The sequence below is a fragment of the Enterobacter asburiae genome (genome assembly GCF_001521715.1).
Lineage (GTDB): Bacteria > Pseudomonadota > Gammaproteobacteria > Enterobacterales > Enterobacteriaceae > Enterobacter > Enterobacter asburiae.
Genome location: NZ_CP011863.1, coordinates 1646697 through 1704367 on the forward strand (window position 1 = coordinate 1646697; position 57671 = coordinate 1704367).

Below are 57671 nucleotides of genomic sequence, written 5' to 3' on the forward strand. Positions count from 1 at the left end.
ACGTTCCAGCACCTGATAGCGTGCTTTTTCCAGCAGCGCTACGGCGGCCATGGTCTGGTCGCGGTTTTCCGGACGGAAAGGCTTATCGTTGTGATGGCTCACCTGCAGCGGCAGAGCGTCACCGCCCGGCGTGGTCACATTGGCATCGACTTCCCAGAACTCTTCCGGCACGAAGGCTTTAATTTCGCGCTCACGCTCAACGACCAGACGCACGGCGACGGATTGCACACGCCCTGCAGACAGGCCACGGGCAATCTTCTTCCACAGCAGTGGAGAGACCATGTAGCCCACCACGCGGTCCATAAAGCGACGTGCCTGCTGTGCGTTTACGCGGTCAATATTCAGTTCGCCCGGCTTCTCAAACGCCTGACGAATCGCATTCTTCGTAATTTCGTTAAACACTACACGGCTGTAGCGTTTGTCATCACCACCGATCACTTCCCGCAGGTGCCACGCAATGGCTTCCCCTTCGCGGTCAAGGTCGGTTGCGAGATAGATGTGGTCTGCTTTTTCAGCAAGCTGCTTCAGCTCGTTAACGACTTTTTCTTTCCCGGGCAGCACTTCATATTGTGCATCCCAGTTATGCCATGGGTTAACACCCATGCGGTTGACAAGCGCGCTACGTTCATCCTTTTTAGGCTTTTTAGCCCCTTTGGTGGAGGTAGAGTCTGCGCTCTTTTTGCTGGCTGAGCCACTGGTCGGCAAATCGCGGATATGACCCACGCTGGACTTAACCACGTAGTCATTACCCAGATACTTATTGATCGTTTTGGCTTTTGCCGGGGACTCAACGATGACGAGAGCTTTACCCATATTCACCTTTACCTAATTTAATTCTTCCAGGAATACGCCGCACGTTGATTTCCCTTCCGCTGACGACGAGCCAATGATATTGCGACTGCGTCAGGAGATATCAACCCCTTTGACTTACCGGACGTTAATGAGAAGACGCCCAGGTGATTGAGTTTTCGGGTATTTTTCTCACATCTCGTGTAATTCGTGACGAATTCCCGGTTGAATGTCAAGCAATTCTGTTGCCAGAATGACGAAAGCGCACACTCTACCTGATAAAATTCGTTACGCAACTTTATTAGCATGCAAAAGCAGATCCCGCCAGCCAGGCCCCTGCACCTTATCCCCTCACATTACAGGGAAAATTTGCCCCCAAAGCGCCCTCGGCGTAGACTATTGTCACTGTTTAAGGAGTGGATTATGCAGAATACGACCCAACCTATTGACCGAGCCTCTCTGCTTATCGAAGCAAACAAGCTTATCCGTGACCATGAAGATACGCTGGCGGGCATTGAAGCCACTGGCGTAGAGCAGCGTAATGGCGTGCTGATTTTCAGCGGCGAATACTTCCTTGACGAACAGGGTTTACCGACCCCGAAAAGCACCGCCGTGTTTAACATGTTCAAATACCTGGCGCATACGCTTTCAGAGAAATATCACCTGGTCGATTAACGCAAAACGCGAGGCATATGCCTCGCGTTTTTGTTTACAGCAGCGGTTTTTGTCCGCGCTGTAGCCAGCGCAACAGCAGGCGATCCGCGCTTTCCGCTGCACTGTTGGTAAAGCGGTCAAGGAGTCGCTTACGCTGGGTAAAGCGCACGCCCACCAGCTCCCGGCCTTCCATTAGATTGAGCAGCAGATCGTCGCTGGTTCCGACCTCATCCACCAGCCCTTTCTCCTGCGCCTGGACGCCGTACCAGTGCTCGCCCGTCGCGACCTGTTCAATATCGAGCGTTGGGCGCATACGGTGTACAAAATCTTTAAAGAGATGATGCGTTTCGTTGAGATCTTCGCGGAATTTTTGACGCCCTTCTTCCGTGTTTTCCCCCAGCAGCGTCAGGGTACGTTTGTACTGACCCGCCGTGTGAAGTTCGATATCAATCTCTTTATTTTTCAGGAAGCGGTTAAAGTTCGGAATTTGCGCGACCACGCCGATCGAGCCAATAATGGAGAACGGCGCGGCAACAATTTTGTCCGCCACGCAGGCCATCATGTAGCCACCGCTCGCCGCCACTTTATCCACGGCCACGGTCAGCGGGATCTGTTTTTCACGCAGGCGCTGCAGCTGTGAGGCGGCCAGTCCGTAACCGTGAACCACCCCGCCCGGGCTTTCAAGACGCACGACAACCTGATCCTGCGGTGTCGCCACGGCCAGAACGGCAGTCACTTCTTCCCGCAGAGAAGAAACTTCATGCGCATCCATACTGCCTTTAAAATCGAGCACATAGACGCGCGGCGTGGCCTTATCCTGCGGCGCATTGAGCTTTGCTTTTGCCTTTGCCGCTTTGGCTTCCTGTTTATGTTTTTTCTTCTGCGCTTTCAGCCAGAGTTTCTGTTGATGACTATCAAGCAGCGCCAGAGACATCTCTTCCTGCATCTCTTTATACTGCTCGCTCAGGCGGGTGATGCGTAACTCCCCACGCTGACGCTTGCGCTGCGTCAGGTTGACAATCAGAACGGCTACCACCGCAATGGCAACCACCACCGTCGCGATTTTGGCCAAAAACAACCCATATTGAGAAAGTAATTCCACGCGTTCCACCTTGATTTAACCACGAATCTTTCACGGCAGTGTACAACAGCCCTGCCCATGCGTCTCGCTCGTGACATTACCTCTGCGAGCCGCCTTCAGGAATCCCCGGGCTGGAGTTTAAATATTTGCAAATTGTTAATTTTACAGTAATGCCTCCTGTAGACTGATTGAATTATTAGGCTAATTCGGGCATAAAGCCGAAAAGTCATTATAAAGGCGCCATTGCATCACCGGTCGCCTGAGGAGTCACCGTGCATTATCAACCGCAAAAAAATCTGCTGCACAACCGGATTATTCTTGTCACCGGTGCCAGCGACGGGATTGGCCGCGAGGCAGCCCTGACATACGCCGAATATGGCGCGCACGTCATTTTGATCGGGCGCAACGAAGAAAAACTGAAAAGCGTCGCTCAGGAGATTGAGGCTGCATGCGGCACGCCGGCCCCGTGGTATACGCTCGATTTACTGACCTGCACGCCTGCGGTGTGCCAGGAATTAGCCCAGCGCATCAGCGCTCACTATCCGAGACTCGACGGCGTGCTGCATAACGCCGGTTTGTTAGGCGAGGTTCGTCCGATGGATAAACAGGATCCTGATATCTGGCAGCAGGTGATGCAGGTCAACGTCAACGGCACGTTTTTCCTCACACAGGCATTGCTTCCTTTATTACTCAAATCCGAGTCAGGGTCCCTGGTCTTTACCTCGTCCAGCGTTGGCCGTGAAGGACGCGCAAACTGGGGAGCCTATGCCGTATCAAAATTCGCGACCGAAGGCATGATGCAGGTGCTGGCGGAGGAGTATCAGAGCCGCCATCTGCGCGTAAACTGCATTAACCCGGGCGGTACGCGCACCAAAATGCGCGCCAGCGCGTTCCCGAGCGAAGATCCGCAGAAGCTGAAAACCCCGGCAGACATTATGCCGCTCTATCTCTGGCTGATGGGCGACGACAGCCGCCGCAAAACCGGGATGACCTTTGACGCCCAGCCGGGACGTAAACCTGGAATTTCTCAATGAGTGAAGAACGTCATCAGCAGCGCCAGCAGCGTCTGAAAGAACAGGTCGATGCGCGCGTCGCGGCAGCCCAGGACGAACGTGGGATCGTCATCGTTTTTACCGGCAACGGCAAGGGCAAAACCACTGCCGCATTCGGCACGGCGACACGCGCCGTCGGACACGGTCAAAAAGTGGGCGTGATCCAGTTTATCAAAGGCGAATGGCCCAACGGTGAGCGGAATTTGCTTGAGCCTCACGGCGTTGAGTTTCAGGTAATGGCGACCGGGTTTACGTGGGATACTCAGAACCGGGAAACGGATACTGCAGCCTGTCTCGCCGTCTGGGAGCATGCAAAGAGAATGCTGGCCGATCCCTCGCTGAATATGGTTCTGCTGGATGAGATCACCTATATGGTCGCCTACGACTACCTGCCGCTGGAAGCCGTGCTGGATGCTCTGAAGAATCGTCCTGTACACCAGACGGTTATCGTCACGGGGCGCGGGTGTCATCGGGATATTCTGGAGATGGCCGATACCGTCAGCGAGCTGCGTCCGGTCAAACATGCGTTTGATGCGGGCATCAAAGCGCAAATTGGAATTGATTACTAAAGAAAAAAGCCCGGCGTGTTCACCGGGCTTTTGTATTAACCGTTGTTGTTACGGCTGCCGGAGCGGCGGCTGCTGCTCACCTGGCTGTGTCGCTTCACCGCGCGACGGATCTGATTCGCCTTCATGCGACGACGATCTTTCTCCACCGCCACTTTTGAGGTGGTTTCCGGTGTCAGGCCGACAAGCTCGCGCAGGTAGTTGGTTTGGGTCAGATCCAGTTCGGTATAACCACCGCGCGGCAGACCTTTCGGCAGCAGAATGTCGCCGTAACGGACGCGGATCAGACGGCTCACCTGGACGCCTACCGCTTCCCAGAGACGACGCACCTCGCGGTTACGGCCTTCGGTCAGGGTCACGTTGTACCACTGGTTAATGCCTTCCCCACCGGTAAATTTGATGGTTTTGAACGCCGCAGGACCGTCTTCCAGCTGAACGCCACGCGACAGATCGCGCAGTTTATTCTCATCAACCTGGCCAAATACGCGCACCGCATATTCACGTTCCACTTCACGGCTTGGGTGCATCAGACGGTTTGCCAGTTCACCATCGGTGGTGAACAGCAGCAGACCGCAGGTGTTTACGTCCAGACGACCGACGGCAATCCAGCGAGCGCCGCGCAGTTTAGGCAGACGGTCAAACACCGTCGGGCGACCTTCCGGGTCGTTGCGGGTGCACAGCTCGCCTTCCGGCTTGTAGTAAGCCAGCACGCGGCAGATCTGTTCAGCGGACTCTTTCACGGAGATGAGGTGACCGTCGATGCGGATCTTCAGCCCCGGTACGATTTCAACGCGGTCACCCAGCGTGGCGATTTTACCGTCCACACTCACGCGGCCCGCTTCAATAATGGCTTCGATTTCACGGCGTGAGCCGTGGCCGGCACGCGCCAGCACTTTCTGTAACTTCTCGCTCATTGAGCTTCCTCAGGTGTCGCCTTCACAGGCGTCGAATCAGGTCAAAAGAGGGCTGAGCCCTGCTTTGATGGCCGCGTAGTATATCTGCTTATACCTTTACAAGAAAGGCTTTACGTCACCCACGCCTTCACGAATCACTTCCGGTGCATCTTCGGTTAAGTCGACAACGGTGGTCGGCTGCTGGCCGAGATAGCCGCCGTGGATAATCAGCTCGACCACCTTCTCCAGACGATCTTTGATCTCTTCCGGATCGGACTCGGTAAACTCACTTCCGGGCAGCATCAGCGAGGTAGATAGCATCGGTTCGCCGAGGGTTTCCAGCAGCGCCTGCGCAATCGGGTTCGACGGCACGCGCATGCCGATGGTTTTACGTTTTTCCTGCAGCAGACGACGCGGTACTTCCTTCGTGCCCTTCAGGATGAAGGTGTAGTTACCCGGCGTGTTGTTCTTAATCAGGCGAAACGCCACGTTATCAACATACGCATAGGTCGACAGCTCAGAGAGATCGCGGCACATCAGGGTAAAGTTATGGCCGTCCGGCAGCTGACGAATACGGCAAATGCGCTCCATTGCCCCTTTATCTTCAATTTTACAGCCCAGCGCGTAACCTGAATCGGTCGGGTAGACAATCACGCCGCCTTTGCGGACGATCTCCACGGCCTGGTTGATCAGACGTGGCTGCGGGTTATCCGGATGGATATAGAAAAACTGACTCATACTTCCCTCTCTTCAATTTGCTGCGGCTGTTCCCAGAGCTGCCAGACCGGCTCAACGCCAGCGGGCAACCAGAGCTTGCGCCCCAGTTCGATCCACGCGCAGGGCTGATGGAAATCAGAGCCCTGTGAACCAAGCAGGCCGAACTGACGGGCATAGGTCGCGAGCTGCGCGCGCTCGTTGGGCGCCTGCTGACACTGGGCGACTTCCATCGCCTCGCCACCGCATTCGGCAAAGTGTGCCAGCAGCCTTTTCAGCCATTTAGCAGAAAGATTATACCGCCCCGGATGGGCCAGCACGGCCTTACCGCCAGAATGATGAATCACATCAATAGCTTGTTTTATTGTACACCACTGTGGCGGAACGTATCCGGTTTTACCGCGTGCCAGATACTTTTTAAAGACGTCGGCCATGTTCGTCGCTTTGCCCGCGTCGACCAGAAAACGGGCGAAATGACCGCGGGTAACCGCCCCGCCGTTCGCCATCTTTTGCGCGCCTTCCAGCGCGCCCGGAATATGCGCCTTTTCCAGACGCTCGCCGATCATCTCTGCGCGCTGATTGCGGCGCGTTTTTTGTTCTTGCAAAAATGCCGTAAGTGCCGGATGGTCTATATCGATGTTCAGGCCAACAATATGAATCTCATGGTTTTCCCAGACGGTCGAGATCTCGACGCCGGACACCAGATTCAGCGCCAGCCCGCTGCGGGCAATCTCGGCGCGCGCCGCCGGAATGGCATCAGTGGTATCGTGATCGGTTATCGCCAGCGTGCCGACGCGCATTTCAACGGCGCGATGAACCAGGGCTTCGGGTGTCAGCAGGCCATCAGAGGCCTGAGTATGGCTGTGTAAATCATAAATAATGGCGTAGGTGGTATCGCTCAAAGCACTTCCCATAACAGGTTAGAGACATCCGAAAACACCATGATACCGACTTAACGCGAAATTCTGAAATCAAGGGTTGACAACTCGCCATCGAACTAGTTAACTAGTACGCAAGTTCACACGAGAAAGGTATCTGAAAATGACAGCACATTTCACTCTGCACGGCTGGTGGCGCACTTCCTGATCTTCGGGCAGTGTCACGCGTCTGCGAAATGCAAACAGATACCTGCCCGCTACCCAGCGGGCTTTTTTTTGAACAAAATATGAGAACAACAACATGCAAACAGCCAAACCTCATCTCGAACTGCTGACCTGCGAGGCGGCCTATCGCCACAACCCGACTGCGCTGTTTCATCAGGTGTGCGGGGCTCGCCCGGCAACGCTGCTGCTGGAGTCTGCGGATATCGACAGCAAGGACGATCTCAAGAGCCTGCTGCTGGTCGACAGCGCGCTGCGCATTACCGCTTTAGGTGACACCGTCACCATCAAGGCATTGTCTGACAATGGCGCATCGCTGCTGCCGCTGCTGGATGCCGCCCTGCCGTCAGGCATTGAAAATGAACGTCATCCAGAAATGCGTATTCTGCATTTCCCGCCGGTGAGCCAGCTGCTGGACGAAGACGCGCGCCTCTGCTCCCTGTCCGTTTTCGATGCCTTCCGCCTGCTGCAGAACCTGGTCACCGTGCCGGAAGACGAGCGTGAGGCGATGTTCTTTGGGGGGCTGTTTGCTTATGACCTGGTCGCCGGATTTGAAGAGTTGCCGGAAACCGAGCAGGGTAATCGCTGCCCGGACTATTGCTTCTATCTGGCTGAAACGCTGCTGGTGATCGACCACCAGAAGCAATACACCCGCATCCAGGCAAGTCTGTTCACGCCCTCTCCCGCTGAGAAAAACCGTCTTGAGCATCGCATCGCTCAGCTGCAGCAGCAGATGACGGAAGCACCGCCCGCGCTGCCGGTGCAGCGCGTGGAGAAAATGACCTGCGAAGTTAACCAGACTGACGATCAGTACGGCGCCGTGGTTCGCCAGATGCAAAAGGCGATTCGCGCCGGGGAAATTTTCCAGGTCGTGCCGTCCCGTCGCTTCTCACTGCCCTGCCCGTCGCCGCTCGCAGCCTACGACGTGCTGAAAAAGAGTAACCCAAGCCCGTACATGTTTTTCATGCAGGACAACGAATTCACGCTGTTCGGCGCCTCGCCGGAAAGCTCGCTGAAATACGACGCCACCAGCCGTCAGATTGAGATCTACCCGATTGCCGGTACCCGTCCGCGCGGGCGTCGCGCCGACGGTTCCCTGGACCGCGATCTGGACAGCCGCATCGAACTGGAGATGCGTACCGACCACAAAGAACTCTCCGAGCACCTGATGCTGGTTGACCTGGCGCGTAACGATCTGGCACGCATTTGCACCCCAGGCAGCCGCTACGTGGCGGACCTGACCAAAGTCGACCGCTATTCGTTCGTGATGCACCTCGTCTCCCGCGTGGTCGGCGAGCTGCGCCATGACCTCGACGTGCTGCACGCCTACCGCGCCTGCATGAACATGGGCACCCTGAGCGGCGCGCCGAAAGTGCGCGCCATGCAGCTGATTGCCGCCGCCGAAGGACGCCGTCGCGGCAGCTACGGCGGCGCGGTGGGTTACTTCACCGCCCACGGCGATCTCGATACCTGCATCGTAATCCGCTCCGCCTATGTCGAAGACGGTATCGCCACCGTCCAGGCGGGTGCCGGGATTGTTCTTGATTCTGTTCCGCAGTCTGAAGCTGACGAAACGCGCAGTAAAGCCCGTGCGGTCCTTCGCGCCATTGCTACCGCACACCATGCACAGGAGATTTTCTGATGGCTGACATTCTGCTGCTCGATAATATCGACTCCTTTACCTATAACCTGGCAGATCAGCTGCGTGCGAATGGCCACAACGTTGTTATCTACCGCAACCACGTTCCGGCGCAGACCCTGATTGACCGTCTGGCAACCATGCAAAACCCGGTGCTGATGCTCTCCCCGGGGCCAGGCGCGCCGAGCGAAGCGGGCTGTATGCCGGAGCTGCTGACCCGCATGCGCGGCAAGCTGCCGATCGTCGGCATCTGCCTCGGCCATCAGGCGATCGTTGAAGCCTATGGCGGCTACGTTGGCCAGGCGGGTGAGATCCTGCACGGTAAAGCGTCCAGCATTGAACATGACGGCCAGGCGATGTTTGCCGGGCTGCCGAACCCGCTCCCGGTCGCGCGCTATCACTCGCTGGTTGGCAGCAATATTCCCGCCGGGCTGACGATCAACGCCTCGTTTGAAGGCATGGTGATGGCGGTGCGCCACGATGCGGACCGCGTCTGCGGCCTGCAGTTCCACCCGGAATCGATCCTGACCTCCCACGGCGCCCGCCTGCTGGAGCAGACTCTCGACTGGGCGTTACAGAAGCTGGAGCAGACCAACACCCTGCAGGCGATTCTGGAAAAACTGTACCAGGCGCAGACCCTGAGCCAGCAGGAGAGCCATCAGCTCTTCTCCGCCGTGGTTCGCGGCGAGCTGAAGCCTGAGCAGCTTGCAGCCGCGCTGGTGAGCATGAAGGTGCGCGGCGAAAGCCCGCAGGAGATTGCCGGTGCCGCCACGGCCCTGCTGGAAAATGCCGCCCCGTTCCCGCGCCCGGACTATCAGTTTGCCGATATTGTCGGTACCGGCGGTGACGGCAGTAACAGCATCAATATCTCCACCGCCAGCGCCTTCGTGGCGGCGGCGTGCGGTATGAAGGTCGCGAAGCACGGTAACCGCAGCGTTTCCAGCCGGTCAGGTTCTTCCGATCTGCTCGCCGCATTCGGTATTAACCTCGATATGAACGCCGAGCGTTCCCGCGAAGCGCTGGATGACCTGGGCGTCTGCTTCCTGTTTGCGCCGAAGTACCACACCGGTTTCCGCCACGCGATGCCGGTTCGTCAGCAGCTCAAAACCCGCACGCTGTTTAACGTGCTCGGCCCGCTGATCAACCCGGCTCATCCGCCGCTGGCGCTGATTGGCGTTTACAGCCCTGAGCTGGTTCTGCCGATTGCCGAGACGCTGCGCGTGCTGGGTTATCAACGTGCCGCCGTGGTGCACAGCGGCGGTATGGATGAGGTTTCTCTTCATGCCCCGACGCTGGTTGCCGAACTGCGCGACGGTGAAATCCTCAGCTATCAGCTGGAGGCTGCCGACTTCGGCCTTGCGCCATACCATCAGGAAGCGCTGGCAGGCGGTACGCCGGAAGAAAACCGTGACATTCTGACGCGCTTATTACAAGGTAAGGGAGAGGTCGCCCATGAGGCCGCCGTTGCTGTCAACGTCGCCATGCTGATGCGTTTGCACGGTGAGGAAGACCTGAAGGCCAACGTTCAAAAAGTTCTGGATGTACTGCGCTCCGGTGCAGCTTACGATCGCGTTACCGCACTTGCGGCAAGAGGGTAAAGAATGCAGACCGTTTTAGCGAAAATCGTTGCCGATAAGGCCATCTGGGTGGAAGCCCGCAAGCAACAGCAGCCGCTTGCCAGTTTCCAGAATGACGTCGTCCCGAGCAGCCGTCGTTTCTATGACGCCCTGCGGGGTACTCGCACCGCGTTTATTCTTGAGTGCAAAAAAGCGTCCCCGTCCAAAGGCGTTATTCGTGACGATTTCGACCCGGCGCGTATTGCCGGCATTTATAAGCATCATGCTTCAGCCATCTCCGTGCTGACGGATGAGAAATATTTTCAGGGCAGCTTCGACTTTCTGCCGATCGTCAGCGGCATCGCGCCGCAGCCGATCCTGTGCAAAGACTTTATTATCGACCCGTATCAGATCTGGCTGGCGCGCTTTTACCAGGCCGACGCCTGCCTGCTGATGCTCTCGGTGCTCGACGACGAGCAGTATCGCCAGCTTTCCGCCGTGGCGCACAGCCTGAACATGGGCGTACTGACCGAAGTGAGCAACGAAGAGGAGTTGGAGCGCGCGATTGCGCTGGAAGCCAAAGTGGTCGGCATTAACAACCGCGATCTGCGCGACCTGTCAATTGACCTTAACCGTACGCGTCAGCTGGCGCCGCGTCTGGGGTCTGGCGTCACGGTGATCAGCGAATCCGGCATTAACAGCTACGCTCAGGTGCGCGAGCTAAGCCACTTCGCCAACGGTTTCCTGATTGGCTCCGCCATGATGGAGCATGACGATCTCAATGCGGCCGTGCGTCGCGTGCTGCTGGGTGAAAACAAAGTCTGCGGCTTAACCCGCGAACAGGATGCCCAGGCCGCGTATGAAGCCGGGGCGATTTATGGCGGGCTGATCTTTGTGGACTCCTCTCCACGCGCGGTCAGCGAAGAGCAGGCGCGTAAGGTCATCGCAGCGGCTCCGCTCAGCTACGTGGGCGTTTTCCGCAACGCAGATATTGCAGACGTTGCGGCCAAAGCCGACGCATTATCCCTGAGCGCGGTGCAGCTCCACGGCGATGAAGACCAGAGCTACATCGATGCCCTGCGCACCGCGCTGGCACCACAGGTGCAGATCTGGAAAGCACAAAGCGTTGGCGATACGTTGCCCTCGCGTAACCTGAACCATGTGGATAAATACGTCCTCGATAACGGCCAGGGCGGTACCGGCCAGCGTTTTGACTGGTCGCTGCTGAACGGCGAAAAGCTGGACAACGTCCTGCTGGCGGGCGGATTAAGCCCGGATAACTGCGTAGAAGCGGCTAAAACCGGCTGCGCAGGCCTCGATTTCAATTCAGGCGTAGAGTCCCAACCGGGTATCAAAGATGCCAGCAAGCTGGCCTCGGTTTTTAAAACTCTGCGTGCATATTAAGGAAGAGAAGATGACGACATTACTTAACCCGTATTTTGGTGAGTTCGGCGGGATGTACGTCCCGCAAATCCTGATGCCCGCGCTGCGCCAGCTGGAAGAAGCGTTTGTCAGCGCGCAGAAAGATCCGGCGTTTCAGGCTGAATTTACCGACCTGCTGAAAAATTATGCCGGTCGTCCGACCGCGCTGACCAAATGCCGCAACCTGACGGAAGGCACCAAAACCACGCTGTATCTGAAGCGTGAAGACCTGCTGCACGGCGGCGCACATAAAACTAACCAGGTGCTGGGCCAGGCGCTGCTTGCGAAGCGTATGGGCAAAACCGAAATCATCGCCGAAACCGGTGCAGGCCAGCACGGCGTGGCCTCTGCGCTTGCCAGCGCCCTGCTCGGTCTGAAATGCCGCATCTATATGGGGGCGAAAGACGTTGAGCGTCAGTCTCCGAACGTCTTCCGTATGCGTCTGATGGGAGCAGAAGTGATCCCGGTGCACAGCGGCTCCGCGACGCTGAAAGACGCCTGTAACGAAGCGCTGCGCGACTGGTCTGGCAGCTACGACACCGCGCACTATATGCTCGGTACCGCGGCGGGCCCGCACCCGTTCCCGACTATCGTGCGCGAATTCCAGCGCATGATCGGTGAAGAGACCAAAGCGCAGATCCTTGAAAAAGAGGGTCGCCTGCCGGATGCGGTGATCGCCTGCGTCGGCGGCGGGTCTAACGCCATCGGCATGTTCGCAGACTTTATCGACGATACCAGCGTCGGTCTGATTGGCGTCGAGCCAGCCGGTCACGGCATTGAATCGGGTGAACACGGCGCGCCGCTGAAGCATGGCCGCGTGGGGATCTACTTCGGAATGAAATCCCCGATGATGCAAACCGATGAGGGCCAGATTGAAGAGTCTTACTCTATTTCTGCCGGCCTCGACTTCCCGTCCGTCGGACCGCAGCATGCGTTCCTGAACAGTATTGGCCGCGCGGACTATGTCTCCATTACCGATGACGAAGCGCTGGAAGCCTTTAAAACGCTGTGCCGCAGCGAAGGGATCATCCCGGCGCTGGAGTCTTCGCACGCGCTGGCGCATGCGCTGAAAATGATTAAAGAAAACCCGGAAAAAGAACAGCTGCTGGTGGTGAACCTTTCCGGCCGCGGTGACAAAGATATCTTCACCGTTCACGATATTCTGAAAGCACGAGGGGAAATCTGATGGAACGCTACGATAACGTATTTGCAGAGCTGAAATCCCGCCAGGAAGGCGCGTTCGTTCCCTTCGTCACCCTGGGCGATCCGGGCCCGGAACAGTCGCTGAAGATTATCGACACCCTGATTGAAGCCGGCGCCGACGCGCTGGAGCTGGGTATTCCGTTCTCCGATCCGCTGGCGGATGGCCCGACTATCCAGAACGCGACGCTGCGCGCATTTGCCTCCGGCGTGACGCCGACCCAGTGCTTCGAGATGCTGGCGGCGATTCGCCAGAAGCACCCGACCATTCCGATCGGCCTGCTGATGTACGCCAACCTGGTCTTTAACCGCGGTATTGATGAGTTCTATGCCGAGTGCGCGCGCGTGGGCGTCGACTCCGTTCTGGTGGCAGACGTGCCGGTTGAGGAGTCTGCGCCATTCCGTCAGGCGGCGATGCGTCATAACGTCGCCCCGATTTTCATCTGCCCGCCGAACGCCGATGACGCACTGCTGCGCCAGATTGCCTCTTACGGACGCGGGTATACCTACCTGCTCTCCCGCGCGGGCGTGACCGGTGCCGAGAATAAAGCGGCGTTGCCTCTGCATCATCTGGTGGAGAAGCTGGCCGAGTACCATGCCGCGCCTCCGCTACAGGGGTTTGGGATTTCATCCCCGGATCAGGTCACCGCAGCGATTGACGCGAAGGCGGCTGGTGCCATCTCCGGCTCCGCGATTGTGAAGATCATCGAAAAGAACGTGGACAAGCCAGAGCAGATGCTGGCTGAGCTGAAAGCGTTTGTGACCGCAATGAAAGCGGCGACGCATAAAGCATAACCTCTCTACCGTCTGGCTTCCTGCCAGACGGTTCCTCTTCCTGGTTATCACTCTTCATGCTTCTGACGTGCGGGCTGCTATTTAAGAACGCAATTGACAGGCCAGTAATGATGAATGCTTCAATTATGCTTTATTAATAACGTTTCCGGGGCGGACATCGGGACTTACCAATTTGTAAAGTACCGGCAGCATGGACCAAATCAGCTAAAGTACGAACCTGCATTTTATCCATAACCCGACGTCGATGGACCTTCACGGTAATTTCTGATATGCCCAGTTCAGATGCAATTTGTTTGTTTTGCAGGCCGTTAATCGCCAACTCAAAGGTCTGCTTCTCGCGCCGTGTCAATGCCTGATAGTTTTTACAAAGCTCGAATATTCTTTGCTGCTCTAAAAAATTATTGGTCGCTTCGATTAGCACATCTTTCACGACATTGATAAGTTGTTCCGGTTCGACGGGCTTAGTCAAAAAGTCCCGAACGCCTGCTTTCATCGCTTGTACGCAGAGTGGGATAGAGTTGGTCATAGTCAGGATAATTATCGGTATTGTACAGCCACGTTCCTTCAGGGCCTCTATCACATCGAAACCGTTAGTGTCTGAGGTGTTAATTTCAAGTATTAAGCATGAGGGATGATCAACTATGGGGCAGGAGAGAAATTCTTCGGCATTTTTGAAGTCAAAAGTTTGATAACCTATCGCCATTAACAATTTAACCACATACAGCCTATATGCATCATCATCATCGATAACATAAACAACATCTTCCATATCACTCTCTCCTCACCAGTCCTTCGACGTACATAATACGAACGGAGGCGTCCATTCACAAAAAATTTTAGGATTGCCAGCCTCTATGTCTGATATCGTTTAATAACCGGAAGTAACAAAATCAAAGACTAACAATCCGTATGCGAATATTCTAATTTAGCAAAGGCAATTAGCATGAGGATATTCTGAAAAAAAGATACATATAAAAGTCGTTTTTGAGCAGCGGTACTGTTAAAACGCATCCTTCAAGCAAACCCTTTTGTATATATTTGACTCATATCGCGGAAATTATCTTAGCTCTGTCGTTTTAAGATGCAGTTTTTATATCTGCAAGGTGGTTAAGCTGAATAAGAGTGCGTTTTTGGTATTAACGCCGATTCAGGATCCACCCGCACTCCAGCCAGAGTCTCTGTCAGAGCATCGGGTATATCAACGGCTCTTGCTGCTCTGAATTCCGCAGCCGTGCCGAGAATCCAAACGCAGCACGGTTTAATGACTGAGGTCATAAAAAGAGGCGGTATTTTGGAGAAAAGGTTTGGAGAGGTTTTGAGGCAAACGAAAAAGATATATATTCCAGTCCGTTAAATTCACTTACACCTTCTGAGTTCAGAGGCTTATTCATGTCATGGCACGCCTTCAAACAGACTTACCTGGTTAAGTTCTGGTCACCTGTTCCGGCCGTTATCGCGGCAGGCATTCTCTCTACCTACTATTTCGGCATCACCGGCACCTTCTGGGCCGTGACCGGCGAGTTCACCCGCTGGGGTGGTCAATTGCTACAGCTCGCTGGCGTGCATACCGAAGAGTGGGGTTACTTTAAACTCATTCATCTGGACGGCACGCCGCTTACCCGCATCGACGGGATGATGATCATCGGCATGTTCGGCGGCTGTTTCGCGGCGGCGCTGTGGGCAAACAACGTTAAGTTGCGGATGCCCAAAAGCCGGATTCGCATAATGCAGGCGGTGGTCGGCGGTATCATTGCCGGGTTTGGCGCCCGTCTGGCGATGGGCTGTAACCTGGCCGCTTTCTTTACGGGGATTCCTCAGTTTTCGCTTCACGCCTGGTTCTTTGCTGTCGCCACGGCCATCGGCTCTTACTTTGGCGCAAAATTCACCCTGCTGCCGCTGTTCCGCATTCCGGTGAAAATGACAAAAGTCAGCGCAGCATCACCGTTAACCCAGAAGCCAGACCAGGCGCGTCGTCGTTTCCGCCTCGGTATGCTGGTCTTTTTGGCTATGGTCGCCTTGGCGCTTTGCACTGCGATGAATCAGCCCAAACTCGGCCTGGCGATGCTGTTCGGCGTGGGTTTTGGTCTGCTCATTGAACGCGCGCAGATCTGCTTTACCTCCGCGTTTCGCGATATGTGGATCACTGGCCGTACGATGATGGCGAAGGCGATTATCGCCGGGATGGCGGTCAGCGCCATCGGTATCTTCAGCTATGTTCAGCTCGGCGTTGAACCGAAAATCATGTGGGCTGGTCCTAATGCGGTGATTGGCGGCCTGCTGTTTGGCTTCGGGATTGTGCTGGCTGGCGGGTGTGAAACCGGCTGGATGTACCGCGCCGTTGAAGGTCAGGTGCATTACTGGTGGGTGGGCCTGGGAAATGTTATCGGCTCGACGCTCCTGGCATACTTCTGGGACGATCTGTCTCCCGCGCTTGCCACGAGTTGGGACAAGGTCAACCTGCTGAACACCTTCGGCCATCTCGGCGGCCTGCTTGTCACCTACGCCCTGTTGCTGGTCGCTTTTTTACTGGTTGTCGCGCAGGAGAAACGCTTCTTCCGTCGTGCGAGTGTTAAAACAGAAACCCAGGAGAATGCTGCATGAAAGAGATCGTGCCCGATTACCGTCTGGATATGGTCGGTGAACCCTGCCCTTATCCGGCGGTTGCCACGCTTGAAGCCCTACCGCAGCTCAAAAAAGGGGAAATTCTGGAAGTGGTCAGCGACTGTCCGCAGTCCATCAACAACATTCCGCTGGATGCGAAAAACCACGGCTATACGGTGCTGGATATCCAGCAGGATGGCCCGACCATTCGCTATTTGATTCAAAAATGATCGCCCAGGCCTCGCGAGGGGCCTTTATCGCATTGAATTATAAGACATCTTGATCCACGGCAAAAACGCGATTTTTGACTTAAGTAAAATCTCACTTCCCTTTTGAAGGAGGTTTTCGCGGTTTGATGTATTTACGAGCTTTACTGGTTTTCGCCTTATTGATTCCCTTCCATGCGCTGTCCCTGAATTTCTCTTCAACCTTCCTGCGCCTTAATTGTCCGCAAAGAGGACTTGTCGAGGTTATTCTGCACGTTTATGACCATACCCAGGAACGATGGCGCGGTCATTTTGAAACCGGCGCGGGACATAAACGTGCGGGTGATACCGAAATCATCCCGTTTGCCAACGGCGATATTCTCTTTCATTCCCTGTCCAGCGACGCTTTCAGCTATTTATATGATGGGGAAAATATCCTGAGGCACTGCGTAAAGCTTGATGAGCGGCCGGTTTATCCGTCGTTTTGAAGTGAGCAAAGCAAACTGGCCACCCTGTGGCCAGTTTGACGGGGGATCAGAAACGATAACCCGCAGAGAACATAAACACCCACGGATCCAGGCGAGTATTGATACTTTGCTGCTGACCGCCCGCCTTGAAGCGTACGTCCGTATCAATATCCATGTACCAGACCGAGGCGTTAATCAGCCAGTCGCGGTTAATCAGATAATCCAGACCGACCTGCCCCGCCATACCCCACGAATCTTTCAGGCTGAGGTCAGTCAGACCGGCCTCTTTACCGGTATCGTTAAACTTCTCGTCGAAGAAGGTGGTGTAGTTCACACCGGCGCCAATATAAGGACGCACCTTGCTGCTGGCATCGCCAAAGTACCATTGCGCCATCAGCGTTGGCGGCAAGTGGTGAACCGTAGCGATATCACCGGTTGCGCCCAGACCCACGCGATGACGGAACGGCGTTGCAGCCAGAAGCTCAACACCAACGTTTTCCGTCGCCATATAGGTGAACGTTAACCCTAACTGGGTGTTATTACTGACGTTAAAACCGCCCATACCCAGCACGTTATCCGATCCTTCAGTCGGGCGAACCGTAGCCGAACCGGCACGAATAAAGAATTCGCCTGCTTCATGCGCATACGCGCCGCCAGAGAGACTGCTTAATACAAGGGCTGCCACCGCTAATTTTTTCATATCCGCTCCATCGTTGTGGTTTTAATCGCGGATGAGAATATACTCACAAATGAGTAATAAGTGATCTGCTACAGATCACATTAAAACCAGTAACTTAACATTCATTGATCTGGATTAATTTTTTGTTACGCATCCAAAAGCGATAAGTTGTTTCCATGTCAATTTTTGGCATTTCACGGTTACAAAATTTTCCCTTTTCCCCCTCTTGCTCTTCCTCTGGCGGCTGGATAATTTATCGCTCTCACAAGTTGATTTGATGCGTTCTTCTTTAGCAGGTGTGCCATGAGTGATATCAACCCGTGCATGACGTGCGGAGCCTGTTGTGCGTATTTTCGAGTCTCTTTCTACTGGGCCGAAGCCAGCGATGGCGGCGGTACCGTTCCGGTTCATTTCACAGAGCCGCTAACGCCTTTTCTGCGCTGCATGAGCGGCACAAACCAAAAGCAGGTCCGCTGCGTGGCGCTACAGGGTGAGCCCGGGGTCTCTACCCGATGTTCTATCTATGAGCATCGGCCCAGTCCGTGCCGGGAATTTGCCATGTCGGGGGAAGATGGGCAGGTCAACGAAGCCTGCAATCGCGCCCGGGCGCGCGTTGGATTACCGCCGCTTTACAAAGATATGCTTTTCCATACAAGCCTTGATGCTGCCACAGCAGGCGCATCCGGTGTACAATTGCCGGCTAATTAACACCTGCAATACTCAAGGAGAGTGCATGTCTATCACGGCGAAGTCTGTCTACCGTGACACGGGAAACTTTTTCCGCAATCAGTTCATAACCTTTTTACTGATCGCGTTGCTATGTGCCTTTATCACGGTGGTGCTGGGCCATGCCTTCTCACCGAGCGATGAACAGATTGCCAGCCTGAGCCAGGGCGACCACCTTGCCGGAAGCGTGGGGCTGTTTGAACTGGTGCAAAACATGACGCCGGAGCAGCAGCAAATTCTGCTGCGGGCGTCTGCCGCGTCCACGTTCTCAGGCCTGATTGGTAATGCAATTCTGGCGGGCGGCGTTTTGCTGATGATTCAGCTGGTATCGGCGGGTCACCGGGTCAGCGCCTTACGGGCGATTGGTGCCAGTGCGCCAGTCTTACCTAAGCTGTTTATCCTGATCTTTTTAACCACCCTGCTGGTGCAAATGGGGATTATGCTGGTCGTGGTGCCGGGCGTATTACTGGCTATCGTGCTCTCATTTGCGCCTGTGATGGTGGTGCAGGATAAGATGGGGATTTTTACCGCGATGCGCAGCAGCATCAGACTGGCATGGGCGAATATGCGTCTGGTGGCTCCCGCCGTGATCGGCTGGCTGCTCGCCAAAACGCTCCTGCTGTTGTTTGCACCGAATTTCGCGGTATTAACGCCCAATGTTGGCGCGGTAGTGGCGAATACGCTGAGCAATCTGATTTCAGCGGTGCTGCTGGTCTATCTGTTCCGCCTGTATATGTTAATTCGTCAGTAATCCTGAGGCGGGCGGCATCGCTGCCTCCCGCCCCGCTCAGAAGATGGAATCACAGAATGAAGCAGTTACTTGATTTTTTACCGCTCGCGGTCTTTTTCGCTGTCTATAAGTTGTATGACATTTTTGCCGCAACAAAAGCGTTAATTGTCGTGACCGCCGTAGTGCTGATCTATAGCTGGATTCGCTATCGCAAAGTCGAAAAAATGGCGCTTATCACGTTCATTTTAGTGGCGGTGTTCGGTGGATTGACCATTGCCTTGCATGATGTTGAATTTATTAAGTGGAAGGTTACCGTTATTTATGCGTTGTTTGCAGCAGCGTTACTGTTCAGTCAATGGTTCATGAAAAAGCCCCTGATCCAGAGCATGTTAGGTAAAGAACTAACGCTGCCGCAGGTTGTCTGGTCGCGTCTGAATACCGCGTGGGCAATCTTCTTTATACTTTGCGGTCTCGCTAATATCTATATCGCCTTCTGGCTGCCGCAGGATATCTGGGTCAACTTTAAGGTCTTTGGCCTGACCGCGCTGACGCTTATCTTCACGCTGTTAAGCGGCGTATACATCTATCGTCATATGCCCCAGGATGACAACCACTGATTAACGACTGACCAGAACGTCTACGACAGGCGTTCTGGTCTATTCTCTCCGCTGTGAAATCATAGTAGCATCCCGCCTGAAGTCTTCCGTTACGAGTTAAAACAATGACAACAAATAACGCCCCGCAGGGCGAACTGGTTTTACGCACACTGGCAATGCCCGCTGACACCAATGCCAATGGCGATATTTTTGGCGGCTGGCTGATGTCGCAGATGGATATGGGCGGCGCAATTCTGGCAAAAGAGATTGCCCACGGGCGCGTGGTGACTGTGCGAGTGGACGGCATGACCTTCCTGCGCCCGGTTGCGGTGGGAGATGTGGTTTGCTGCTACGCGCGCTGCGTCAAACGCGGCAACACATCTATTTCAATCAACATCGAAGTATGGGTTAAGAAAGTCTCGTCGGAACCCATTGGGCAGCGTTATAAGGCCACCGAAGCGCTGTTTATTTATGTTGCAGTGGATAGCGAGGGTAAACCTCGTCAACTTCCGCAGGCCTGATCGACAGGCAAAAAAAAGCCTCCATCAGGAGGCTTTTTTTATTCCATCTGCGCCCCGCCGTTCAGGCGGAAAACAATATTCACAATCAGTCCGCTGCCCGGTTTTCCGGCTTCATAGCGCCATCTGCGCATCGCCGATTTCACTTCGCGCTCAAACATATTAGAAGGCTGAGCGGACAATATTTCCACGTTATCCACGCGGCCATCGGCAGTGACGTCAAATTTAACCCGTACGCGGCCTTCAATACGTAAGGCCTGCGCTCGCGCCGGATACTGAGGCTGGTTGCGACTCAGCGCGCGCGGGCCCGCCGGGGCACTGACTGTCGGCTTAGGCGCTGTTGCGGTGTTATTCATCACCGGACGCGAAGGCGCCGCATTCTCGACCGTCCGGGTCGCGCGCGGTTCAACCGGACGTTCCTCGCGTTTTGGACGCTCCTCGACCTTATTAACCGGCTTTGGCTTCGGCTTAGGTTTTGGCTTCGGTTCAGGCTTGTGGATCACTACCGGCGCTTCCTTCGGTGGCGCCGGAACAGGCTCGGGCTCTGGCTCTGGTTCAGCCACCGGCTGCGGTGGCGGAGGTGCAACCTGCGGCGGTTCGAGATCCGCTGGCGATACCATCGTCACCGAAATCGGCTGCGCGGGCGCGGGCATTTCAATAACCTGATGAACCGAGGTATACAGCAAACCCGCCACAACAGCACCGTGAATCACGACAGAAAGCAGCGTCGGCCAGGGAAAGCGGCGAGGTAAATCAAGGGTCATCGAAGTCATAATCATCAACGTTAAAAAACCGAACACTGATTTTAAATGCAAATAGCAATCATATTCAATAATACACTTTGTTCTGACGCAACTTTAGCGCATGAGAGGCCAAAAAAGGCGCATTCAGATCAGGGTATTAACATTGTTTTTATTTTACATTGCAGTCGTTTGCCCTTTCACATAACGTAACTGACACTTTTACCGGTTAAGGAGCTTCGCCGTGTTTTACGTGATTTACTCTGAAGATGTTGCTGATTCGCTCGAAAAACGCCAGGCTGTGCGCCCTGCGCATCTGGCACGTTTGCAGCTGCTCCAGGATGAAGGCCGTTTACTGACCGCCGGCCCAATGCCTGCAGTAGACAGCAACGATCCGGGCGCCGCCGGTTTTGCCGGTTCCACCGTAATTGCTGAGTTTGAATCCCAGGAAAGCGCTCAGGCATGGGCTGACGCAGATCCGTATGTCGCAGCAGGTGTGTATGCGAAAGTGACGGTTCGACCGTATAAGAAAGTGTTCTGATACCAAAGCGGCTCCGAAAGGAGCCTTTTTTATAGTAGAGATTACGCGTCTCTGCGCCGGGTAAACTGCTGCTCCGTTATAAGGGTTCCCCACTGATCGCCCTCCCACTCTTTGACGAGCGTAAATCCAAACGATTCGTATAAACGTCGTGCGGCGGTAAGCTTATTGAATGTCCAGAGATGCACGGCAGAGAAACCTAGGCTGTCGCAAAAGCGCATCGCTTCGGTAAGCAGTTTTTTCCCCACCCCGTGTCCCCGGCAGCCATCGTCGAGAATAAACCAGCGCAGATGGGCTTCACCCGGCGCTAAATCCTCGCCGTCTATCGCCACTGACCCCACTATCCTGCCGTTCATCACCGCCAGCCAGATCTGGTTGCATGGGTTATCCAGGCGGTCACTAAATTCTGCAACCCCTGCGGCCACTTTGGCTTCAAAAAAGCGGCCAAAATTGTGCTCGCGCGCGTAATAAACCCCGTGCAACTCCGCGATACGGCCAATCATGCCGGGAATATACCCCTTAACTATCGTGAGTTCGTCGGGGCGCGTGTCGCTGCCCGTCTCACGGCACGCCAGCAGCGCGTTGGCATAAAGGGAGAGCCCCTCAGAAATGGTCTGCTGCTGGGCAGGAGCCAGACTCTTTATTGCTGAGGCCACGCGCTCGTTGCTAAAGGTATTAATTTTACTGACCGTCTCATGACCTTTCGCGGTCAGTCTGAGACTCTTCGCTCTCGCATCTTCAGCTGAAATAACCTCCTCGAGCTCACCCGCGGCAATCAGACGAGCCAGCATCCGGCTAACGCTGGACTTATCCAGCCCCAGCAGCTGCACCAGCTGACTCGCCGTCATCTCTTTGCGTAGGGCTATTTCGACCAGGGTATGGACGGCCGAAGGTGAGTAATTCGTTGAGGCCAGGGTCGAGGCCATAAAGCCTAACTCTCGCACCATCAGGCGCGAGGAACGTCGAATAACACTGACTAGCGGGGTTTCGCTGTGCATGTTGTGCCCTCATCTGTTAGTTGCACTATACAACTAACAGATGAGGGGTTGTCAAACATAATAAAAAAGGCTCCCTCAGGAGCCTTTCAAACCATCAATGTAGCGACGCTAGCCTCGCCGCAAACCCGACAAACAGCAGCCCTATCAGCCCGTTCCCCAGCTTTGCCAGTTTCTTTTTCGTTTTCAGATAACGCGTGACAAACGCGCCGGAGAAGATCAGGAAGCTCATGTACATAAAGCTTATTAACTCCAGCGTCGTCGCGAGGATCAGGAAAGAAGTGCCGGTGCTCTGTGCATTCACGTCAATGAACTGAACGAAGAACGATACGTAGAACAGAATCGCTTTAGGATTGGTCAGGCTTAACACCAGCGAACGTTTCATGATCATACTGGCAGGTTCAGGGCCGCTCTCATGCGCATTTTTCTGGCGGTTCACCACTGACCAGAGCATTTTGCCACCCAGCCAGAGCAGATAGAAGGCCCCGAGATAGCGCACGATATTAAACAGTACCGGCGTGGTCTGGATTAATGCCGCGACACCCGCCCAGGCCAGAAACATCAGCACCGCATCGCCGATAAATACGCCTGTGGCGGCAAGATACCCTTTTTTAACGCCGTGGCCGATCCCGGTTTTTAGCACAAACAGGGTATTCGGCCCTGGCACCAGCACGATAAAAAATGCGCCGACAACATACGTCCAGAAATTCAGTACACCAAACTCCGCAAACACTTCTCCCTCCTTTTGCTAAACACAACAGGAATATCGCTGCAAATACGCTATTCCTAAAAAATCAGACGCTATAAAATCAGCGGGCACCCGTTACGGTGCCCTCATGGTTTCAGATATCCTGGACTGCGAACAGCAACGCATTGCGGTGCCTGGTCAATCCACATTTTCTGATGGCGTGAATACGCATATTGCGGCGGGATTGTGCTTCCAGCCAACGAGCCTTGCGACGACTCACCTGTCGCAACATGCGCCAGCGCCCTACTTCTGTTCTACTGCGCTTCATGTCTACAACTCTTTAACTAACAGAATCGCCATTATAAACCCAACCCGGCAGCAAACCAGCGCTTTTACCTGGCGTTTTTATTTGCCAGATGAATCCTGATGCGTACACTCATAACAATACGCTTTCAAAAGGATTTTTTTACCTATGACAACCTTCTACACCGTGGTGAGTTGGCTGGTCATTTTGGGATACTGGCTGTTAATCGCGGGTGTGACATTACGCATCCTGATGAAGCGCAGAGCCGTACCCTCTGCCATGGCCTGGCTTCTGATCATTTATATCCTCCCGCTGGTGGGAATTATTGCCTATCTCTCTTTCGGTGAGCTTCATCTGGGTAAACGCCGCGCCGAGCGCGCCCGTGCCATGTGGCCCTCCACCGCGAAGTGGCTGAACGATCTTAAGGCCTGCAAACATATTTTTGCCGAGGAGAACAGCAGCGTCGCCTCCTCACTGTTTAAGCTGTGCGAGCGCCGCCAGGGGATTGGCGGCGTTAAGGGCAATCAACTGCAGCTGCTGACCTCGTCCGACGACGTCATGCAGGCGTTAATCCGCGATATTCAGCTGGCGCGTCATAATATCGAGATGGTTTTTTATATCTGGCAGCCCGGCGGGATGGCTGACCAGGTCGCTGAGTCGCTGATGGCCGCCGCGCGTCGCGGTATTCATTGCCGCCTGATGCTTGACTCCGCGGGTAGCGTGGCATTTTTCCGTAGCCCCTGGGCGGGCATGATGCGTAATGCCGGTATCGAAGTGGTCGAAGCGCTGAAGGTGAATCTCCTGCGCGTGTTTCTGCGCCGGATGGATCTCCGCCAGCATCGCAAAATGATCATGATCGATAACTATATTGCCTACACCGGCAGCATGAATATGGTTGACCCGCGCTTCTTCAAACAGGACTCGGGCGTAGGTCAATGGGTTGATTTGATGGCGCGGATGGAGGGGCCGATTGCCACCTCGATGGGCATCGTGTATTCCTGCGACTGGGAGATTGAAACCGGCAAGCGTATCCTGCCGCCACCGCCGGACGGCAATATTATGCCGTTTGAAGAGGCGAGCGGTCATACCATTCATACCATTGCTTCCGGGCCGGGCTTCCCGGAAGACTTAATCCATCAGGCGCTGCTGACGGCAACCTACTCGGCGCGTGAATATCTGATCATGACGACGCCCTACTTTGTCCCCAGCGACGACCTCCTGCACGCGATCTGTACCGCCGCGCAGCGCGGTGTCGATGTGAGCATCATTTTGCCACGCAAAAATGACTCCCTACTGGTGGGCTGGGCCAGCCGGGCATTCTTCAGCGAACTGCTGGCCGCAGGGGTGAAAATTTACCAGTTTGAAGGCGGATTGCTCCACACCAAGAGCGTTCTTGTCGACGGTGAGCTGAGCCTGGTGGGAACGGTCAACCTGGATATGCGCAGCCTGTGGCTAAACTTTGAAATCACGCTGGTCATTGATGATGCCGGCTTTGGCGGCGACCTCGCTGCGGTGCAGGATGATTATATCTCCCGCTCGCGGCTGCTGGATGCCAGACTGTGGGTAAAACGTCCGATGTGGCAGAGAATTGCCGAACGACTGTTTTACTTCTTTAGTCCGTTGCTGTAAAACGTGCCCAACGATGTTAAACAGGTAGTCATCATGGAAATGGATCTGAACAATCGCCTGACCGAAGACGAAACGCTCGAGCAGGCCTATGACATTTTTCTCGAACTGGCGGTTGATAACCTCGATCCCGCAGACGTGATCCTCTTTAATCTGCAGTTCGAAGAGCGCGGCGGCGCTGAATTGTTCGACCCTTCAGAAGACTGGGCTGAGCATGTGGATTTCGACCTGAATCCTGACTTCTTTGCCGAAGTGGTGATTGGGCTGGCCGATGAAGACGGCGGCGAAATTAACGATATTTTCGCCCGCGTCCTGCTCTGTCGGGAGAAAGACCACAAGCTGTGCCATATACTCTGGCGCGAATAAAAAAAAGGCTGCGATTGCAGCCTTTTTTATTTACTCCGGCAATTCACTGCCGCAGCGGTAACAAAACCGCGCGTCGTGTTCATGTTCGCCCTGCTGGCAATGAGGACATTTGCGCTGCTGCTTGCGGCTCTGAAACGCGCTGCTCATGTGTGTGGTAATAAGTCCCGTCGGGATCGCAATCACCGAATAGCCAATCAAAATCAGCACGGACGCCACGATGCGCCCCAATGGCGTATGGGGCGTGATATCACCGTAACCCACGGTGGTGACGGTCACAATGGCCCAGTAGACGGACGCATTGAGCGTCGTAAAGCCATATTTGGGCCCTTCTATTAAATACATCAGCGCGCCAAAAACAATCATGACGATGGCAATAAACGAGTAGAACAAAATAAGCTGATGGCGGGCGCTGACGATCGCACTCCAGAACACGCGTAATGACGGCATAAAACGCAGTAGCTTCAGAATACGTAATACCCGAATCACGCGCATCGCTCGCCAGGCAAAGACATAACTCAGGCTAATCTCCGGCCACAGCCACATTACATAGAGCGGCAGGATGGTGGCTAAATCGATAAATCCCCAGAAGCTGAAAACATATCTGGCCGGGTTGGGCCAGGCTATTACCCGGAGGAGATATTCAGCGGTAAAAATCAGGGTAATCGCCAGCTCAAGCCAGACAAAGATATGCCATTCATCAAACGTCAGGTGGTATTGCGTCCCGGCACCCGATTCAATAAAGATGACAACCACGCTGAGGAGCGCAAATAAACCGCACAGACCTTCAAAGCGTCGCCCGGAAAGCGTTTCAGGATCGAATAAAAAATGATATAGCCGCCGACGGGCTGAGGTGAATAAACGCGACACGGTTACCTCGCAAAAAATAAGGGCTGACATCATGTCAGCCCTTGCGATTATAACGGGTCTACTTTCAGGCAGGAAACCGCATGTCGGAAACTGCCTTCGAGAACCGGTCGCGTTTTAGCACATTCCGGCCCGGCCATCGGGCAGCGCGTGCGGAAGACGCAGCCCGACGGCGGGTTAATCGGTGAGGGTAATTCCCCTTCCAGAAGCTGGATGGTTTTATTCTTTTCCAGATCCGGATCGGGGATCGGCACCGCGGACATCAGCGCTCTGGTGTAGGGGTGCAGTGGATTATGGTACACCTCGTCATAGGTGCCCAGCTCCACGGCATGGCCCAGATACATGACCAGCACGCGGTCAGAAATGTGTTTCACCACGGCCAGGTCATGCGCAATGAAGATCAGCGACAGCCCCATTTCGCGCTGCAGCTTCTGCAGCAGGTTAACCACCTGGGCCTGAATGGAGACGTCCAGCGCGGAAACCGGCTCATCGCAGATAATCAGCTTCGGTTCGAGGATCAGCGCACGGGCAATACCAATACGCTGGCACTGACCGCCGGAGAACTCATGCGGATAGCGGTTGATGAGGTTTGGCAACAGGCCGACTTTCATCATCATCGCCTTTACGCGATCGCGCACTTCCTGACGAGACATCTTCGGATGATAGGTGCGCAGCGGCTCGGCAATAATCTCGCCGATGGTCATACGCGGGTTAAGTGATGCCAGCGGATCCTGGAAAATCATCTGGATATCGCTGCGCACCTCGCGCCACTCGTCGGGCTTCATGCCCAGCAGATCTTTACCCAGCCAGGCCACTTTACCGTCGGTGGCTTTGACCAGACCGATAATGGCTCGCGCAAAGGTCGATTTACCGCAGCCGGACTCTCCCACCACGCCCAGGGTTTCCCCTTCGTACAGGCGCAGCGTGACGCCGTCCACCGCTTTCAGGGTCTTCGGCGGCTGCCAGAACCACTGTTTGCCGTCTTTGATGTCGAAATGCACTTTAAGATCGGCGATTTCGAGCAGCACGTTGCGTTTTTCATCTAATGCGTTCATACCAGCTCCTCCTGCGGCTTAAAGCAGGCGCGCAGACGGCCTGGTGCAAACTCTTCCAGCGGCGGAGCGCTGTTACAGATTTCCATCGCGTGTGGGCAGCGCGGCTGGAACGGACAGCCTTTCGGCAGACGCAGCAGGTTTGGCGGGTTGCCCGGAATGGTGAGCAGGGATTCCCCTTCCGCATCAAGACGCGGCACCGCATTCAGCAGGCCAATCGAGTACGGGTGCGCAGGCTGATAGAAGACATCGCGCGCTTTGCCGTATTCCATGGTACGACCGGCGTACATCACCAGCACTTTGTCGCAGATGCCCGCTACCACGCCCAGGTCGTGGGTGATCATGATAATCGCCGTGTTGAATTCGCGCTTTAGCTCGTTCAACAGGGTCATGATCTGCGCCTGAACGGTAACGTCCAGCGCGGTGGTAGGTTCATCGGCAATCAGCAGCTTTGGCCGGCACAGCAGCGCCATCGCAATCATCACGCGCTGACGCATACCGCCAGAAAACTCGTGCGGGAACATGCGCATACGCTTACGCGCTTCCGGCATTTTCACCGCATCCAGCATTTTGACCGACTCTTCAAAGGCCTCCGCTTTGCCCAAGCCTTTGTGCAGCATCAGGACTTCCATCAGCTGCTCGCCCACGCGCATATACGGATTCAGCGAGGTCATGGGATCCTGGAAAATCATCGAGATCTGCTCAGCGCGCAGCTTGTTCAGCTCGTGTTCCGGCAGGTTGAGGATTTCACGCCCGTTGAATTTAGCGGAGCCGCCAATCACACCGTTAGCAGCCAGCAGGCCCATCAGCGCAAAGGCAGTCTGGGATTTTCCGGAACCGGACTCACCCACGATCCCCAGCGTTTCACCCGCACGCAGGTTAAAGTTGAGATCGTTGACGGCGGTAACATCCCCGTCCGGCGTTTTAAAGGTCACGCGGAGGTCTTTCACATCCAGCAGAAGATTGTTCTGCTGTTGCACCTGTGGCGCAGTGGCCGTTTCAATAATTGTCATGACGGCGCTCCTTAACGGTCTTTCGGGTCGAGGGCATCACGCAGGCCATCGCCGATAAAGTTAAAACAAAACAGGGTGACGACCAGGAAACCCGCCGGATAAAGCAGCAGCCACGGTGAAACTTCCATCGAGTTTGCGCCATCGCTCAGCAGCGCGCCCCAGCTGCTCAGCGGCTCTTGTGTACCGAGGCCCAGGAAGCTCAGGAAAGATTCAAACAGGATCATGCTTGGCACCAGCAGTGAGGCATAGACCACCACCACGCCCAGCACGTTAGGAACGATATGGCGAACCACGATATTCCCGGTAGATACGCCGCCTACCTGCGCGGCTTCGATAAACTCTTTGCGTTTGAGGCTCAGCGTCTGGCCGCGAACGATACGCGCCATATCCAGCCAGGACACCATCCCGATGGCCACGAAGATCAGCAGGATGTTCTGGCCGAAGAAGGTCACCAGCAGGATGACGAAGAACATGAACGGGAAGGAGTTCAGGATTTCCAGCAGACGCATCATTACCGAGTCTATTTTGCCGCCGAGGTAGCCGGAAAGTGAGCCGTAGAGCGTACCCACGATCACCGCCACCAGCGCGGCAGCAATACCGACCATCAGCGAAATACGGCCACCGATAGCGACACGCACCAGCAGGTCGCGTCCCGAGGAGTCCGTGCCGAAATAGTGGCCTGATTCCATATCTGGCGCGCTGGACATCATGCCCCAGTCGGTGTCGAAATAGGTAAATTGCGACAGCATCGGCGCCAGGGTCACAAACAGCGCGATAATCACCAGAACAACCAGACTGGCAACCGCTGCACGGTTGTGCATAAAGCGACGGCGCGCGTCCTGCCAGAGGCTACGACCTTCTACTTCCAGTTTTTCACTGAAGTTTTCCAGCGCCTCGCTGTTTTTCTTACTCAACATCATGGCGTGCTCCAGCGTTAGTAACGAATTTTCGGGTCGATGACGGCATACAGCACATCGACGATAGCGTTAAAGAGAATGGTCAGCGCACCGACGAGAATCGTCAGGCTCAGCACCAGCGAATAGTCGCGGTTGAGCGCACCGTTAACGAACAGCTGACCAATGCCAGGCAGGCCGTAAATTGTTTCGATAACCATAGAGCCGGTGATGATCCCGACGAATGCCGGTCCCATGTAGGAGAGCACGGGCAACAGCGCCGGTTTGAGCGCGTGGCGGAAGATAATCCGACGCATCGGCAGCCCTTTAGCGCGCGCGGTACGAATGAAGTTCGAGTGCAGCACTTCGATCATTGAACCACGGGTGATACGCGCGATGCTGGCGATGTACGCCAGAGATAATGCCACCATAGGCAAAATCATGAACTTCAATGCCCCGCCGTTCCAGCCGCCGCCAGGCAGCCACTTCAGCGTGATGGCAAATATCATCACCAGTAATGGCGCGACAACGAAGCTGGGTATCACTACCCCGGTCATTGCCACCCCCATTACGGCATAATCCCATTTAGTATTTTGTCTGAGCGCGGCGATAACGCCCGCGGTGACCCCGAAAACGATGGCCAGAATGAATGCCGCAGCACCCAACTTAGCCGAAACCGGGAAGCTGGACGCGACCAGGTCGTTAACGGAATAGTCTTTATATTTAAATGACGGTCCAAAATCGCCGTGGGCCAGCTGCTTCAGGTAATTGAAGTACTGGGTGGAGATAGGATCGTTCAAGTGGTATTTCGCTTCGATATTCGCCATGACTTCAGGCGGCAGCGTGCGCTCACCGGTAAATGGACTTCCCGGCGCAAGGCGCATCATGAAGAAGGAAATCGTGATGAGAATAAATAGCGTTGGAATCGCTTCAAGACAGCGACGTAGGATAAATTTCAACATTGCCCGTACCTTCTGGCGTGTGCCTATATTATGTGACGTTGGTTAGACACCGTGGGGCGAGCACGCCCGCCCCACTCATTGCCATTAATGCTTGATAATATACAAGTTTTTAACGTAGATATTATCCATCGGGTCTTTACCGGTATACCCACCTACCCACGGTTTCACCAGACGGGCGTTAACGTAGTAGTAAACCGGAACGATCGCGGAATCTTTATCCAGCTGCTGCTCGGCCTGAGAGTACAGTTCTTTACGCTGTGCTTCGTCAGTGGTTTTCAGCGTGTCGCCAATCAGCTTGTCGAACGCCGGGCTCTTATAGTGAGCGGTGTTGTTCGAGCTGTCGCTCAGCATGGTGTTCAGGAAGGAGGTCGGTTCGTTATAGTCCGCACACCAGCCAGCACGAGCCACATCAAAGGTGCCCTGATGACGGCTGTCGAGGAAGGTTTTCCACTCCTGGTTCTCCAGCTTCACGTTCGCGCCCAGGTTCTTTTTCCAGATTGAGGCAACGGCGATAGCCAGTTTTTTGTGCAGATCGGAAGTGTTGTAGAGCAGGCTGAAGGTCAGCGGCTTATCTGCGGTGTAGCCCGCTTCGGCCAGCAGTTTCTTCGCTTCTGCGTTACGCTGTTCCTGAGTCTGTTTGAACCACTCTGGCTCGGTCAGTTTTGCGCCATCGGTGTATGGAGGGGTATAGCTGTACGCCGGCAGATCGCCCTGGTTTTTCACTTTGTTCACGATGATATCGCGATCCAGAGCCAGCTTCAGCGCGGTACGAACACGTACGTCGGTAAACGGTGCTTTCTGGTTGTTGATTTCATAGTAATAGGTGCACAGGTACGGATCGACGTGAACTTCTTTAGGGATCTCTTTTTTCAGTTTCTGGAACAGTTCAATCGGCATGTTGTTATAGGTCATGTCGATTTCACCGCTGCGGTAGCGGTTAACGTCAGTTACTTCGGAAGAGATTGGCAGGTAAGTCACCTGGTCAATGACGGTTTTCGCGTTATCCCAATACTGCGGGTTACGGTCAAGCACCATACGTTCGTTGACCACCCAGTCTTTCAGCTTATAGGCACCGTTGGTGACGATGTTGGCAGGCTGCGTCCATTTCTCACCAAATTTTTCCACTGCAGATTTTGGTACCGGGGAGACGGACGGGTGAACCAGCAGCTTATAGAAGTACGGAACAGGTTCGCTCAACGTCACTTCAAAGGTATTGGCATCGATCGCTTTTACGCCCAGGTCGGTAACAGGTTTTTTGCCCGCGATGATGTCATCAATATTGGCAATGTGGCCATATTGCAGGTAGCTCGCATACGGAGAGGCGGTGGTTGGATTCGCCAGACGCTGCCAGCTATAAACGAAATCTTCGGCCGTAACCGGTGTACCGTCGGACCATTTCGCATCTTTACGCAGATGGAATGTCCAGACTTTGAAATCTTTGTTTTCCCATTTTTCTGCTACACCCGGTGCCGGGTGGCCGTCTACGTCTGTCACCAGCAGGCCTTCGAACAGGTCGCGGTTAACGTTAGACTCAGGAACACCTTCAATTTTGTGCGGGTCAAGAGACTGAACTTCCGCACCGTTATTACGCACCAGCGTCTGTTTCTCCGCCAGTTGAACACCTGCAGGAACGTCCGCAGCCATTGCAGCGTTGCCCGCGATTAGCGCAGTTAAAATCCCCGCCGCTACCAGATTTTTTTTTGTGATGATGGACATTGTGTTGGTACTCCACTCATTATAATGACTGGCCTTCGCCAGCTGTGTAATCCCCTGTTGGGGCCTGTACAGCGCAGGAGTTTTTTTTGCTGCTGTCAGGTTCTTCTTTTACTGCTTGCTATCACCGACTTTTTTATTACTGACCGCTCGTATGGCCGTCTTGCGTCGATTCTTTACAGGCCTCCCCTGTTTGAGGCCTGCGCTGGATATCTGAGAAGAGAACCATATGAAAATAATTCTCATCTGCTTGTTTTATGCTGCAAAATATTAGGCCGGAAAGTATCAAATGGCGTAAACGCGCGCCAATACATTTTGCAAATTTGTTAAGCAATTCTCTTTTACGGTGAGTACCGCATCGTTGAGGGCAGCCCTGCCGGACATCGAACACCACTTAAAAATCATGACATTCAATAAGATAGAGAAAATTTTCTCTACAAGCGCGTCGCTGCGCTATCATCGAGTGATTTTGTACAAAAATTTAACAACTGGTTATTATTTAGCACATTCATCTAGGGGAATGTTGAATTTACTAATATCATTTCGGTTATCTCTCAGCAAGCCCCAGAGTATCATGTGAGTAAAATAACAGATCGATCGAAGGTTTTCTGCGCAGGCGTGTTTGGCGGGAATTAATAACTTGTTGAAATACAAGCAATGAACATTATTAGTAGAATTTATTATGATATGTGAGCATTTCAACTTTAGTTATAGGATTTACTGATAATGACGTAAAAAAAACGGAGCCGTGGCTCCGTTCTTTCATACGAAATATCAGTGCAGCAAACCGGGGAAAATGCTTTTAATTCCTGTAACGATGAATTCAATCCCTAACGCCATCAAGAGCAAGCCCATAATACGCGTTATGACGTTAATGCCCGTCTGCCCCAACAGTCGCACCAGCCAGGGTGCCATGCGGAATACTCCCCAACAGCAGAGCGCGAAAAGTGCAATGGCAACGGAAAAGCCAATCAGGTGCATCAGGCTATGGTAACGCGTGCCCCAGACAATGGTTGAACTGATGGCGCCAGGGCCAGCCATGAGCGGCAAGGCCAGCGGCACCACGCCAATACTTTCGCGGATGGCGGTTTCTGACTTCTCCTGCTTGTTTTGTTTATCCTCGCCCAGCTTACCGCTGATCATTGACATGGCGATGGTCACGACCAGGATCCCACCCGCAATGCGGAAAGAGTCAATCGAAATCCCGAAGAGCTGGAGAATGGCGTCACCCAGGAAAAGGGAGGTGAGCAATATGATAGCTACTGACAGGTTAGCGGTGAGGTTGGTCTTATTCCTGGCCGCCGCCGTCTGATAACTCGTCATACTAATGAAGACAGGAATGATCCCCACCGGGTTGACCAGGGCAAACAAACCAATAAAAAATTTAAAATACGTTGGAAAATCAAAGAGCGTTTGGATCACGTTTTGCTCCGCTTATACACATGCCCGGGACTGACACTTTGTCATGAGAAATCGCGCTGAAGATACCCTTTTTATTAGCATACTTCACTCGAAATCTGCGGCAAAACGTTATCATTTCAGGATGTTAAATATATGTATAATCAATGACGGCGTCGCTTCCATTACTTACGTAATTATTTAACACTTGAAAAACCTCAACGAAATAACCCTGCTGAAAGGTATCAGCTTGGGGGAAAATTGACGCAGATCATGATTTCCGTACTCAGAAGTGAGTAATCTTGGTTACGCCCCCAGGGAGATCGCCTGACAAAAAGGGATGATGCTAAGGTAAGGCTCTTTTAGTAAATTAGTGTGCTGACGCAGAAAGTAACTCTTTGTTTTACTTTGTGTTACGCAAGTCGTATCGGCTCTGTCTATACTGTGTGACGTATCGAGCGCTGGTTTACTAAAAGAGTTTAAACATTATCAGGAGAGCATTATGGCTGTTACTAATATCGCTGAACTGAACGCCCTCGTCGAGCGCGTTAAAAAAGCCCAGCGTGAATATGCCAATTTCACCCAAGAACAGGTTGATAAAATCTTCCGCGCGGCCGCACTGGCTGCTGCAGATGCTCGAATCCCTCTCGCTAAAATGGCCGTTGCCGAATCCGGCATGGGTATCGTGGAAGATAAAGTGATCAAAAACCACTTTGCTTCCGAGTATATCTACAACGCCTATAAAGATGAGAAAACCTGTGGCGTGCTGTCCGAAGACGACACCTTCGGTACCATCACCATCGCTGAACCTATCGGCATCATCTGCGGTATTGTTCCGACAACTAACCCAACGTCTACAGCTATCTTCAAATCACTGATTAGCCTGAAGACCCGTAACGCAATCATCTTCTCTCCACACCCACGTGCGAAAGACGCGACCAACAAAGCGGCAGATATTGTCCTGCAGGCGGCGATCGCTGCTGGCGCACCAAAAGATTTGATTGGCTGGATCGACCAACCTTCCGTTGAGCTCTCCAATGCGCTGATGCATCACCCGGACATTAACCTGATCCTGGCGACCGGTGGTCCTGGCATGGTTAAAGCCGCATACAGCTCCGGTAAACCAGCGATCGGTGTGGGCGCGGGTAACACCCCTGTTGTTATCGACGAAACCGCTGACATCAAACGTGCCGTTGCGTCTGTACTGATGTCTAAAACCTTCGATAACGGCGTGATCTGTGCATCTGAACAGTCTGTTGTTGTTGTCGATTCCGTGTACGACGCTGTTCGTGAACGTTTCGCCAGCCACGGCGGCTACCTGCTGCAGGGCAAAGAGCTGAAAGCCGTTCAGGACATTATCCTGAAAAATGGCGCGTTGAACGCTGCCATCGTGGGTCAGCCGGCCTACAAAATTGCTGAACTCGCAGGCTTTACCGTTCCGGCAACAACCAAAATCCTGATCGGTGAAGTGAAAGTTGTCGACGAAAGCGAGCCGTTTGCACATGAAAAACTGTCTCCAACGCTTGCTATGTATCGTGCGAAAGATTTCGAAGACGCGGTAGAGAAAGCCGAGAAACTGGTTGCCATGGGCGGTATCGGTCACACGTCTTGTCTGTACACCGACCAGGATAACCAGCCAGAACGCGTTGCCCACTTCGGTCAGATGATGAAAACTGCACGTATCCTGATTAACACCCCTGCTTCTCAGGGTGGTATCGGTGACCTGTACAACTTTAAACTCGCACCTTCCCTGACTCTGGGTTGTGGTTCCTGGGGTGGTAACTCCATCTCTGAAAACGTTGGTCCAAAACACCTGATCAACAAGAAAACCGTTGCTAAGCGAGCTGAAAACATGTTGTGGCACAAACTTCCGAAATCTATCTACTTCCGCCGTGGCTCACTGCCAATCGCGCTGGATGAAGTGATTACTGATGGCCACAAACGTGCGCTCATCGTGACTGACCGTTTCCTGTTCAACAACGGCTACGCTGACCAGATCACCTCTGTTCTGAAAGCGTCTGGCGTTGAGACAGAAGTGTTCTTTGAAGTTGAAGCTGACCCGACCCTGAGCGTTGTGCGTAAAGGTGCTGAGCTGGCTAATTCCTTCAAACCAGATGTGATTATCGCACTGGGTGGCGGTTCCCCAATGGACGCCGCGAAAATCATGTGGGTCATGTACGAGCATCCTGAAACCCACTTCGAAGAACTGGCGCTGCGCTTTATGGACATCCGTAAACGTATCTACAAGTTCCCGAAAATGGGCGTAAAAGCGAAAATGATCGCGGTAACCACCACTTCCGGTACCGGTTCAGAAGTTACGCCATTCGCAGTAGTAACGGACGATGCAACAGGTCAGAAATACCCACTGGCTGACTATGCACTGACCCCAGACATGGCTATCGTTGATGCGAACCTGGTCATGGAGATGCCGAAATCACTGTGTGCGTTCGGTGGTCTGGATGCGGTAACTCACGCCCTGGAAGCTTACGTTTCTGTGCTGGCATCTGAGTTCTCTGACGGTCAGGCTCTGCAGGCTCTGAAACTGCTGAAGGAAAACCTGCCAGCGTCCTACAACGAAGGGTCTAAAAACCCGGTAGCACGTGAACGCGTTCACAGTGCAGCTACCATCGCCGGTATCGCGTTTGCGAACGCCTTCCTGGGTGTTTGCCACTCTATGGCGCACAAACTGGGTTCTCAGTTCCACATTCCTCACGGTCTGGCGAACGCCCTGTTGATCAGCAACGTTATCCGTTATAACGCTAACGACAACCCAACCAAGCAGACTGCTTTCAGCCAGTACGACCGTCCGCAAGCGCGTCGTCGTTACGCTGAAATCGCAGACCACCTTGGTCTGAGCGCACCGGGTGACCGTACTGCTGCGAAGATTGAGAAACTGCTGGCATGGCTGGAAAGCCTGAAAGCTGAGCTGGGTATTCCTAAATCTATCCGTGAAGCAGGCGTTCAGGAAGCTGACTTCCTCGCTCACGTAGATAAGCTGTCTGAAGATGCATTCGATGACCAGTGTACTGGTGCTAACCCGCGCTACCCACTGATCTCCGAGCTGAAACAGATTCTGCTGGATACCTTCTACGGTCGTGAGTTCAAAGAAGGTGACGTTGCCGCTGTGAAAACAGAAGTTCCTGTCATCAAAGCTGATAAGAAAGCGAAGAAAAGCGCTTAATTAGCAGCAGATGAAAAACCCGCCTTTATGGCGGGTTTTTTTATGTCTGTATAACAAGGCTGGCGTTATTTCCTGTTGTCGTGCTGAATCGCCGTCAGCGAGCCTACCGACAGCGCTTCTTTATAATGCTTACGACAGACTGAAACATAGCGTTCATTACCGCCTATAACCACCTGCTCGCCATCTGCATAAGGTTTCCCGGCCTGGTCGAGACGAAGCACCATGCTGGCTTTGCGACCGCAGAAGCAGATTGTTTTCAATTCGACAAGCTTATCCGACCAGGCGAGCAAATACTGGCTACCGGCAAAGAGCTCACCGCGGAAATCCGTACGCAGGCCGTAACACAGCACGGGAATATCAAGCTCATCGACCACCTCTGAAAGGGCATGAACCTGTTCACGCGTCAGAAACTGGCTCTCATCTACCAGAACACAGTGAATGGGCTGCAACGCATGTTCTGTACGAATGTCCTCAAACAGATCGGTTTTCGGGTTAAACAGTCTGGCAGGCGACGAGAGCCCTATTCTGGAACTCACCTTCCCTGCGCCAAAGCGATCGTCAATTTCAGCCGTATAAACAACGCTACGCATCCCGCGCTCCTGGTAATTGTACGAGGATTGCAGCAACGCGGTGGATTTCCCGGCATTCATTGCCGAATAGTAGAAATAAAGTTGTGCCATTGGCCGTAAAACCCTAATCAATGTGTAATATTCCCGATGATTCATTGTACCATAATTTGTCTGGTCATCAGCGATGTAGCACGCTGGGGAAGCGTTTCAGCGCGGAGTTCACAACCTTCTTTTTAAGAAAATAACCCGTTAAAACATGAGGTAAACTCCTTCTGCCCGGCCAATATGTTATATGTTCAGCCAAACATAACACTGCTTTTTATAGTGGAATCTCCGTTCTTTAAAATTCACTATTTATTAACTATTACTGTCTTAACATCACGCTGGGGGTAATGACTCCAAATTATTGATAGTGTTTTATGTTCAGATAATGCCCGATGACTTTATCATGCAGCTCCACCGATTTTGAGAACGACAGCGACTTCCGTCCCAGCCGTGCCAGGTGCTGCCTCAGATTCAGGTTATGCCGCTCAATTCGCTGCGTATATCGCTTGCTGATTACGTGCAGCTTTCCCTTCAGGCGGGATTCATACAGCGGCCAGCCATCCGTCATCCATATCACCACGTCAAAGGGTGACAGCAGGCTCATAAGACGCCCCAGCGTCGCCATAGTGCGTTCACCGAATACGTGCGCAACAACCGTCTTCCGGAGCCTGTCATACGCGTAAAACAGCCAGCGCTGGCGCGATTTAGCCCCGACGTAGCCCCACTGTTCGTCCATTTCCGCGCAGACGATGACGTCACTGCCCGGCTGTATGCGCGAGGTTACCGACTGCGGCCTGAGTTTTTTAAGTGACGTAAAATCGTGTTGAGGCCAACGCCCATAATGCGGGCGGTTGCCCGGCATCCAACGCCATTCATGGCCATATCAATGATTTTCTGGTGCGTACCGGGTTGAGAGGCGGTGTATGTGAACTGTAACTGCCATGTTTTACGGCAGTGAGAGCAGAGATAGCGCTGATGTCCGGCAGTACTTTTACCGTTACGCACCACCCCGTCAGTAGCTGAACAGGAGGGACAGCTGATAGAAACAGAAGCCACTGGAGCACCTCAAAAACACCATCATACACTAAATCAGTAAGTTGGCAGCATCACCCACGCTGGGGAACTAATACAAAAGGCTGATATTTTTCCGCCGCAACTATAATTCCTGCGGTAAATGTCACAAAAAAAAGATGCAATCGGCCGGGTTCTGCCGGGTGACGTGATAACAAACGAGACTGTTGGGTGATGAAATTTAAGTTAGGGAAGGTGCGAACAAGTCCCTGATATGAGATCATGTTTGTCATCTGGAGCCATGGAACAGGGTTCATCATGAGTCATCAACTTACCTTCGCCGACAGTGAATTCAGCAGTAAGCGCCGTCAGACCAGAAAAGAGATTTTCTTGTCCCGCATGGAGCAGATTCTGCCATGGCAAAACATGGTGGAAGTCATCGAGCCGTTTTACCCCAAGGCTGGTAATGGCCGGCGACCTTATCCGCTGGAAACCATGCTACGCATTCACTGCATGCAGCATTGGTACAACCTGAGCGATGGCGCGATGGAAGATGCTCTGTACGAAATCGCCTCCATGCGTCTGTTTGCCCGGTTATCCCTGGATAGCGCCTTGCCGGACCGCACCACCATCATGAATTTCCGCCACCTGCTGGAGCAGCATCAACTGGCCCGCCAATTGTTCAAGACCATCAATCGCTGGCTGGCCGAAGCAGGCGTCATGATGACTCAAGGCACCTTGGTCGATGCCACCATCATTGAGGCACCCAGCTCGACCAAGAACAAAGAGCAGCAACGCGATCCGGAGATGCATCAGACCAAGAAAGGCAATCAGTGGCACTTTGGCATGAAGGCCCACATTGGTGTCGATGCCAAGAGTGGCCTGACCCACAGCCTAGTCACCACCGCGGCCAACGAGCATGACCTCAATCAGCTGGGTAATCTGCTGCATGGAGAGGAGCAATTTGTCTCAGCCGATGCCGGCTACCAAGGGGCGCCACAGCGCGAGGAGCTGGCCGAGGTGGATGTGGACTGGCTGATCGCCGAGCGCCCCGGCAAGGTAAGAACCTTGAAACAGCATCCACGCAAGAACAAAACGGCCATCAACATCGAATACATGAAAGCCAGCATCCGGGCCAAGGTGGAGCACCCATTTCGCATCATCAAGCGACAGTTCGGCTTCGTGAAAGCCAGATACAAGGGGTTGCTGAAAAACGATAACCAACTGGCGATGTTATTCACGCTGGCCAACCTGTTTCGGGCGGACCAAATGATACGTCAGTGGGAGAGATCTCACTAAAAACTGGGGATAACACCTTAAATGGCGAAGAAACGGTCTAAATAGGCTGATTCAAGGCATTTACGGGAGAAAAAATCGGCTCAAACATGAAGAAATGAAATGACTGAGTCAGCCGAGAAGAATTTCCCCGCTTATTCGCACCTTCCTTAGCGTAATTAATAATAGCGGCATTATTTAGTATTTTTTGAATTCCTTACATTCCTGGCTATTGCACAACTGAATTTATGGCTCTATTATTAGGTCAACAAACCACCCCCCATTATAAGTTTGAGATTACTACAATGAGCGAAGCACTTAAAATTCTGAACAACATCCGTACTCTTCGTGCGCAGGCAAGAGAATGCACCCTCGAAACGCTTGAAGAAATGCTGGAAAAATTAGAAGTTGTAGTTAATGAACGTCGTGAAGAAGAAAGCGCAGCTGCTGCTGAAATCGAAGAACGTACTCGTAAACTGCAGCAATATCGTGAAATGCTGATTGCTGATGGTATCGATCCAAATGAATTGCTGAACAGCATGGCTGCAGCTAAAACCGGTACTAAAGCCAAGCGTGCTGCTCGTCCTGCTAAATATAGCTACGTTGACGAGAACGGCGAAACTAAAACCTGGACTGGCCAGGGCCGCACTCCTGCTGTTATCAAGAAAGCCATGGACGAACAAGGTAAACAGCTGGACGACTTCCTGATCAAGGATTAATCCAGCCGTATTCAGAAAAATCCCGCGTAATGCGGGATTTTTTTTAACCTAAATTTGTGGCAAACATCCCCTTACACTCTGTCATAAAGCATTATTTGGCAATTTTAATAACTGTACTTAGAGACAGGTTTCAGAAGTGTTTAGGGCATAAAAAAACCGGTGGGCAGCGCCTCACCGGTTTCGGACATATGTAACCGTGGCTTATTTCTTAATACCTACGCTCTCTTTGAGCCAGGTTTTAAATTCTTCACCAAGAGTATTGTGGCGAATACCATATTCAACAAACGCCTGCATATAACCAAGCTTATTACCGCAGTCATGGCTCTTACCTTTCATATGGTAAGCCTCAACGGTCTCTTTCTCGATCAGCATATCAATGGCATCCGTCAGCTGAATCTCATCCCCCGCTCCTGGAGGCGTTTTCGCCAGCAGAGGCCAGATTTCAGCGCTCAGAACATAGCGACCTACAACGGCCAGGTTTGAAGGCGCTACGTCGGCTTTAGGCTTCTCTACCACGCCAACCATTGGCACGCTTTCTCCCGGATCAAGATTAACGCCTTTGCAGTCAACCACACCGTATGCCGTCACGTCTTCAACAGGCTCTACCATGATCTGGCTGCTGCCGGTTTCGTCGAAACGTTTGATCATCTCAGCCAGGTTATCCTGAGAAAGATCGGATTCGTATTCGTCCAGAATTACGTCAGGCAGAATTACCGCTACAGGCTCATCACCTACAACAGGATGTGCACACATAACAGCGTGGCCCAGACCTTTAGCCAGGCCCTGACGAACCTGCATAATGGTAACGTGTGGCGGGCAAATAGACTGAACTTCTTCTAAAAGCTGACGCTTAACACGCTTTTCCAGCATGGCTTCAAGTTCAAAGCTTGTATCGAAATGGTTTTCGATAGAGTTTTTTGATGAATGCGTAACCAGCACAATTTCAGTGATGCCGGCTGCGATACATTCATTAACGACATACTGGATTAATGGCTTATCAACCAGAGGCAGCATCTCTTTAGGAATTGCCTTAGTTGCTGGTAACATCCTGGTCCCCAATCCCGCTACCGGGATGACGGCCTTTCTGACTTTCGAATTTAGGGCAGCCATTCAAATTCTCCTGAGCTGTTCAAGTTTTGAACTTTTATGCAATAAATAACGCGTTGAGTATATCAGCCTCGCCCCGCAGTTCGGGTCTGAAAAGAACGCGTTGCCGATCAATTAGGATAAATACGCATGAAACTGGGCAGCGATAGTAGCACTCCCCGTAAAACACAGGTAAAGCAATCTTAAAATTAAGAGCCAATTGCTTATTCCGTGGACAACATTAAGCGTAGCCGTCCCCCGGCGCCCCAAATTTGGCACTGCCAGGAGGAACAGCGGTGGCTAATTTGATTAAGATACGCCGTACCCAATGTCCCAAGGGGCACACCGTTACTCACCTCAATATGATGTTCACCGGTATTCAGTGAAGCGTTGAGACCTGCTGAAACGAGGATCAGATTCTTTAAACCGCTGTGGTAATAGCCGACCAGCAGCGGGAACTGTCCGGGCAAATTAGCCTGACGAAAAAGCTGGTTTACCTGTTTGAGCAAACTGCCTAACTCCGGCAGCCGTTGTCCCTGATGCGATAACTGTTCCTGCAGCAAACCATTAAATAGCGCGCGAAGAAGCAACGCGGCTAATACGCCATTATCCCCCGCACGGGTGACATCCAGAGAATAAAACGCAAGGTCGGAATCAGATAATGGTGCGATATCCAGCACCAGTCCCGGCTGGTCAGCCGCCACCAGCTGGCGATAATTTACGCGGCAGTGTGAAATAGTTTGCTGTACGGGCGGCTGAAGTTCTTGCAACAGTTTCGCCGCAGCAGGAGGATCACTCACCAGGGCATCCCAGTCCTGGAAAAGACGCTCCTCTTCCTCGACCCGCGAATTAAACATATTCGGATAAAGGCACGCTAAGACCGTTTCTCGCAGCCGGTTCAGATCCTTGACCGGCTTAAGCAGAATATCCTGGACGCCAAGACGCAATGCTTTAGCAATATCCGCCATATTCTCTGTGGCAGAGATCACCAGAATCGGCGTCTGGTTGCCTTCGTTACGCAGATGTTCAACCAGCTTCAGTCCATTCATGCGCGGCATCTCAATGTCGCAAATCATCAAGTCGGGCGTAATACTGATCATTTTTTCCAGGGCGTCGATACCATCTTCAGCGAGTGAAGTGATTGCTCCCAGCGAGGATAACCACGAATCCAGTAGCGATCGGAAAACGGGCTCGTCTTCTACAATCAAAATGTGTTTTCCGGCCAATGGCTGCGTCATGGTTCCTCCCCTGGCTGACAGTAACTAAATAGTGGCATGCGATCGGCACTATCGCCTGTCAGATTTTGCTGAAGTAGTCAAAAAAAGGTGCTTAACGTGCTGTTTGCACAAAAGGCAACAATTCGTCCATTTTCTTTTCGACGGCTAACGAGCCCGCTGCGATGGCGGCCTCAGCCCGATGGAAATCAAGAGTAGAGATTTGCGGACAGTAAGGCTGAATAAGAATATCTGGCGGGTCGCCTGCCATACGATTGCGCTTTAGGCGGTTCTCCAGAACCTGGATTGATGTGGTCATGATTTCTATCGCCGTCGGCGCGGCAACCGAGCGTCGCGCGGCCATGCGCCCGATTCTGCCGCGCAGGCGCTCATGCCAGGCCAGTTTCTCGCCCTCGGCATCTTCGCTCTGGAGATTGACCGGCATGAGGTCCTGTTGCATCAGGTGGGCATCGTGCTGCAGGTCGACGGCAATTACGATATCCGCCCCCATTGCACGGGTCAGAGAGATGGGAACCGGGTTCACGACGCCACCGTCGACAAGCCAGTAACCGTTGTGTGGGACAGGCGCCATGAGCCCCGGCATGCTGCAGGAGGCGCGCACGGCAAGATGGATATCCCCTTCGGTTAGCCACAGTTCACGTCCCGTGCTGAGGTTCGTCGCGACGGCGCCGAAGGGCATCTGACAATCAGTAAAGTCTTCGAGAGGCATCACCTGGCGGAACTGGTTAAAGACGCGTTCGCCGCGCAACAGCCCACCACGCTGCCACGAGAGGTCCATCAGACGCAGGACGTCCCAGTAACTGAATGAACGCACCCAGGTCTCGAGTTCCGGAAGCTTCCCGCACGCGTAAGCGGAGCCGACAAGCGATCCTATTGAACAACCCGCGACAATATCTACGTCAATGCCCATCTTGTTCAAGGCATTAATCACGCCGATGTGTGACCATCCCCGGGCTGCACCTGAGCCCAGCGCCAGTCCAATTTTAACCTTTCTCATTAGCCCTGTTTTACTTCCCCTGGATTCCTGACATAGCGTCAACGCAACAGCTCAGTTAACATAGTGCTACCCGAAGCGTTTTACGCCTTTATTATTTGTTCCAGGAAGAGAATCGTGTCTCAACTCTGCCCTTGTGGTAGCGCTCTGGAGTATAGCCTATGTTGCCAGCGATATCTGTCTGGCGATCAGGTTGCACCAGACCCGTCACACCTCATGCGTTCACGTTACACTGCTTTTGTGATCAAAGACGCAGACTACCTGATTAAAACCTGGCATCCCTCCTGCCACGCTGATGAATTCAGACAGGACATCGAAGCCGGCTTCGCGAACACGCAGTGGCTCGGCCTTACCGTCTATGAATCCTCAACGGGCAGCCATGTTGATGAAGGTTACGTCAGCTTCGTCGCCCGCTTTAGCGATAATAATAAACCTGGAGCCATTATCGAGCGTTCCCGGTTCTTAAAGGAAAGCGGGCAGTGGTATTATATTGACGGAACGCGCCCACAGTTTGGTCGTAACGATCCCTGCCCGTGTGGTTCAGGTAAAAAATTTAAAAAGTGTTGCGGGCAGTAATGCCTGACAACCCAGACTTCGCAAATACAAACAGGATTTCCCGGCGATGCAATCATTACAACGTAAAGTTCTGCGCACCATCTGTCCCGATCAAAAAGGACTGATCGCACGAATTACCAACATTTGCTACAAACATGAACTGAATATCGTGCAGAACAACGAGTTCGTTGACCACCGTACCGGCCGCTTCTTTATGCGTACCGAACTCGAAGGTATTTTCAACGACACCACCCTGCTTGCCGATCTCGACAGCGCGCTTCCGGAAGGTTCCGTACGCGAGCTGACCCCAGCCGGTCGACGCCGCATTGTGATCCTGGTGACCAAAGAAGCACACTGTCTGGGCGACCTGCTGATGAAAGCAAACTACGGCGGTCTGGACGTGGAAATAGCTGCCGTTATTGGCAACCATGAGACGCTGCGCACGCTGGTCGAGCGTTTTGATATTCCGTTCGAGCAGGTTAGCCACGAAGGCCATACCCGTGAAGAACACGACGATTTGATGGCCCAGGCCATTGAAGCGCATAACCCGGACTACGTGGTGCTGGCGAAATATATGCGCGTGTTAACGCCCTCCTTCGTGGCGCGTTTCCCGAACAAGATCATCAACATTCACCACTCGTTCCTGCCGGCCTTTATCGGTGCTCGCCCATATCATCAGGCGTACGAGCGCGGGGTGAAGATCATCGGAGCCACCGCGCACTACGTGAATGACAACCTGGACGAAGGTCCAATCATCATGCAGGACGTGATTCACGTGGACCACACCTACACGGCCGAGGACATGATGCGTGCAGGGCGTGACGTTGAGAAGAACGTGCTTAGTCGTGCGCTGTATCAGGTGCTGGCGCAGCGTGTCTTTGTCTACGGCAACAGAACCATCATTCTTTAATCTTTCGGAAAATGAATTGATTAGCTTTGCGCCTTTACGGATAAAAAGCAGGCAAACAGCTTCATTTCCCTAAAGGAATGCTTTACAGGGGCGTCTCATTTGATATGATGCGCCCCGCTTCCAGCAGGAAGCAGGCCAGTTAAAAGCATTACCCCGTGGTGGGGTTCCCGAGCGGCCAAAGGGAGCAGACTGTAAATCTGCCGTCATCGACTTCGAAGGTTCGAATCCTTCCCCCACCACCATCTCTCAGCACAACCTCAAAATTTGAATTACCCCTGGTGGGGTTCCCGAGCGGCCAAAGGGAGCAGACTGTAAATCTGCCGTCATCGACTTCGAAGGTTCGAATCCTTCCCCCACCACCATCACTTCCAAATAACTCTGAATCTCCTTTTTGCACCAGGCATCATGCATTTCCGTAACGGGGAAGCCTTCGTAGGCGCAGCCGCCACCCGGCGACAGAAGCCAGAAGCCTACATCGGCGGCAAACGACGCTTCACCGGCGAACTCTTCACAATCGACGTATTGCACTGGGCATGCTCCGCCAGGCCGTCCAGCAGCACATCCAACTGCTCTATCGATCGCACCACCAGCCTAATCACAAAGCAATCTTCCCCGGTGACTTTGTCACTCTCTATACACTCCGGCATCGCCTGAATGTATTTATCCACCTTATGCAACAGCCCCGGCAAAGGCCGCACGCGCACCAGCGCCTGCAGCGTATACCCCAGCGCCGCCAGATTCACCCGTGCGCCATACCCCTGAATCACACCGCGCTCTTCCAGCCTCTTCAGGCGTTCTGCCGTGCTGGGGGAAGTCAGACCGATGCGTCCGCTGAGCACCTTCAAAGACATGCGCGCATCCTCAACCAGACAGGCTAAAATTTGTCGGTCGATATCATCGAGAAGGTATTCCATCGTTTTCACCTAATTTTAAAAAGCCATTATTGCATTTCACCTTATCTCATCCCTGTAAAACCCGACAGCGATTTTCGACAATAGCGTCATACAATCAGGAGGTGGATGATGCGTGATTTCCATAAAGGCGTCTGGCAAATGAGCCTGGCGATGTTAATTTCCGGCTCAATCGGTGCGTTTGTTTTACTCAGCGGTCTGCCGGTGACGGAGGTGGTGTTCTGGCGCTGTCTTATTGGTGCAATGGCGCTTTTTATTTTTATCCGAATAAGTCAAAAGCCCTTCAGTCCCCTCACCCGCACCACGCTGCTGCTGGCCATTCTCGGCGGCGTGGCATTAGTGGTGAACTGGCTCCTGCTCTTCGCGGCCTATGAGCGGATCTCTATTGGGCTTTCGACCGTAGTCTATAACACCCAGCCGTTTATGCTGGTCCTGATGGGGATGTTTTTAGGTGAACGCGTCAGCCTCGTGAAATGGGGCTGGCTGTTCCTCGCCTTCGGCGGCGTGGTGATCTTGCTCTCCAGCGAGCTGACCGGCGCGCATGGCAGCGAATGGCTCGCCGGAATCGGCCTGGCGATGGCCGCGGCTTTCTTCTATGCGGTCACGGCCATTATCGCCCGCAAGCTCAGATCCGTTGCGCCGCAGCATATTGCCTTTATCCAGGTGCTGACGGGCGTCGTGATGCTTTTACCTTTTGCCAGCATGCCGTCATTTTCAGGTGATTTTCCCTGGCCGACTCTGCTGACGCTGGGCATCGTCCATACCGGCATTATGTACCAGCTGCTCTATAGCGCAATTCAGAAGCTGCCTACGCCCATTACCGGCTCCCTGTCGTTTATCTATCCGGTGGTGGCGATCGTTGTCGATAATCTGGTGTTCGGACACTCGCTGAACCTGACGCAGCTGGCGGGCGGCGCGCTGATCCTGTTTGCTGCCGCGGGCAATAACCTGGGCTGGGGCGAAAAAAAACCCCGCGAGTGCGGGGTGAGTGTCAAAACGGTGAATTAGCGACGGGCGCGCACAATCTGGTATTTGCGCGTCAGGTACTCTACCGGCGCGCTCCAGATATGCACCAGACGAGAGAACGGGAACAGCACAAACAGCGTCATCCCCAGCACCAGGTGAACGCGGAAGATAAACGCCACGCCGTCCAGGTGCGCGGAGGCTCCGCCGTGGAAGGTCACCACGGACTGCGCCCAGCCGACCAGCTTCATCATTTCGCTCCCGTCCATATGCTGCGCCGAGAACGGAATGGTCAGCAAACCCAGCGCGCACTGCACCATCAGCAGGGAGAGGATCAGGATATCCGCTGCGGTCGTGGTCGCACGCACGCGCGGGCTGAACAGACGACGTTTCAGCAGCAGCAGGCCACCGACCAGAGTCATCACGCCACAGGCACCGCCGGCGATCATCGCCATTTTCTGCTTCACCTCAATCGGTAGCCACGCTTCATACATCCAGTGCGGCGTCAGCATCCCCAGGAAGTGACCGGCAAAAATCCCCAGAATACCGATGTGGAACAGGTTAGAGCCCACATGCATACCCTTGCGATCCAGCATCTGGCTGGAGGCGGCACGCCAGGTGTACTGGCCGTAGTCGTAACGCAGCCAGCTTCCCACCAGGAACACGGTGCCCGCGATATACGGGTAAATGTCAAAGAAGAACATATTCAGGAAGTGCATTAGTGCCGTCCTCCGTTAGAGATATTCAAATATTGCGGGGCAACCGCGCCGGCAAAACGACGCTGGTGAGCGGAGATTTCAGACTCGCCGCAGTTCTGGTCAGCAAAGAATTTCACCTGCTCTTCTTCCCAGACCGCGTCCAGCGCTTGTGGCGTATCATCGCGGGCTTCATCCGCAATTTTCTCCGCCACTTTTTCACTGTCGACCGCGGCGTTGGCCAGCTTCACCAGCAGATCGAACAGCACCGCATAGCGGCTCTCCCGCTGCTGAAGACGCGCGCCGAGCAGCGCCAGGATCGGCGCGATGTCCTGCAGACCGCCCAGCGCCTCCTCTTTCGGCAGCTGCGCCAGGTACTCCAGATACAGCGGCAGATGATCCGGCAGCTCGCGGCTGTCGAGCTGCAGGCCGTGCTGTTCGTACTGGGCCATCAGGTCGACCATCGCCTGACCGCGGTCACGGGACTCACCGTGCACGTGTTCAAACAGCAGCAGCGAGGTCGCGCGCCCGCGGTCAAACAGCTGGCTGTAGTCCGCCTGCGCGTCCAGAAGGTCGCGCGCTAACAGATCGCGGAGGAAAACGCCCAGCGTCTGGGCATCCTCTTTATCCAGGTTTTCAGATGACGCGAGTGCATCAAAGAGTTCCTGCTGATGCTGCGCAAGCGCAGCATCCGGGTACTCGAGCAGACGCGAAACAATGACGAGTTCAATCATTGGTGCGGCTCCGTTTTGCTGGTCACATCCATGGCATCGATGCGGCGGCTGTTGAACAGGTTGAATTTGCTGTCTGACCCGTGGCAACCGTCGCCAAAGGTAAAGCCACAGCCATTTTTTTCCGGGAAGGCTTCGCGGGCCAGCTCGCGATGGCTGCTCGGCACCACGAAACGGTCTTCGTAGTTGGCAATCGCCAGATAGCGGTACATTTCCTGCGCCTGCGCTTCGGTCAGACCGACCTCTTCCAGCGCGCGGGTATCGGTCATACCGTCTACGGTTTCCGCACGTTTGAAGTGACGCATCGCCAGCATACGCTTCAGCGCGAGCAGAACCGGCTGGGTGTCCCCTGCGGTTAACAGGTTCGCCAGGTACTGAACCGGAATACGCAGGCTTTCCACGTCCGGCAGGATGCCGTTGCTGCCCAGCTCGCCCGCGTCAGCCGCGGACTGAATCGGCGACAGCGGCGGCACGTACCAGACCATCGGCAGGGTGCGGTATTCCGGATGCAGCGGCAGCGCGAGCTTCCAGTCCATTGCCATTTTGTATACCGGTGACTGCTGCGCCGCGTCGATGACGCTCTGCGGCACGCCGTCCTTCAGCGCCTGCTCAATCACCTTCGGATCGTTCGGATCGAGGAACACGTCCAGCTGACGCTGATACAGATCTTTCTCGTGCTCGGTGCTCGCGGCGTTTTCAATCGCGTCCGCGTCATACAGCAGCACGCCGAGGTAGCGAATACGGCCTACGCAGCTTTCTGAGCAGACGGTCGGCATTCCGGCTTCGATACGCGGGTAGCAGAAAATGCACTTCTCGGATTTACCGCTCTTCCAGTTGAAGTAGATTTTTTTGTACGGGCAGCCGGTGATGCACATACGCCAGCCGCGGCACTTGTCCTGGTCGATCAGCACGATGCCGTCTTCTTCACGCTTGTAGATGGCGCCGCTCGGGCAGGTCGCCACGCACGCCGGGTTGAGGCAGTGCTCACACAGGCGCGGCAGATACATCATGAAGGTGTTTTCGAACTGGCCGTACATCGCCTTCTGCATGTTCTCGAAGTTCTGGTCTTTGGCGCGTTTCTCGAACTCGCCGCCCAGAATCTCTTCCCAGTTTGGACCGCTGGTAATCTTATCCATGCGCTGACCGGTGATCAGCGAGCGAGGACGGGCGATCGGCTGGTGCTTGCTTTCCGGCGCGTTGTGCAGGTTCTGGTAGTCGTAGTCGAACGGCTCGTAGTAATCGTCGATGCCCGGCAGGTGCGGGTTAGCGAAGATTTTACCCAGCAGCATCGCGCGGTTACCCATGCGCGGCTGCAGCTTGCCGTTGATTTTACGGATCCAGCCGCCCTTCCACTTCTCCTGGTTTTCCCAGTCGGTCGGGAAGCCGGTGCCCGGCTTGCTTTCCACGTTGTTGAACCAGGCGTACTCCATACCTTCGCGGCTGGTCCAGACGTTTTTACAGGTGACCGAGCAGGTATGACAGCCGATGCATTTATCCAGATTCAGCACCATGCCGACTTGTGAACGAATTTTCATTTTACGCTCTCCTGTACCTGGTCATTACCTTCGCCGTCTAACCAGTTAATATTCTTCATCTTACGTACCACCACGAACTCATCGCGGTTCGATCCTACGGTGCCGTAGTAGTTAAAGCCGTAGGCCAGCTGCGCATAGCCACCGATCATGTGGGTCGGCTTCGGCGTAATGCGGGTCACGGAGTTGTGGATCCCGCCGCGCTGCTCGGTAATTTCTGACCCTGGCAGGTTAACGATACGTTCCTGCGCGTGGTACATCATGGTCATCCCGGCCGGTACGCGCTGGCTCACCACCGCACGCGCCGTCAGGGCACCGTTGCTGTTGAACACTTCGATCCAGTCGTTATCTTCAATACCCAGATCTTTGGCGTCCGTTTCGCTCATCCAGACAATCGGACCGCCGCGCGACAGGGTCAGCATCAGCAGGTTGTCGCTGTAGGTTGAGTGAATACCCCACTTCTGGTGCGGCGTCAGGAAGTTCAGCGCCTTCTCTGGGTTACCGTTCGATTTCGCGCCCATCACCGCTTTCACGGAGCGGGTGTCGATCGGCGGACGGTAGACCAGCAGGCTTTCACCGAAGTCGCGCATCCACTGGTGATCCTGATAGAGCGACTGACGGCCTGACAGGGTGCGCCATGGGATCAGCTCGTGAACGTTGGTGTAGCCCGCGTTATAGGACACGTGCTCATCTTCCAGGCCTGACCAGGTCGGGCTGGAGATAATCTTGCGCGGCTGCGCCTGAATATCGCGGAAGCGGATTTTCTCTTCCTCTTTATTCGTCGCCAGGTGCGTATGGTCGCGGCCGGTGAACTCGCTTAGCGCCGCCCAGGCTTTCACGGCAACGTGGCCGTTGGTTTCCGGGGCCAGGGTCAGGATCATCTCTGCCGCATCAATCGCCGTGTTCAGCATGGGCTGGCCTTTCGCCGGGCCGTCCGCTTTGGTGTAGTTGAGCTTGCGCAGCAGATCCATTTCGCTCTGGGTATTCCAGGCGATCCCCTTCCCGCCGTTACCGATTTTCTCCATCAGCGGGCCGATAGAGGTAAAGCGCTCGTAGGTTGCCGGATAGTCGCGTTCAACCGGAATAATGTGCGGCGCGGTTACGCCCGGGATCAGGTCGCATTCGCCTTTTTTCCAGTCCTTCACGTCCAGCGGCTGCGCCAGTTCGGCGGCGGAGTCGTGCTGGATTGGCAGCGTCACCACGTCTGTCTCTTTGCCGAGGTGCCCTACGCAGACTTCGGAGAATTTCTTCGCGATGTCCTTGTAGATATCCCAGTCGCTTTTCGATTCCCACGCCGGGTCAACGGCCGCAGACAGCGGATGAATAAACGGATGCATATCCGAGGTATTCATGTCGTCTTTTTCGTACCAGGTCGCGGTTGGCAGCACGATGTCGGAGTACAGGCAGGTGCTGGACAGACGGAAGTCGAGCGTCACCACCAGATCCAGCTTGCCGTCGAGACCGTTATCTTTCCACTCCACCTCTTCCGGCTTCACGCCGCCCTGCTTGCCGAGATCTTTCCCCTGGATACCGTTTTCGGTACCGAGCAGGTATTTCAGCATGTACTCGTGGCCTTTACCGGACGAGCCCAGCAGGTTTGAGCGCCAGATGAACAGGTTACGCGGGTGGTTTTTACCGTTTTCCGGCTGCTCTGCCGCGAAGCGGATAGAGCCATCCTTCAGGGATTTCACGGTGTAATCCACCGGTGACATGCCCGCCTGCTTCGCCGCTTCCGCGATGCGCAGCGGATTAGTGCCCAGCTGCGGCGCCGACGGCAGCCAGCCCATACGTTCAGCACGCACGTTGAAGTCAATCAGGTGGCCGCTGTAGCGGGATTTATCCGCCATCGGCGACAGCAGCTCCTGCGCGGTGACCGTTTCGTAGCGCCACTGGCTGGAGTGGTTATAGAAGTAGGAGGTGCTGTTCATATGGCGTGCCGGACGCTGCCAGTCGAGGGCAAACGCCAGCGGCTGCCAGCCGGTCTGCGGACGCAGTTTTTCCTGACCCACATAGTGTGCCCAGCCGCCGCCGCTCTGACCGACGCAGCCGCAGAAGATCAGCATGTTGATCAGACCGCGATAGTTCATATCGAGGTGATACCAGTGGTTCAGACCCGCACCGACGATGATCATCGAACGACCGTGCGTTTTGTCCGCGTTTTCTGCGAACTCACGTGCGATACGGGTAATGTGCGCGCGAGGCACGCCGGTGATCTGTTCCGCCCAGGCCGGGGTGTAGGCTTTCACGTCGTCATAGCCGGTTGCGCAATTTTCATCGCCCAGACCGCGCTCAAGACCATAGTTCGCCATGGTCAGGTCATAAACGGTGGTGACCAGTGCGGTAGAGCCGTCGGCCAGCTGCAGGCGTTTAACCGGCAGTTTGTGCATCAGAACGTTTTTCAGTTCAACCTTGTTGAAATGCTCTGAACCTTCACCGCCGAAGTACGGGAACCCGACCTCGGCGATCTCGTCCTGGCTGCCCAGCATGCTCAGGCGCAGCTCCGTTTCTTCGCCGGTGGTGCCGTTGCGTTGCTCAAGGTTCCACTTGCCCTTCTCGCCCCAGCGGAAGCCGATAGAGCCGTTTGGCGCCACCAGCTCGCCGTTGCTGTTATACGCAACGGTTTTCCACTCAGGGTTATTTTCCTGGCCCAGCGAATCCACCAGATCGGCGGCGCGCAGCGTGCGGCCAGCAGCATAGTAGCCCTCACGCTCTTCCAGCATGACCAGCATCGGCATGTCGGTGTAGCGGCGAACGTAGTCGGTGAAGTACTGGCTTGGCTTATCAAGATGGAATTCACGCAGCATGACGTGGCCCATCGCCATCGCCATCGCGGCGTCGGTACCCTGTTTCGGCGCCAGCCACAGATCGCAAAGCTTGGCGATTTCCGCGTAGTCAGGGGTCACCGCTACGGTTTTGGTGCCTTTGTAACGGACTTCGGTAAAGAAGTGCGCGTCCGGCGTACGGGTCTGAGGAACGTTAGAGCCCCAGGCGATGATGTAGCTGGAGTTATACCAGTCCGCAGATTCCGGCACGTCGGTCTGCTCGCCCCATGTCTGCGGAGAAGCAGGCGGCAGGTCGCAGTACCAGTCGTAGAAGCTCAGGCAGGTACCGCCGATGAGCGACAGATAGCGCGCCCCGGAGGCGTAAGAGACCATCGACATCGCCGGAATTGGCGAGAAGCCCGCCACGCGGTCAGGACCGTAGGTTTTGACGGTATAGACGTTGGAGGCGGCAATCAGCTCGTTCACTTCTTTCCATGAGGAGCGAACGAAACCACCGCGACCGCGAGCCTGCTTGAAGCTTTTTGCTTTGTCCGCGTCTTCGATGATGGAAGCCCAGGCATCCACCGGATCGCTGTGCTGCACTTTCGCTTCACGCCACATTTTCATCAGGCGCTTGCGCATCAGCGGGTATTTCAGACGGTTAGCGCTGTAGAGATACCAGGAGTAGCTGGCGCCACGCGGGCAGCCGCGCGGTTCGTGGTTTGGCATATCCGGGCGGGTGCGCGGATAGTCGGTCTGCTGCATTTCCCAGGTCACCAGACCGTTTTTTACGAAAATCTTCCAGCTGCATGAACCGGTACAGTTCACGCCGTGGGTCGAACGGACGACTTTGTCATGCTGCCAGCGCTGACGGTAACCGTCTTCCCAGTCCCGGTTGGTATCCAGAACCTGGCCGTGCCCATCGGCAAAAGTTTCACCCTTCTGTTTGAAGTAGCGAAACCGGTCCAAAAATTTGCTCATCGGGTATCTCCTGTGTGGAGCCTGTGGCTCTCTAAATCGACATTGCTGATTTGCAGCGAAGGTAACGCCCTGAAAGAGGGGGAGAATTGATAACGATCAAGACGAGGAGGGACTTTTCGGGGAGGGGTTATACCAAATACCACCAAAGCAGTATCTTCAAAAAATTCATATCAATATGAAATATAAAGTTATTTTTATTTTATCGTACAAAAAGCCAGTCAAAATTTAACATCTCAGGTATTAAGGGGTAGACCCACCTGCAAAGCGATGGCGATCACAGTGTCACCGCGGGCGTCTGCCGTAAAGCCGTAAGTATGTTGTAACTATTATTCAGGCTAAAAAAAACGCGGCCCGAAGGCCGCGTAAACGGATAATCACACTTACTTATTTTTCTTGGTATTTCGGCCATATACCAGCCACGTAATCACAACGCAGGCGATATAGAAGACGAGGAAGACCTTCATGGCACCGGCCGGAGAGCCGGTCAGGTCCAGAGAGATACCGAACGCTTTCGGGATAAAGAAGCCGCCAATCGCGCCGATGGCAGAGATAAAGCCCAGCGCCGCAGCCGTATCCGTCGCCGCTTCGCGCATGGCCTGCTCTTCTGTGCCGCCCTGCGCCTTCACGCGATCCATCGTCAGCTTACGGAAGATCACGGAGATCATCTGGAACGTGGAAGCACTTCCCAGCCCGGCCGTCAGGAACAGCACCATAAACACGCCGAAGAAGGCAATAAAGTTACCGCCCTGCCCGTTGGCTGGCAGCGTCAGGAACAGCAGCGCGCAGAAGACCGCCATCACGACGAAGTTAACCAGCGTCACGCGGGTGCCGCCGAGACGGTCAGAGACCATGCCGCCCAGCGAACGCGCCAGGGCGCCAATAAACGGTCCGAAGAAGGCAAAGTGCAGGATCTGAATCTCCGGGAACTGCGTTTTCGACAGCATCGCGAAGCCCGCGGAGAAGCCGATAAACGAACCGAAGGTGGCCAGATACAGCAGCGCCATCACCCAGAGGTGTCCACGCTTCAGCACCGGCAGCTGTTCGCTCAGCGACGCCTTCGATGCGGAAAGGTCATTCATAAAGAACCAGGCTGCCAGAGTGAAGACCACCAGGAAAGGTACCCAGATCCAGGCTGCGTTTTGCAGATAGAGGGAAGAACCATCCGCCTGCTCAACGCCACCGCCGCCAAAGGCCGCAAAAATGGAGACCGAGATCGCCAGCGGGGCAATGAGCTGCATCACGCTGACGCCCATGTTCCCCAGACCGCCGTTAATGCCCAGCGCGCCGCCCTGCTTCGCTTTCGGGAAGAAGAAGCTGATGTTCGCCATGCTGGAGGCGAAGTTCGCGCCCGCAAAACCGCACAGCAGGGAGATAATCACGAACACGCTAAACGGCGTAGAGGTATCCTGCACCGCGAAGCCGAGCCAGACGCAGGGGACGATCATGATGCCCGTGCTGAACGCCGTCCAGCGACGTCCGCCAAACACCGGCACCATAAACGCGTAAGGCACACGCAGCAGCGCGCCTGACAGCGACGGCAGCGCGGTCAGCATAAACAGCTGATCGGTCGTAAACGTAAACCCAACTTTCGGCAGATTGACCGCCACCGCGCTAAACAACATCCATACGCAAAACGCTAATAACAAACACGGCACGGAAATCCATAGATTCCGGCTTGCTACACGATGGCCGCGCTGTTGCCAGAACGCCGGCTCCTCTGGACGCCAGTCTGTAATAACGGCACCATTTTCCCTTTCGGGAGCGGATGAGTGACTCATAGACACCTCTGATTCTCGAATGATGCTGCAAACATTAGGGTTTTAGGGCGGCGGTAAGTTGATATAAATCAAAGGAAAAGTGGGAGGTTTTACGGCGCAAAATAAGGCCTCACCCTTAGTGAGTAGGCTAATTCGGTAAAAAAGACGTGGTTTTTCACGGCACTGAGGGTTCCTGGCTACCCCCACCTCCTTCCCTCTACTCCGTTGGCAATTTAGGGGTAATCCTTTATTGGTATGGGTATACTCCAGGGTATGCACCAGAATAGCGCCATTCCTGCAAGCAGGCCACGTCAGGAGCACGCCACCTCTATGTTAAAAAGATGTTTATCTCCGCTGACGCTCGTGAATCAGCTAGCCCTTATCGTTTTGCTGTCCACCGCCATCGGCGTGACCGGCATGGCGATCTCCGGCTGGCTGGTACAGGGCGTACAGGGTAATGCGCATGCCATCAACGAGGCAGGCTCGCTACGCATGCAGAGTTATCGCCTGCTGGCGTCGGTTCCCCTGACGCAGGACGATCGGCCCCTGATTGATGAAATGGAGCGCACGGTCTTCAGCCCCGAACTGGAAAACGCCGCCATCCGCGCCGGTCAGCAGTCCCAGCTAAACGCCCTTCAGGGCTACTGGCACACCCAGCTGGAGCCCGGGCTGAAGCAGGCGCGCAGCACCGAAACCGTTGCGCAGGACGTGGCGGGGTTCGTCTCACGCATCGATGCGCTGGTCTCCTCTTTCGACCAAACCACCGAATTACGCATCGACCGGGTGGTGATGGTGCACCGCGCCATGGCGCTGTTTATGGGTCTGCTGCTGATCTTCACCATCGTCTGGCTCCGCGCGCGGCTGCTGAACCCGTGGAAACAGCTGCTGGCAATGGCCCGCGCGGTCACCGCGCGCGATTTTACCCAGCGCACGCACATCAGCGGGCGCAACGAGATGGCCATGCTCGGCCAGGCGCTCAACACCATGTCGGCAGAGCTCTCCGAGAGCTACGCGGTGCTGGAACAGCGCGTTCAGGAAAAAACGGCCGGACTGGAGCAGAAAAACGAGATCCTCTCCTTCCTGTGGCAGGCCAACCGCCGTCTGCACATGCAGGTGCCACTTTGCGAACGCCTCTCTCCGGTGCTGAACGGTCTGCAAAATCTGACCCTGCTTCACGACCTTGAGCTGCGCGTCTACGACGTGGAAGACGAAGATAACCACCAGGAATTTACCTGCCAGTCCGATATGTCCTGCGATGACAAAGGCTGCCATCTTTGCCCTCGCGGCCTGCCGCCGCTGACGTCCGGCGGCACCACGCTGAAGTGGCGCCTGACTGACAGCCACACCCAGTATGGTATTCTGCTGGCAACGCTGCCAGCCGGGCGTCACCTGAGCCACGACCAGCAGCAGCTGGTTGATACGCTGGTCGAACAGCTCACGGCCACGCTGGCGCTCGACAGGCATCAGGAAAAGCAGCAGCAGCTGATCGTCATGGAAGAGCGCGCGACCATCGCCCGCGAGCTTCACGACTCGATCGCTCAGTCGCTCTCCTGTATGAAAATGCAGGTGAGCTGCCTGCAGATGCAGGATGCTGAGATGCCCGAAAGCAACAAGCAGCTGCTCAGCCAGATCCGCAACGAGCTGAACACCTCCTGGATACAGCTTCGCGAGCTGCTGACCACCTTCCGTCTGCAGCTGACCGAGCCTGGCCTGCGCCCGGCGCTGGAGGCCAGCTGTCACGAATTTAGCGCCCGGCTGGGGTTCCCGGTGAAGCTAGACTACCAGCTGCCGCCGCGGTTTGTTCCCTCCCACCAGGCCATACATGTACTGCAGATCGCCCGTGAAGCGCTGAGCAACGTGCTTAAACATTCCGGCGCGACGGCGGTAACGGTCACCGTCAGCCAGCACAACAATCAGGTGAAGCTCACGGTTCACGACAACGGCCGCGGCGTGCCGGAAAATGCCGAACGCACTAACCACTATGGTTTAATTATTATGCGAGACCGCGCCCAAAGCCTGCGCGGTGATTGCCAGGTTCGCCGGAGAGAGACGGGCGGCACGGAAGTTGTCGTCACCTTTATTCCCGAGAAACCGCTTACAACTGCTCAAGGAGAAACCCATGACTAATCAGGAACCGGCATCCATCCTGCTGATCGACGACCATCCGATGCTGCGTACTGGCGTGAAACAGCTGGTCAGCATGGCACCCGATATCACCGTGGTTGGCGAAGCCAGCAACGGTGAACAGGGCATTGAGCTTGCCGAATCCCTCGATCCCGACCTGATCCTGCTCGATCTGAATATGCCCGGTATGAACGGTCTGGAAACCCTCGACAAGCTGCGGGAAAAATCGCTTTCCGGGCGCATCGTCGTCTTTAGCGTGTCGAACCATGAAGAGGATGTGGTCACGGCGCTGAAGCGCGGGGCGGATGGTTATCTGCTCAAAGATATGGAGCCGGAAGACTTGCTTAAGGCGCTGCAGCAGGCCGCGGCGGGCGAGATGGTTCTCAGCGAAGCCTTAACGCCAGTGCTGGCCGCCAGCCTGCGCGCCAATCGCGCCACCTCTGACCGCGACGTCAGCCAGTTAACCCCGCGCGAGCGCGATATTCTCAAACTCATTGCC

Annotated in this window: 56 protein-coding genes, 2 tRNA genes and 1 other annotated feature (2 of these 59 cut by a window edge); of the genes, 28 read left to right on the top strand and 30 right to left on the bottom strand. The window is 54.5% G+C overall.

Annotated elements, in window-relative coordinates:
• On the bottom strand, positions 1–813 hold the 5' portion of the coding sequence (topA, locus tag ACJ69_RS08105; RefSeq protein ID WP_029740526.1) for a type I DNA topoisomerase. 1785 nt of this gene lie to the left of the window's left edge; 813 of the gene's 2598 nt are visible here — the first part of the coding sequence; it begins with the start codon at positions 811–813; the stop codon falls past the left edge of the window.
• 399 nt (positions 814–1212) lie between these two features.
• Here topA and ACJ69_RS08110 point away from each other — a divergent pair, with 399 nt between their 5' ends.
• A complete protein-coding gene (locus ACJ69_RS08110) occupies positions 1213–1464 on the top strand; it encodes a YciN family protein (protein WP_023312072.1) in 252 nt (83 codons plus the stop codon).
• 34 nt (positions 1465–1498) lie between these two features.
• On the opposite strand, the gene sohB is transcribed toward ACJ69_RS08110, so the two are convergent.
• Complete coding sequence (sohB, locus tag ACJ69_RS08115; RefSeq protein ID WP_029740527.1) at positions 1499–2545, bottom strand: protease SohB; 1047 nt, start codon at positions 2543–2545, stop codon at positions 1499–1501.
• A 251-nt stretch (positions 2546–2796) separates the two neighbouring features.
• Between sohB and ACJ69_RS08120 the strand changes: the two genes are divergently transcribed.
• Both ACJ69_RS08120 and cobO read left to right on the top strand, forming a co-directional pair.
• On the top strand, positions 2797–3558 hold the full coding sequence (locus ACJ69_RS08120; protein ID WP_059346867.1) for a YciK family oxidoreductase: 762 nt from the start codon (positions 2797–2799) through the stop codon (positions 3556–3558).
• A complete protein-coding gene (cobO, locus tag ACJ69_RS08125) occupies positions 3555–4145 on the top strand; it encodes a cob(I)yrinic acid a,c-diamide adenosyltransferase (protein WP_023312075.1) in 591 nt (196 codons plus the stop codon). Before ACJ69_RS08120 ends, cobO begins: the two co-directional genes overlap by 4 nt.
• Positions 4146–4180: 35 nt before the next feature.
• Here cobO and rluB read toward each other — a convergent pair whose 3' ends face one another.
• The 3 genes from rluB to rnm all read right to left on the bottom strand — a co-directional run bounded on the left by rluB (position 4181) and on the right by rnm (position 6651).
• Positions 4181–5056 carry a 23S rRNA pseudouridine(2605) synthase RluB gene (rluB, locus tag ACJ69_RS08130; RefSeq protein ID WP_023312076.1) on the bottom strand — a complete coding sequence of 292 codons (876 nt, stop codon included), beginning with the start codon at positions 5054–5056 and terminating at the stop codon, positions 4181–4183.
• A 96-nt stretch (positions 5057–5152) separates the two neighbouring features.
• Entirely contained in the window at positions 5153–5773 is a 621-nt protein-coding gene (locus tag ACJ69_RS08135; protein WP_003856793.1) for an L-threonylcarbamoyladenylate synthase, read from the bottom strand.
• Positions 5770–6651 carry an RNase RNM gene (gene rnm / locus ACJ69_RS08140; RefSeq protein WP_029740530.1) on the bottom strand — a complete coding sequence of 294 codons (882 nt, stop codon included), beginning with the start codon at positions 6649–6651 and terminating at the stop codon, positions 5770–5772. Before rnm ends, ACJ69_RS08135 begins: the two co-directional genes overlap by 4 nt.
• Positions 6652–6790: 139 nt before the next feature.
• Between rnm and trpL the strand changes: the two genes are divergently transcribed.
• The 6 genes from trpL (at position 6791) to trpA (ending at position 13461) form a co-directional block, all read left to right on the top strand.
• Positions 6791–6835, top strand: coding sequence for a trp operon leader peptide (trpL, locus tag ACJ69_RS25960; protein ID WP_106993556.1), 45 nt, complete (start codon positions 6791–6793; stop codon positions 6833–6835).
• Positions 6812–6905 (top strand) — a sequence feature (Trp leader region). (Overlaps the previous gene by 24 nt.)
• A gap of 23 nt (positions 6906–6928) precedes the next feature.
• Positions 6929–8491 carry an anthranilate synthase component 1 gene (locus ACJ69_RS08145; protein ID WP_054829752.1) on the top strand — a complete coding sequence of 521 codons (1563 nt, stop codon included), beginning with the start codon at positions 6929–6931 and terminating at the stop codon, positions 8489–8491.
• Entirely contained in the window at positions 8491–10086 is a 1596-nt protein-coding gene (trpD, locus tag ACJ69_RS08150; RefSeq protein WP_059346868.1) for a bifunctional anthranilate synthase glutamate amidotransferase component TrpG/anthranilate phosphoribosyltransferase TrpD, read from the top strand. The genes ACJ69_RS08145 and trpD overlap by 1 nt, the downstream gene beginning before the upstream one ends.
• Before the next feature lie 3 nt (positions 10087–10089).
• A complete protein-coding gene (gene trpCF / locus ACJ69_RS08155; protein ID WP_059346869.1) occupies positions 10090–11448 on the top strand; it encodes a bifunctional indole-3-glycerol-phosphate synthase TrpC/phosphoribosylanthranilate isomerase TrpF in 1359 nt (452 codons plus the stop codon).
• A 10-nt stretch (positions 11449–11458) separates the two neighbouring features.
• On the top strand, positions 11459–12652 hold the full coding sequence (trpB, locus tag ACJ69_RS08160; RefSeq protein ID WP_059346870.1) for a tryptophan synthase subunit beta: 1194 nt from the start codon (positions 11459–11461) through the stop codon (positions 12650–12652).
• The gene (gene trpA, locus ACJ69_RS08165; protein ID WP_059346871.1) at positions 12652–13461 is read left to right on the top strand and encodes a tryptophan synthase subunit alpha; all 810 of its coding nucleotides are present in this window, start codon (positions 12652–12654) and stop codon (positions 13459–13461) included. The genes trpB and trpA overlap by 1 nt, the downstream gene beginning before the upstream one ends.
• 133 nt (positions 13462–13594) lie before the next feature.
• On the opposite strand, the gene ACJ69_RS08170 is transcribed toward trpA, so the two are convergent.
• Complete coding sequence (locus ACJ69_RS08170) at positions 13595–14230, bottom strand: response regulator transcription factor (RefSeq protein ID WP_059346872.1); 636 nt, start codon at positions 14228–14230, stop codon at positions 13595–13597.
• A 620-nt stretch (positions 14231–14850) separates the two neighbouring features.
• On the opposite strand from ACJ69_RS08170, the gene yedE reads away from it, so the two are divergent.
• A complete protein-coding gene (gene yedE, locus ACJ69_RS08175) occupies positions 14851–16062 on the top strand; it encodes a selenium metabolism membrane protein YedE/FdhT (RefSeq protein ID WP_059346873.1) in 1212 nt (403 codons plus the stop codon).
• Positions 16059–16292 carry a sulfurtransferase-like selenium metabolism protein YedF gene (yedF, locus tag ACJ69_RS08180; protein ID WP_003856774.1) on the top strand — a complete coding sequence of 78 codons (234 nt, stop codon included), beginning with the start codon at positions 16059–16061 and terminating at the stop codon, positions 16290–16292. Before yedE ends, yedF begins: the two co-directional genes overlap by 4 nt.
• Positions 16293–16486: 194 nt before the next feature.
• Here yedF and ACJ69_RS25200 read toward each other — a convergent pair whose 3' ends face one another.
• Together ACJ69_RS25200 and ompW are read right to left on the bottom strand one after the other, a co-directional pair.
• Positions 16487–16657, bottom strand: coding sequence for a hypothetical protein (locus ACJ69_RS25200; RefSeq protein ID WP_153251257.1), 171 nt, complete (start codon positions 16655–16657; stop codon positions 16487–16489).
• A 145-nt stretch (positions 16658–16802) separates the two neighbouring features.
• Positions 16803–17435 (bottom strand): outer membrane protein OmpW, encoded by a 633-nt coding sequence (gene ompW / locus ACJ69_RS08190; protein ID WP_023312086.1) that lies wholly within the window; start codon positions 17433–17435, stop codon positions 16803–16805.
• 282 nt (positions 17436–17717) lie between these two features.
• Between ompW and ACJ69_RS08195 the strand changes: the two genes are divergently transcribed.
• From ACJ69_RS08195 to yciA, 4 genes are all read left to right on the top strand, one after another.
• On the top strand, positions 17718–18122 hold the full coding sequence (locus ACJ69_RS08195; protein ID WP_059346874.1) for a YkgJ family cysteine cluster protein: 405 nt from the start codon (positions 17718–17720) through the stop codon (positions 18120–18122).
• A 25-nt stretch (positions 18123–18147) separates the two neighbouring features.
• Positions 18148–18891 (top strand): YciC family protein, encoded by a 744-nt coding sequence (locus ACJ69_RS08200; RefSeq protein WP_047647551.1) that lies wholly within the window; start codon positions 18148–18150, stop codon positions 18889–18891.
• 56 nt (positions 18892–18947) lie between these two features.
• On the top strand, positions 18948–19487 hold the full coding sequence (locus ACJ69_RS08205; RefSeq protein WP_059346875.1) for a septation protein A: 540 nt from the start codon (positions 18948–18950) through the stop codon (positions 19485–19487).
• A gap of 104 nt (positions 19488–19591) precedes the next feature.
• Complete coding sequence (gene yciA / locus ACJ69_RS08210; RefSeq protein WP_023335966.1) at positions 19592–19987, top strand: acyl-CoA thioester hydrolase YciA; 396 nt, start codon at positions 19592–19594, stop codon at positions 19985–19987.
• A 38-nt stretch (positions 19988–20025) separates the two neighbouring features.
• Here the strand turns inward: yciA and tonB are convergent, their stop codons facing one another.
• The gene (tonB, locus tag ACJ69_RS08215) at positions 20026–20748 is read right to left on the bottom strand and encodes a TonB system transport protein TonB (RefSeq protein WP_054829749.1); all 723 of its coding nucleotides are present in this window, start codon (positions 20746–20748) and stop codon (positions 20026–20028) included.
• A gap of 220 nt (positions 20749–20968) precedes the next feature.
• Between tonB and ACJ69_RS08220 the strand changes: the two genes are divergently transcribed.
• Positions 20969–21265 carry a YciI family protein gene (locus ACJ69_RS08220; protein ID WP_029741731.1) on the top strand — a complete coding sequence of 99 codons (297 nt, stop codon included), beginning with the start codon at positions 20969–20971 and terminating at the stop codon, positions 21263–21265.
• 41 nt (positions 21266–21306) lie between these two features.
• On the opposite strand, the gene ACJ69_RS08225 is transcribed toward ACJ69_RS08220, so the two are convergent.
• The 3 genes from ACJ69_RS08225 to ACJ69_RS25205 form a co-directional block, all read right to left on the bottom strand.
• The gene (locus ACJ69_RS08225; protein ID WP_059346876.1) at positions 21307–22260 is read right to left on the bottom strand and encodes a bifunctional helix-turn-helix transcriptional regulator/GNAT family N-acetyltransferase; all 954 of its coding nucleotides are present in this window, start codon (positions 22258–22260) and stop codon (positions 21307–21309) included.
• Between the two features lie 94 nt (positions 22261–22354).
• Entirely contained in the window at positions 22355–22990 is a 636-nt protein-coding gene (gene leuE / locus ACJ69_RS08230; RefSeq protein ID WP_023312092.1) for a leucine efflux protein LeuE, read from the bottom strand.
• Between the two features lie 109 nt (positions 22991–23099).
• Entirely contained in the window at positions 23100–23273 is a 174-nt protein-coding gene (locus ACJ69_RS25205; RefSeq protein ID WP_086379783.1) for a YciY family protein, read from the bottom strand.
• Positions 23274–23417: 144 nt separating this feature from the next.
• Between ACJ69_RS25205 and cls the strand changes: the two genes are divergently transcribed.
• Positions 23418–24878 (top strand): cardiolipin synthase, encoded by a 1461-nt coding sequence (cls, locus tag ACJ69_RS08235; protein WP_029741729.1) that lies wholly within the window; start codon positions 23418–23420, stop codon positions 24876–24878.
• Between the two features lie 33 nt (positions 24879–24911).
• Positions 24912–25241 carry an HI1450 family dsDNA-mimic protein gene (locus ACJ69_RS08240; RefSeq protein WP_006810881.1) on the top strand — a complete coding sequence of 110 codons (330 nt, stop codon included), beginning with the start codon at positions 24912–24914 and terminating at the stop codon, positions 25239–25241.
• 30 nt (positions 25242–25271) lie between these two features.
• On the opposite strand, the gene ACJ69_RS08245 is transcribed toward ACJ69_RS08240, so the two are convergent.
• The 7 genes from ACJ69_RS08245 to ACJ69_RS08275 form a co-directional block, all read right to left on the bottom strand.
• A complete protein-coding gene (locus tag ACJ69_RS08245) occupies positions 25272–26141 on the bottom strand; it encodes an ion transporter (RefSeq protein ID WP_059346877.1) in 870 nt (289 codons plus the stop codon).
• Between the two features lie 14 nt (positions 26142–26155).
• Positions 26156–27160 carry a murein tripeptide/oligopeptide ABC transporter ATP-binding protein OppF gene (gene oppF / locus ACJ69_RS08250; protein WP_023312094.1) on the bottom strand — a complete coding sequence of 335 codons (1005 nt, stop codon included), beginning with the start codon at positions 27158–27160 and terminating at the stop codon, positions 26156–26158.
• The gene (gene oppD / locus ACJ69_RS08255) at positions 27157–28170 is read right to left on the bottom strand and encodes an ABC transporter ATP-binding protein (protein WP_023335973.1); all 1014 of its coding nucleotides are present in this window, start codon (positions 28168–28170) and stop codon (positions 27157–27159) included. Before oppD ends, oppF begins: the two co-directional genes overlap by 4 nt.
• Before the next feature lie 11 nt (positions 28171–28181).
• The gene (oppC, locus tag ACJ69_RS08260) at positions 28182–29090 is read right to left on the bottom strand and encodes an oligopeptide ABC transporter permease OppC (protein WP_023312096.1); all 909 of its coding nucleotides are present in this window, start codon (positions 29088–29090) and stop codon (positions 28182–28184) included.
• 14 nt (positions 29091–29104) lie between these two features.
• Entirely contained in the window at positions 29105–30025 is a 921-nt protein-coding gene (gene oppB / locus ACJ69_RS08265) for an oligopeptide ABC transporter permease OppB (RefSeq protein ID WP_008502786.1), read from the bottom strand.
• Between the two features lie 84 nt (positions 30026–30109).
• A complete protein-coding gene (oppA, locus tag ACJ69_RS08270) occupies positions 30110–31741 on the bottom strand; it encodes an oligopeptide ABC transporter substrate-binding protein OppA (RefSeq protein WP_038417461.1) in 1632 nt (543 codons plus the stop codon).
• 771 nt (positions 31742–32512) lie between these two features.
• Positions 32513–33160 (bottom strand): YchE family NAAT transporter, encoded by a 648-nt coding sequence (locus tag ACJ69_RS08275; protein ID WP_023312098.1) that lies wholly within the window; start codon positions 33158–33160, stop codon positions 32513–32515.
• A 478-nt stretch (positions 33161–33638) separates the two neighbouring features.
• Between ACJ69_RS08275 and adhE the strand changes: the two genes are divergently transcribed.
• Positions 33639–36317, top strand: a complete 2679-nt coding sequence (gene adhE / locus ACJ69_RS08280) for a bifunctional acetaldehyde-CoA/alcohol dehydrogenase (RefSeq protein ID WP_029741682.1) — start codon at positions 33639–33641, stop codon at positions 36315–36317.
• A 65-nt stretch (positions 36318–36382) separates the two neighbouring features.
• On the opposite strand, the gene tdk is transcribed toward adhE, so the two are convergent.
• Positions 36383–36997: a thymidine kinase gene (gene tdk / locus ACJ69_RS08285; protein ID WP_029741683.1), complete on the bottom strand. Its 615-nt coding sequence runs from the start codon at positions 36995–36997 to the stop codon at positions 36383–36385.
• Positions 36998–37289: 292 nt separating this feature from the next.
• Positions 37290–37987 (bottom strand): IS1-like element IS1A family transposase gene (locus tag ACJ69_RS08290; protein WP_103215986.1). Its coding sequence is split into 2 segments (ribosomal slippage): positions 37290–37738 and positions 37738–37987, totalling 699 coding nucleotides; the frame shifts between segments, so codons are not numbered across the junction.
• Positions 37988–38260: 273 nt separating this feature from the next.
• On the opposite strand from ACJ69_RS08290, the gene ACJ69_RS08295 reads away from it, so the two are divergent.
• Together ACJ69_RS08295 and hns are read left to right on the top strand one after the other, a co-directional pair.
• Entirely contained in the window at positions 38261–39241 is a 981-nt protein-coding gene (locus tag ACJ69_RS08295; protein WP_000019402.1) for an IS5-like element IS5 family transposase, read from the top strand.
• A 281-nt stretch (positions 39242–39522) separates the two neighbouring features.
• Positions 39523–39936 carry a histone-like nucleoid-structuring protein H-NS gene (hns, locus tag ACJ69_RS08300; RefSeq protein ID WP_008502781.1) on the top strand — a complete coding sequence of 138 codons (414 nt, stop codon included), beginning with the start codon at positions 39523–39525 and terminating at the stop codon, positions 39934–39936.
• A 201-nt stretch (positions 39937–40137) separates the two neighbouring features.
• Here hns and galU read toward each other — a convergent pair whose 3' ends face one another.
• From galU to rssA, 3 genes are all read right to left on the bottom strand, one after another.
• Complete coding sequence (galU, locus tag ACJ69_RS08305) at positions 40138–41046, bottom strand: UTP--glucose-1-phosphate uridylyltransferase GalU (RefSeq protein WP_047647520.1); 909 nt, start codon at positions 41044–41046, stop codon at positions 40138–40140.
• Positions 41047–41246: 200 nt separating this feature from the next.
• Positions 41247–42260, bottom strand: a complete 1014-nt coding sequence (rssB, locus tag ACJ69_RS08310) for a two-component system response regulator RssB (RefSeq protein WP_023312101.1) — start codon at positions 42258–42260, stop codon at positions 41247–41249.
• A 91-nt stretch (positions 42261–42351) separates the two neighbouring features.
• The gene (gene rssA, locus ACJ69_RS08315) at positions 42352–43254 is read right to left on the bottom strand and encodes a patatin-like phospholipase RssA (RefSeq protein ID WP_029741684.1); all 903 of its coding nucleotides are present in this window, start codon (positions 43252–43254) and stop codon (positions 42352–42354) included.
• Between the two features lie 114 nt (positions 43255–43368).
• Here rssA and ACJ69_RS08320 point away from each other — a divergent pair, with 114 nt between their 5' ends.
• From ACJ69_RS08320 to ACJ69_RS08335, 4 genes are all read left to right on the top strand, one after another.
• Positions 43369–43827 (top strand): YchJ family protein, encoded by a 459-nt coding sequence (locus tag ACJ69_RS08320; protein WP_059346878.1) that lies wholly within the window; start codon positions 43369–43371, stop codon positions 43825–43827.
• 46 nt (positions 43828–43873) lie between these two features.
• A complete protein-coding gene (gene purU / locus ACJ69_RS08325; RefSeq protein WP_054830181.1) occupies positions 43874–44716 on the top strand; it encodes a formyltetrahydrofolate deformylase in 843 nt (280 codons plus the stop codon).
• A gap of 157 nt (positions 44717–44873) precedes the next feature.
• Positions 44874–44958: transfer RNA gene (locus ACJ69_RS08330), tRNA-Tyr, on the top strand.
• Positions 44959–44993: 35 nt separating this feature from the next.
• A tRNA-Tyr gene (locus tag ACJ69_RS08335) sits at positions 44994–45078 on the top strand.
• A 108-nt stretch (positions 45079–45186) separates the two neighbouring features.
• Here the strand turns inward: ACJ69_RS08335 and ACJ69_RS08340 are convergent.
• Positions 45187–45630, bottom strand: coding sequence for an Lrp/AsnC family transcriptional regulator (locus tag ACJ69_RS08340; protein WP_029740417.1), 444 nt, complete (start codon positions 45628–45630; stop codon positions 45187–45189).
• Positions 45631–45738: 108 nt separating this feature from the next.
• Here ACJ69_RS08340 and ACJ69_RS08345 point away from each other — a divergent pair, with 108 nt between their 5' ends.
• Positions 45739–46635 carry a DMT family transporter gene (locus ACJ69_RS08345; RefSeq protein WP_029740416.1) on the top strand — a complete coding sequence of 299 codons (897 nt, stop codon included), beginning with the start codon at positions 45739–45741 and terminating at the stop codon, positions 46633–46635.
• Here ACJ69_RS08345 and narI read toward each other — a convergent pair.
• The 5 genes from narI to ACJ69_RS08370 all read right to left on the bottom strand — a co-directional run bounded on the left by narI (position 46632) and on the right by ACJ69_RS08370 (position 55069).
• Positions 46632–47309, bottom strand: a complete 678-nt coding sequence (gene narI / locus ACJ69_RS08350) for a respiratory nitrate reductase subunit gamma (RefSeq protein ID WP_023312107.1) — start codon at positions 47307–47309, stop codon at positions 46632–46634. The two genes, ACJ69_RS08345 and narI, sit on opposite strands and share 4 nt — an antisense overlap.
• On the bottom strand, positions 47309–48019 hold the full coding sequence (narJ, locus tag ACJ69_RS08355; protein ID WP_029740415.1) for a nitrate reductase molybdenum cofactor assembly chaperone: 711 nt from the start codon (positions 48017–48019) through the stop codon (positions 47309–47311). Before narJ ends, narI begins: the two co-directional genes overlap by 1 nt.
• Positions 48016–49551: a nitrate reductase subunit beta gene (gene narH, locus ACJ69_RS08360; RefSeq protein ID WP_059346879.1), complete on the bottom strand. Its 1536-nt coding sequence runs from the start codon at positions 49549–49551 to the stop codon at positions 48016–48018. Before narH ends, narJ begins: the two co-directional genes overlap by 4 nt.
• Complete coding sequence (locus ACJ69_RS08365; protein ID WP_039263581.1) at positions 49548–53291, bottom strand: nitrate reductase subunit alpha; 3744 nt, start codon at positions 53289–53291, stop codon at positions 49548–49550. Before ACJ69_RS08365 ends, narH begins: the two co-directional genes overlap by 4 nt.
• A 380-nt stretch (positions 53292–53671) precedes the next feature.
• Positions 53672–55069, bottom strand: a complete 1398-nt coding sequence (locus ACJ69_RS08370) for a NarK family nitrate/nitrite MFS transporter (RefSeq protein ID WP_059346880.1) — start codon at positions 55067–55069, stop codon at positions 53672–53674.
• A gap of 309 nt (positions 55070–55378) precedes the next feature.
• Between ACJ69_RS08370 and narX the strand changes: the two genes are divergently transcribed.
• Together narX and narL are read left to right on the top strand one after the other, a co-directional pair.
• Positions 55379–57175, top strand: coding sequence for a nitrate/nitrite two-component system sensor histidine kinase NarX (gene narX / locus ACJ69_RS08375; protein ID WP_059346881.1), 1797 nt, complete (start codon positions 55379–55381; stop codon positions 57173–57175).
• Positions 57168–57671: the 5' portion of a two-component system response regulator NarL gene (narL, locus tag ACJ69_RS08380; protein ID WP_008499531.1), read on the top strand. Its footprint extends 147 nt past the window's final position; the window shows 504 of its 651 coding nt (coding positions 1–504); the start codon lies at positions 57168–57170; its stop codon lies off the right edge, out of view. The genes narX and narL overlap by 8 nt, the downstream gene beginning before the upstream one ends.

Coding starts and splice junctions, on each gene's coding strand:
- oppF (WP_023312094.1), bottom strand. CDS start 27,160: ATGAACGCATTAGATGAAAAACGCAACGTGCTGCTCGAAATCGCCGAT.
- ACJ69_RS25205 (WP_086379783.1), bottom strand. CDS start 23,273: ATGAAGCGCAGTAGAACAGAAGTAGGGCGCTGGCGCATGTTGCGACAG.
- ACJ69_RS08365 (WP_039263581.1), bottom strand. CDS start 53,291: ATGAGCAAATTTTTGGACCGGTTTCGCTACTTCAAACAGAAGGGTGAA.
- narJ (WP_029740415.1), bottom strand. CDS start 48,019: ATGATTGAACTCGTCATTGTTTCGCGTCTGCTCGAGTACCCGGATGCT.
- hns (WP_008502781.1), top strand. CDS start 39,523: ATGAGCGAAGCACTTAAAATTCTGAACAACATCCGTACTCTTCGTGCG.
- ACJ69_RS08110 (WP_023312072.1), top strand. CDS start 1,213: ATGCAGAATACGACCCAACCTATTGACCGAGCCTCTCTGCTTATCGAA.
- ACJ69_RS25200 (WP_153251257.1), bottom strand. CDS start 16,657: ATGAAAGAGAATATCGCCGTTGGCAAACGGGATGATTTCGGTATCACC.
- narI (WP_023312107.1), bottom strand. CDS start 47,309: ATGCACTTCCTGAATATGTTCTTCTTTGACATTTACCCGTATATCGCG.
- ACJ69_RS08170 (WP_059346872.1), bottom strand. CDS start 14,230: ATGGAAGATGTTGTTTATGTTATCGATGATGATGATGCATATAGGCTG.
- tonB (WP_054829749.1), bottom strand. CDS start 20,748: ATGACCCTTGATTTACCTCGCCGCTTTCCCTGGCCGACGCTGCTTTCT.
- ACJ69_RS08195 (WP_059346874.1), top strand. CDS start 17,718: ATGAGTGATATCAACCCGTGCATGACGTGCGGAGCCTGTTGTGCGTAT.
- ACJ69_RS08340 (WP_029740417.1), bottom strand. CDS start 45,630: ATGGAATACCTTCTCGATGATATCGACCGACAAATTTTAGCCTGTCTG.
- ACJ69_RS08200 (WP_047647551.1), top strand. CDS start 18,148: ATGTCTATCACGGCGAAGTCTGTCTACCGTGACACGGGAAACTTTTTC.
- yedE (WP_059346873.1), top strand. CDS start 14,851: ATGTCATGGCACGCCTTCAAACAGACTTACCTGGTTAAGTTCTGGTCA.
- rssA (WP_029741684.1), bottom strand. CDS start 43,254: ATGAGAAAGGTTAAAATTGGACTGGCGCTGGGCTCAGGTGCAGCCCGG.
- adhE (WP_029741682.1), top strand. CDS start 33,639: ATGGCTGTTACTAATATCGCTGAACTGAACGCCCTCGTCGAGCGCGTT.
- yedF (WP_003856774.1), top strand. CDS start 16,059: ATGAAAGAGATCGTGCCCGATTACCGTCTGGATATGGTCGGTGAACCC.
- ACJ69_RS08225 (WP_059346876.1), bottom strand. CDS start 22,260: ATGCACAGCGAAACCCCGCTAGTCAGTGTTATTCGACGTTCCTCGCGC.
- ACJ69_RS08205 (WP_059346875.1), top strand. CDS start 18,948: ATGAAGCAGTTACTTGATTTTTTACCGCTCGCGGTCTTTTTCGCTGTC.
- yciA (WP_023335966.1), top strand. CDS start 19,592: ATGACAACAAATAACGCCCCGCAGGGCGAACTGGTTTTACGCACACTG.
- trpCF (WP_059346869.1), top strand. CDS start 10,090: ATGCAGACCGTTTTAGCGAAAATCGTTGCCGATAAGGCCATCTGGGTG.
- trpB (WP_059346870.1), top strand. CDS start 11,459: ATGACGACATTACTTAACCCGTATTTTGGTGAGTTCGGCGGGATGTAC.
- narX (WP_059346881.1), top strand. CDS start 55,379: ATGTTAAAAAGATGTTTATCTCCGCTGACGCTCGTGAATCAGCTAGCC.
- trpA (WP_059346871.1), top strand. CDS start 12,652: ATGGAACGCTACGATAACGTATTTGCAGAGCTGAAATCCCGCCAGGAA.
- ACJ69_RS08370 (WP_059346880.1), bottom strand. CDS start 55,069: ATGAGTCACTCATCCGCTCCCGAAAGGGAAAATGGTGCCGTTATTACA.
- ACJ69_RS08135 (WP_003856793.1), bottom strand. CDS start 5,773: ATGAGTCAGTTTTTCTATATCCATCCGGATAACCCGCAGCCACGTCTG.
- oppC (WP_023312096.1), bottom strand. CDS start 29,090: ATGATGTTGAGTAAGAAAAACAGCGAGGCGCTGGAAAACTTCAGTGAA.
- ompW (WP_023312086.1), bottom strand. CDS start 17,435: ATGAAAAAATTAGCGGTGGCAGCCCTTGTATTAAGCAGTCTCTCTGGC.
- purU (WP_054830181.1), top strand. CDS start 43,874: ATGCAATCATTACAACGTAAAGTTCTGCGCACCATCTGTCCCGATCAA.
- narH (WP_059346879.1), bottom strand. CDS start 49,551: ATGAAAATTCGTTCACAAGTCGGCATGGTGCTGAATCTGGATAAATGC.
- ACJ69_RS08345 (WP_029740416.1), top strand. CDS start 45,739: ATGCGTGATTTCCATAAAGGCGTCTGGCAAATGAGCCTGGCGATGTTA.
- oppB (WP_008502786.1), bottom strand. CDS start 30,025: ATGTTGAAATTTATCCTACGTCGCTGTCTTGAAGCGATTCCAACGCTA.
- oppD (WP_023335973.1), bottom strand. CDS start 28,170: ATGACAATTATTGAAACGGCCACTGCGCCACAGGTGCAACAGCAGAAC.
- tdk (WP_029741683.1), bottom strand. CDS start 36,997: ATGGCACAACTTTATTTCTACTATTCGGCAATGAATGCCGGGAAATCC.
- cls (WP_029741729.1), top strand. CDS start 23,418: ATGACAACCTTCTACACCGTGGTGAGTTGGCTGGTCATTTTGGGATAC.
- rssB (WP_023312101.1), bottom strand. CDS start 42,260: ATGACGCAGCCATTGGCCGGAAAACACATTTTGATTGTAGAAGACGAG.
- rluB (WP_023312076.1), bottom strand. CDS start 5,056: ATGAGCGAGAAGTTACAGAAAGTGCTGGCGCGTGCCGGCCACGGCTCA.
- ACJ69_RS08295 (WP_000019402.1), top strand. CDS start 38,261: ATGAGTCATCAACTTACCTTCGCCGACAGTGAATTCAGCAGTAAGCGC.
- ACJ69_RS08145 (WP_054829752.1), top strand. CDS start 6,929: ATGCAAACAGCCAAACCTCATCTCGAACTGCTGACCTGCGAGGCGGCC.
- ACJ69_RS08245 (WP_059346877.1), bottom strand. CDS start 26,141: ATGATGTCAGCCCTTATTTTTTGCGAGGTAACCGTGTCGCGTTTATTC.
- trpD (WP_059346868.1), top strand. CDS start 8,491: ATGGCTGACATTCTGCTGCTCGATAATATCGACTCCTTTACCTATAAC.
- oppA (WP_038417461.1), bottom strand. CDS start 31,741: ATGTCCATCATCACAAAAAAAAATCTGGTAGCGGCGGGGATTTTAACT.
- cobO (WP_023312075.1), top strand. CDS start 3,555: ATGAGTGAAGAACGTCATCAGCAGCGCCAGCAGCGTCTGAAAGAACAG.
- galU (WP_047647520.1), bottom strand. CDS start 41,046: ATGGCTGCCCTAAATTCGAAAGTCAGAAAGGCCGTCATCCCGGTAGCG.
- ACJ69_RS08240 (WP_006810881.1), top strand. CDS start 24,912: ATGGAAATGGATCTGAACAATCGCCTGACCGAAGACGAAACGCTCGAG.